52 protein-coding genes and 1 tRNA gene (1 of these 53 running past the window's edge) are annotated in these 57,671 nt (G+C 41.7%); 36 read left to right on the top strand and 17 right to left on the bottom strand.

The features are described from left to right. Together CWB62_RS05900 and CWB62_RS05895 are read left to right on the top strand one after the other, a co-directional pair. On the top strand, positions 1 to 924 hold the 3' portion of the coding sequence (locus CWB62_RS05900; RefSeq protein ID WP_138527341.1) for an SLC5 family protein. Its footprint begins 540 nt before the window's first position; 924 of the gene's 1,464 nt are visible here — the last part of the coding sequence; the start codon falls outside the window, past its left edge; it ends in the stop codon at positions 922 to 924. A 353-nt stretch (positions 925 to 1,277) separates the two neighbouring features. After that, positions 1,278 to 3,419, top strand: coding sequence for an alpha-galactosidase (locus tag CWB62_RS05895; protein WP_138527340.1), 2,142 nt, complete (start codon positions 1,278 to 1,280; stop codon positions 3,417 to 3,419). A gap of 210 nt (positions 3,420 to 3,629) precedes the next feature. Here the strand turns inward: CWB62_RS05895 and CWB62_RS05890 are convergent, their stop codons facing one another. Continuing rightward, entirely contained in the window at positions 3,630 to 4,331 is a 702-nt protein-coding gene (locus tag CWB62_RS05890) for a FadR/GntR family transcriptional regulator (protein WP_058405957.1), read from the bottom strand. A gap of 197 nt (positions 4,332 to 4,528) precedes the next feature. Here CWB62_RS05890 and CWB62_RS05885 point away from each other — a divergent pair, with 197 nt between their 5' ends. Together CWB62_RS05885 and CWB62_RS05880 are read left to right on the top strand one after the other, a co-directional pair. Then, positions 4,529 to 5,287: an SDR family NAD(P)-dependent oxidoreductase gene (locus tag CWB62_RS05885; protein ID WP_138527339.1), complete on the top strand. Its 759-nt coding sequence runs from the start codon at positions 4,529 to 4,531 to the stop codon at positions 5,285 to 5,287. A gap of 3 nt (positions 5,288 to 5,290) precedes the next feature. Next, complete coding sequence (locus CWB62_RS05880; protein WP_138527338.1) at positions 5,291 to 6,235, top strand: 2-dehydro-3-deoxygalactonokinase; 945 nt, start codon at positions 5,291 to 5,293, stop codon at positions 6,233 to 6,235. A gap of 76 nt (positions 6,236 to 6,311) precedes the next feature. On the opposite strand, the gene glpD is transcribed toward CWB62_RS05880, so the two are convergent. The 7 genes from glpD to galE form a co-directional block, all read right to left on the bottom strand. Beyond that, positions 6,312 to 7,802 carry a glycerol-3-phosphate dehydrogenase gene (gene glpD, locus CWB62_RS05875; protein ID WP_138527337.1) on the bottom strand — a complete coding sequence of 497 codons (1,491 nt, stop codon included), beginning with the start codon at positions 7,800 to 7,802 and terminating at the stop codon, positions 6,312 to 6,314. Between the two features lie 208 nt (positions 7,803 to 8,010). Then, positions 8,011 to 9,510, bottom strand: coding sequence for a glycerol kinase GlpK (glpK, locus tag CWB62_RS05870; RefSeq protein WP_138527336.1), 1,500 nt, complete (start codon positions 9,508 to 9,510; stop codon positions 8,011 to 8,013). 204 nt (positions 9,511 to 9,714) lie between these two features. Further along, entirely contained in the window at positions 9,715 to 11,043 is a 1,329-nt protein-coding gene (locus CWB62_RS05865) for an alpha/beta hydrolase family protein (RefSeq protein ID WP_138527335.1), read from the bottom strand. Between the two features lie 24 nt (positions 11,044 to 11,067). Continuing rightward, positions 11,068 to 12,072, bottom strand: a complete 1,005-nt coding sequence (locus CWB62_RS05860) for a Gfo/Idh/MocA family protein (RefSeq protein ID WP_138527334.1) — start codon at positions 12,070 to 12,072, stop codon at positions 11,068 to 11,070. 15 nt (positions 12,073 to 12,087) lie between these two features. Beyond that, complete coding sequence (gene galK, locus CWB62_RS05855; RefSeq protein WP_138527333.1) at positions 12,088 to 13,236, bottom strand: galactokinase; 1,149 nt, start codon at positions 13,234 to 13,236, stop codon at positions 12,088 to 12,090. Beyond that, entirely contained in the window at positions 13,226 to 14,290 is a 1,065-nt protein-coding gene (locus tag CWB62_RS05850; RefSeq protein ID WP_138527332.1) for a UDP-glucose--hexose-1-phosphate uridylyltransferase, read from the bottom strand. Before CWB62_RS05850 ends, galK begins: the two co-directional genes overlap by 11 nt. A gap of 1 nt (position 14,291) precedes the next feature. Further along, positions 14,292 to 15,305: a UDP-glucose 4-epimerase GalE gene (gene galE, locus CWB62_RS05845; protein ID WP_138527331.1), complete on the bottom strand. Its 1,014-nt coding sequence runs from the start codon at positions 15,303 to 15,305 to the stop codon at positions 14,292 to 14,294. Positions 15,306 to 15,555: 250 nt separating this feature from the next. On the opposite strand from galE, the gene CWB62_RS05840 reads away from it, so the two are divergent. Continuing rightward, positions 15,556 to 16,365, top strand: coding sequence for an SDR family NAD(P)-dependent oxidoreductase (locus tag CWB62_RS05840; protein ID WP_138527330.1), 810 nt, complete (start codon positions 15,556 to 15,558; stop codon positions 16,363 to 16,365). A gap of 132 nt (positions 16,366 to 16,497) precedes the next feature. On the opposite strand, the gene CWB62_RS05835 is transcribed toward CWB62_RS05840, so the two are convergent. Continuing rightward, a complete protein-coding gene (locus tag CWB62_RS05835; RefSeq protein WP_058405968.1) occupies positions 16,498 to 16,737 on the bottom strand; it encodes an HP1242/YdcH family protein in 240 nt (79 codons plus the stop codon). A 249-nt stretch (positions 16,738 to 16,986) separates the two neighbouring features. Between CWB62_RS05835 and CWB62_RS05830 the strand changes: the two genes are divergently transcribed. From CWB62_RS05830 to speD, 8 genes are all read left to right on the top strand, one after another. Next, on the top strand, positions 16,987 to 17,568 hold the full coding sequence (locus tag CWB62_RS05830; RefSeq protein WP_058405969.1) for an anthranilate synthase component II: 582 nt from the start codon (positions 16,987 to 16,989) through the stop codon (positions 17,566 to 17,568). Between the two features lie 46 nt (positions 17,569 to 17,614). Continuing rightward, on the top strand, positions 17,615 to 18,778 hold the full coding sequence (locus CWB62_RS05825) for an HDOD domain-containing protein (protein ID WP_138527329.1): 1,164 nt from the start codon (positions 17,615 to 17,617) through the stop codon (positions 18,776 to 18,778). A gap of 378 nt (positions 18,779 to 19,156) precedes the next feature. Continuing rightward, entirely contained in the window at positions 19,157 to 20,362 is a 1,206-nt protein-coding gene (locus CWB62_RS05820; RefSeq protein ID WP_138527328.1) for an aspartate aminotransferase family protein, read from the top strand. Positions 20,363 to 20,447: 85 nt separating this feature from the next. Continuing rightward, complete coding sequence (gene astA, locus CWB62_RS05815) at positions 20,448 to 21,464, top strand: arginine N-succinyltransferase (protein ID WP_058405972.1); 1,017 nt, start codon at positions 20,448 to 20,450, stop codon at positions 21,462 to 21,464. Positions 21,465 to 21,479: 15 nt separating this feature from the next. Beyond that, positions 21,480 to 22,949, top strand: coding sequence for a succinylglutamate-semialdehyde dehydrogenase (gene astD, locus CWB62_RS05810; protein ID WP_138527327.1), 1,470 nt, complete (start codon positions 21,480 to 21,482; stop codon positions 22,947 to 22,949). Positions 22,950 to 23,074: 125 nt separating this feature from the next. After that, positions 23,075 to 23,422, top strand: coding sequence for a DUF3802 family protein (locus tag CWB62_RS05805; RefSeq protein ID WP_006791285.1), 348 nt, complete (start codon positions 23,075 to 23,077; stop codon positions 23,420 to 23,422). A 90-nt stretch (positions 23,423 to 23,512) separates the two neighbouring features. After that, positions 23,513 to 23,926 (top strand): OsmC family protein, encoded by a 414-nt coding sequence (locus CWB62_RS05800; RefSeq protein ID WP_058405974.1) that lies wholly within the window; start codon positions 23,513 to 23,515, stop codon positions 23,924 to 23,926. Between the two features lie 88 nt (positions 23,927 to 24,014). After that, positions 24,015 to 24,827 carry an adenosylmethionine decarboxylase gene (gene speD / locus CWB62_RS05795; protein WP_006791283.1) on the top strand — a complete coding sequence of 271 codons (813 nt, stop codon included), beginning with the start codon at positions 24,015 to 24,017 and terminating at the stop codon, positions 24,825 to 24,827. Between the two features lie 95 nt (positions 24,828 to 24,922). Here speD and CWB62_RS05790 read toward each other — a convergent pair whose 3' ends face one another. Both CWB62_RS05790 and CWB62_RS05785 read right to left on the bottom strand, forming a co-directional pair. Continuing rightward, complete coding sequence (locus tag CWB62_RS05790) at positions 24,923 to 26,266, bottom strand: M24 family metallopeptidase (protein ID WP_138527326.1); 1,344 nt, start codon at positions 26,264 to 26,266, stop codon at positions 24,923 to 24,925. A 126-nt stretch (positions 26,267 to 26,392) separates the two neighbouring features. Further along, positions 26,393 to 27,676, bottom strand: a complete 1,284-nt coding sequence (locus CWB62_RS05785; protein WP_138527325.1) for an aromatic amino acid transport family protein — start codon at positions 27,674 to 27,676, stop codon at positions 26,393 to 26,395. A gap of 368 nt (positions 27,677 to 28,044) precedes the next feature. Between CWB62_RS05785 and CWB62_RS05780 the strand changes: the two genes are divergently transcribed. From CWB62_RS05780 to CWB62_RS05740, 9 genes are all read left to right on the top strand, one after another. Continuing rightward, positions 28,045 to 28,833, top strand: coding sequence for a trypsin-like serine protease (locus tag CWB62_RS05780; RefSeq protein WP_138527324.1), 789 nt, complete (start codon positions 28,045 to 28,047; stop codon positions 28,831 to 28,833). Between the two features lie 88 nt (positions 28,834 to 28,921). Next, a complete protein-coding gene (locus CWB62_RS05775; protein ID WP_058405977.1) occupies positions 28,922 to 29,320 on the top strand; it encodes a hypothetical protein in 399 nt (132 codons plus the stop codon). 105 nt (positions 29,321 to 29,425) lie between these two features. Beyond that, positions 29,426 to 29,794: a DUF7674 family protein gene (locus CWB62_RS05770; RefSeq protein WP_058405978.1), complete on the top strand. Its 369-nt coding sequence runs from the start codon at positions 29,426 to 29,428 to the stop codon at positions 29,792 to 29,794. 163 nt (positions 29,795 to 29,957) lie between these two features. Continuing rightward, positions 29,958 to 30,755 (top strand): alpha/beta fold hydrolase, encoded by a 798-nt coding sequence (locus tag CWB62_RS05765; RefSeq protein ID WP_058405979.1) that lies wholly within the window; start codon positions 29,958 to 29,960, stop codon positions 30,753 to 30,755. A 291-nt stretch (positions 30,756 to 31,046) separates the two neighbouring features. Then, positions 31,047 to 31,409: a hypothetical protein gene (locus CWB62_RS05760; protein ID WP_249315584.1), complete on the top strand. Its 363-nt coding sequence runs from the start codon at positions 31,047 to 31,049 to the stop codon at positions 31,407 to 31,409. Between the two features lie 107 nt (positions 31,410 to 31,516). Further along, positions 31,517 to 31,798, top strand: a complete 282-nt coding sequence (locus tag CWB62_RS05755; protein ID WP_138527323.1) for a hypothetical protein — start codon at positions 31,517 to 31,519, stop codon at positions 31,796 to 31,798. 47 nt (positions 31,799 to 31,845) lie between these two features. Beyond that, the gene (locus CWB62_RS05750) at positions 31,846 to 32,100 is read left to right on the top strand and encodes a hypothetical protein (RefSeq protein ID WP_138527322.1); all 255 of its coding nucleotides are present in this window, start codon (positions 31,846 to 31,848) and stop codon (positions 32,098 to 32,100) included. Positions 32,101 to 32,171: 71 nt separating this feature from the next. After that, the gene (locus tag CWB62_RS05745; RefSeq protein ID WP_138527321.1) at positions 32,172 to 32,585 is read left to right on the top strand and encodes a hypothetical protein; all 414 of its coding nucleotides are present in this window, start codon (positions 32,172 to 32,174) and stop codon (positions 32,583 to 32,585) included. A 36-nt stretch (positions 32,586 to 32,621) separates the two neighbouring features. Continuing rightward, positions 32,622 to 32,918: a hypothetical protein gene (locus tag CWB62_RS05740; protein ID WP_138527320.1), complete on the top strand. Its 297-nt coding sequence runs from the start codon at positions 32,622 to 32,624 to the stop codon at positions 32,916 to 32,918. Between the two features lie 113 nt (positions 32,919 to 33,031). On the opposite strand, the gene cysQ is transcribed toward CWB62_RS05740, so the two are convergent. The 6 genes from cysQ to cysG are packed head-to-tail and all read right to left on the bottom strand — an operon-like array spanning position 33,032 to position 39,993. Beyond that, on the bottom strand, positions 33,032 to 33,802 hold the full coding sequence (cysQ, locus tag CWB62_RS05735) for a 3'(2'),5'-bisphosphate nucleotidase CysQ (RefSeq protein ID WP_058405985.1): 771 nt from the start codon (positions 33,800 to 33,802) through the stop codon (positions 33,032 to 33,034). A 5-nt stretch (positions 33,803 to 33,807) separates the two neighbouring features. After that, on the bottom strand, positions 33,808 to 34,404 hold the full coding sequence (cysC, locus tag CWB62_RS05730; protein WP_058551272.1) for an adenylyl-sulfate kinase: 597 nt from the start codon (positions 34,402 to 34,404) through the stop codon (positions 33,808 to 33,810). 33 nt (positions 34,405 to 34,437) lie between these two features. Beyond that, positions 34,438 to 36,162, bottom strand: coding sequence for an SLC13 family permease (locus CWB62_RS05725; protein ID WP_138527319.1), 1,725 nt, complete (start codon positions 36,160 to 36,162; stop codon positions 34,438 to 34,440). A gap of 31 nt (positions 36,163 to 36,193) precedes the next feature. Continuing rightward, positions 36,194 to 37,618 carry a sulfate adenylyltransferase subunit CysN gene (gene cysN, locus CWB62_RS05720; RefSeq protein WP_058405987.1) on the bottom strand — a complete coding sequence of 475 codons (1,425 nt, stop codon included), beginning with the start codon at positions 37,616 to 37,618 and terminating at the stop codon, positions 36,194 to 36,196. Further along, complete coding sequence (gene cysD, locus CWB62_RS05715) at positions 37,618 to 38,517, bottom strand: sulfate adenylyltransferase subunit CysD (protein WP_006791269.1); 900 nt, start codon at positions 38,515 to 38,517, stop codon at positions 37,618 to 37,620. Before cysD ends, cysN begins: the two co-directional genes overlap by 1 nt. A gap of 51 nt (positions 38,518 to 38,568) precedes the next feature. Further along, complete coding sequence (gene cysG, locus CWB62_RS05710) at positions 38,569 to 39,993, bottom strand: siroheme synthase CysG (RefSeq protein WP_138527318.1); 1,425 nt, start codon at positions 39,991 to 39,993, stop codon at positions 38,569 to 38,571. Positions 39,994 to 40,271: 278 nt separating this feature from the next. On the opposite strand from cysG, the gene deoC reads away from it, so the two are divergent. The 14 genes from deoC to fusA all read left to right on the top strand — a co-directional run bounded on the left by deoC (position 40,272) and on the right by fusA (position 57,588). Then, the gene (deoC, locus tag CWB62_RS05705; protein ID WP_138527317.1) at positions 40,272 to 41,012 is read left to right on the top strand and encodes a deoxyribose-phosphate aldolase; all 741 of its coding nucleotides are present in this window, start codon (positions 40,272 to 40,274) and stop codon (positions 41,010 to 41,012) included. Positions 41,013 to 41,025: 13 nt separating this feature from the next. Continuing rightward, positions 41,026 to 41,874 (top strand): SPFH domain-containing protein, encoded by an 849-nt coding sequence (locus CWB62_RS05700; RefSeq protein ID WP_138527316.1) that lies wholly within the window; start codon positions 41,026 to 41,028, stop codon positions 41,872 to 41,874. A gap of 106 nt (positions 41,875 to 41,980) precedes the next feature. After that, positions 41,981 to 42,057, top strand: a tRNA-Trp gene (locus CWB62_RS05695). Positions 42,058 to 42,189: 132 nt separating this feature from the next. After that, the gene (gene secE / locus CWB62_RS05690; RefSeq protein ID WP_058405990.1) at positions 42,190 to 42,567 is read left to right on the top strand and encodes a preprotein translocase subunit SecE; all 378 of its coding nucleotides are present in this window, start codon (positions 42,190 to 42,192) and stop codon (positions 42,565 to 42,567) included. 4 nt (positions 42,568 to 42,571) lie between these two features. After that, positions 42,572 to 43,129, top strand: coding sequence for a transcription termination/antitermination protein NusG (gene nusG / locus CWB62_RS05685; RefSeq protein ID WP_006791264.1), 558 nt, complete (start codon positions 42,572 to 42,574; stop codon positions 43,127 to 43,129). A gap of 214 nt (positions 43,130 to 43,343) precedes the next feature. After that, positions 43,344 to 43,772: a 50S ribosomal protein L11 gene (gene rplK / locus CWB62_RS05680; RefSeq protein ID WP_002958879.1), complete on the top strand. Its 429-nt coding sequence runs from the start codon at positions 43,344 to 43,346 to the stop codon at positions 43,770 to 43,772. 3 nt (positions 43,773 to 43,775) lie between these two features. Beyond that, positions 43,776 to 44,480, top strand: coding sequence for a 50S ribosomal protein L1 (rplA, locus tag CWB62_RS05675; protein ID WP_006791263.1), 705 nt, complete (start codon positions 43,776 to 43,778; stop codon positions 44,478 to 44,480). 322 nt (positions 44,481 to 44,802) lie between these two features. After that, positions 44,803 to 45,297, top strand: coding sequence for a 50S ribosomal protein L10 (gene rplJ / locus CWB62_RS05670; protein ID WP_054206867.1), 495 nt, complete (start codon positions 44,803 to 44,805; stop codon positions 45,295 to 45,297). Positions 45,298 to 45,370: 73 nt separating this feature from the next. Continuing rightward, on the top strand, positions 45,371 to 45,733 hold the full coding sequence (rplL, locus tag CWB62_RS05665; RefSeq protein WP_006791261.1) for a 50S ribosomal protein L7/L12: 363 nt from the start codon (positions 45,371 to 45,373) through the stop codon (positions 45,731 to 45,733). Between the two features lie 270 nt (positions 45,734 to 46,003). Further along, complete coding sequence (gene rpoB, locus CWB62_RS05660; protein ID WP_058405991.1) at positions 46,004 to 50,029, top strand: DNA-directed RNA polymerase subunit beta; 4,026 nt, start codon at positions 46,004 to 46,006, stop codon at positions 50,027 to 50,029. A 104-nt stretch (positions 50,030 to 50,133) separates the two neighbouring features. Further along, a complete protein-coding gene (rpoC, locus tag CWB62_RS05655) occupies positions 50,134 to 54,309 on the top strand; it encodes a DNA-directed RNA polymerase subunit beta' (RefSeq protein ID WP_138527315.1) in 4,176 nt (1,391 codons plus the stop codon). A 194-nt stretch (positions 54,310 to 54,503) separates the two neighbouring features. Then, on the top strand, positions 54,504 to 54,878 hold the full coding sequence (gene rpsL / locus CWB62_RS05650) for a 30S ribosomal protein S12 (RefSeq protein WP_002958885.1): 375 nt from the start codon (positions 54,504 to 54,506) through the stop codon (positions 54,876 to 54,878). A gap of 97 nt (positions 54,879 to 54,975) precedes the next feature. After that, a complete protein-coding gene (gene rpsG, locus CWB62_RS05645; protein ID WP_004588211.1) occupies positions 54,976 to 55,446 on the top strand; it encodes a 30S ribosomal protein S7 in 471 nt (156 codons plus the stop codon). Between the two features lie 27 nt (positions 55,447 to 55,473). Then, a complete protein-coding gene (gene fusA / locus CWB62_RS05640) occupies positions 55,474 to 57,588 on the top strand; it encodes an elongation factor G (RefSeq protein ID WP_006791258.1) in 2,115 nt (704 codons plus the stop codon). Positions 57,589 to 57,671: the final 83 nt, after the last annotated feature.

Below are 57,671 nucleotides of genomic sequence, written 5' to 3'. Positions count from 1 at the left end.
GTTGCGGTGTCGGATACTTACAACGGGTTACTGGTGCTCGGTATGGCAATACTTGTCGTGTTCTTAGCGCTTAACGCCATCGATTATGACTTTAGCGGTATCCCACAAGAGCGCTTAACTTTAATTGGCGGGCCTGATTCGCCTATCCCTTGGCCAACGCTGCTGACTGGTATGATATTCATTCAGATGTTTTACTGGGGAACTAATCAAACGATTACCCAGCGCGCTATGGCAGCACCCAATGTCAAAGAAGCGCAAAAAGGGATCTTTGCGGCAGCAGGCATTCGCCTTTTGATTGTTCCGGCAATTGTAGTATTACCTGGTATTATTTCCTACAAGTTGTATGGCGACATTGGTGATGCCGCATACGGACGTATTGTAGGTGATGTTATGCCTACATGGTTAACGGGTGTGTTTGCGGCAGCAATGGCCGCCGCAGTGCTTTCAACTTATAACAGTTTACTAAACTCATCTACGGCATTATATGTGTGTGATATTCACGAAGCATATTTTAATAAAGAACCAAGTGTAGTAAAGCTAAGTGGTTATGTAACATTATTATTAACTAGTTTGACGCTGGTGCTTGTGCCTATTTACCAGCAAGCAGACAGTATTATTAACTTACTACAGCAGCTAAACGGCTTACTAAGTATGCCTATATTTTCAATTTTTGTGGTTGGCTTGTTGTTTAAAAATGTGGATGCGCGAGCAGGTATTGCCGCAGTAATTTTAGGTGTTGTGATGTACGGAATGCTGACATTTGAAAGCTCACCGCTTCACACTACTATTCACTACATTCACTTAATGCCGGTAACGTTGTTTGTGTGTGTCGCATTTGCATTAACTGTGAATAAAGTTGTGTTTGGATTAAACGCTCAATGGGCTGGTAAATCTTCAGCAATTGACAACACAGTAAAACAATAAACAACTCAGCAATAAGTAACTAACGTAGACATAATCGGCCAAAGTTAAGCTTTGGCCGATTTTTATTTTAAAATATTTAATTACCGCATAGAAAACCTAAACTCTTGTCCAAAGGTTTATTATTTCAAATTCAGATAAGTGAATCAGTATGAGTTATAAATTTTATAGCTCGTGGTCTCATCTTTATTTGCGAGATTAAAACTGTTAAAACTTAATTTATATGATATATACTACTATACGGGGTTGCTGTCTGATAGCTTATGTCTAAAAACTCTGAGGCCTAGCTACGCATATCACAAACATTACCTCGGTATATTAATAACTCACACAATGAAGAAGAGGATAGGAAAATCATGGCCAACACTAAATCATTTTATCGATTAGACAGTGTAAACAGCACCGTTATTTTCAACTGCCAAAGCAAAACACCTGCGTTACTGTATTTTGGTAAGCGTCTATCTGCGCAAACAACTGAGTTAATGCTCACTCAACTTGCTACCCGTCAAGAAGTAAAATGTGCCGTAGTTGAAGAAGCGCCTATTTCTCTTTCTCCTCTGTTAGGTGAGGGCTTTACTGGTGCACCTGGTCTTGAGCTTGTAAATGATTCAATTGCTTGGTCTGTAGGGCCTACACTCAAGGAGGTGCGTCAGCCATCATCAGCAACGCTTGAGTTTGTAAGTGAAGATACATTACGTGGAATTGAAGTAGTTCATAGTATTACGCTTGATAACAACACAAATGTTTTAAGTGCACACACCGTGTTAACTAATTTAGGTGACTCACCACTAAGCGTAAGTTTTTGTGCAGCGCCAACGTTTCAATTACCAGATAGCGTCAGCAAAATAGTCAGTTTTGAAGGGCGCTGGTCAAACGAATTTCAACGTCAATCTGTTGATTTAGTATTAGGCAGCTTTGTTCGTGAAAACCGCAAAGGCAAAACATCACATGATGTATTTCCAGGTTTGTTAGTACATAACGAAAATGCCGGTGAGCAGCATGGCGAATGTTACGGTTTTCATTTAGGGTGGAGTGGTAACAATAAACTACGTGCAGAGCTCCTACCTGAAGGGCGACGTTATGTGCAAATGGGCGAGTTATTATTACCTGGCGAGCTTACCCTTGCTAAAGGTCAAACGTATCAAAGCCCGAGTATTTATGGATCGTTTTCAAGCGATGGCTTTAGTGCGCTTTCACGCAATTTCCACCGCTTTGTTAAAGCTAATTTACTTAGCCAAGCACAACGCGAAAAAACACGCCCAGTCCACTACAACACGTGGGAAGGCATTTACTTTGATCACGATGTAGACACACTTTGTCAGCTAGCCGACAAAGTAGCTCCTTTAGGTATCGAACGCTTTGTACTGGATGATGGTTGGTTTAAAGGCCGCCGTGGTGATTATGCCGGCTTAGGTGATTGGACGGTAGATTACGAAATTTATCCAAATGGCTTATCGCCAGTTATCGATCATGTAAACAGCTTAGGTATGGAGTTTGGTATTTGGTTTGAACCAGAAATGGTAAACCCAGATAGCGATTTATATCGTGCTCATCCTGATTGGGTATTAGGCTCAGAAAATAACGAGCAACTAAGCTTCAGAAACCAGCTTGTGCTTGATTTAACGCGCAAAGAGGTAGTTGAATACTTATACAAAGCCATTGACGATATTTTGGTTGAATACCCAACTATTAAATACATTAAGTGGGATATGAACCGCGATATTAACCATGCGGGTAACTTCGATGGAAAACCAGCAGTGCATCAACAAACACTGGCACTGTATCGTTTAATTGATCGTATTAAAGCAGCGCACCCAGGCCTTGAAATAGAAAGCTGTTCATCAGGTGGTGCACGTGTAGATTACGGTGTGCTAGCACATACAGACCGTGTATGGACGTCGGATTCTAACGATGCGCTTGACCGCCTTGAAATTCAACGTGGTTGTTCATTCTTCTTCCCATCGTCGGTTATGGGGGCACACGTAGGGCCGCGTGATTGTCATATCACTGGTCGTAATGTAAGTATTGAAATGCGTGCTGCGGTATCCATGTTTGGCCACATGGGAATCGAAATGGATCCACGTGAACTCACCGATCACGAATACAGTGCACTTAAAGCGGCTATTGCACTGCACAAAGAGCACCGTGACTTTATTCATGGCGCCGATTTATACCGCCTAGATAGCGACGATTTATCAATTAACTTTGGTTTAATCGACGAGCAAAAATCAAAAGCGTTATTTGCGTATAACAGTGTACGCGAAACACCACGTACCGCGCCTAATAAGCTTCGTTTTGTTGGTTTAGATGCAGATACACAGTACACACTTAATTTAGTGTGGCCTGTTCAATTTGAAGAATACCGTCCTTCGTCTATTGCAGCCGTTAACGGGCAAACCTTCACGGGTGAAGCGTTGATGGAATTTGGCCTACAAATGCCAATTTCATTCCCGCAAACATCACTTATTTTTGAGCTAACTAATACCAATCCGCAATAATACTTAATCATTTTTAGGGGCTAAAAGTGTTGCTATTTGCGTTAAAAAATTCTCATTTAGAACAACTAAACAGCGAATTTTTTGCCTAGCTATCAACACGTTTATCTATCCTCAAAATAGATCACTTAATTAAGCGGATTGGTATAAAAATATAATAAGCAGTAAAAAGGGAGCTCATTAGCTCCCTTTTTTAATAGTGTTTTCTGGTCATCAATCGAGTTTCGATTCAATGAGTTCTAGCGCTTCTTCTAAAATTGTTTCGACCGCTTTTTTAGCGCGCTCGGGGTTACCCGATTTAATTGTGTCTAAAATATCAGCATGTTTATTTACGTCTGCACCCGGTACACCTTTAATATGATTAGTGTAACGAATACTTACTCTAAGAGCGGTGCTAATAAATTCAGTCAGCTGCACAAAAAAGCGGTTGTTACTCGCTACTAAAATACTGGTGTGGAAAGCTATGTCGGCTTCTAACGGATCGTCTAATCCTTCATCGGCATCGGCCATGCGCGCAAGTGCGTTATCAATTTCTGCAAGTTGCTCTGGTGTGGCACTTACCGCAGCTAATGCGGCTGCTTGTGGCTCCAGTGCAACACGTACTTGGGTAAATTCCTTTAATAACGACAGTGACGGCTTACTGCTTAAAATCCAACGTAGTACATCGGTATCAAACATATTCCAACTGCTTTCTGGTAAAACACGAATACCTTGTTTAGGGCGCGATGAAATGAGCCCCTTCGCCGACAACATTTTAACTGCTTCGCGCGTTGCACTGCGGCTTACGTTGTATTTAATACATAGGTCGGCTTCTGAAGGCAGTCCTTCGCTTACTGGGTAAACGCCCCGCACTATTGCAAACCCTAAATCATGGGTTAATTGGTGAGTTAAATTTTGGCGAGGTTGAGTTTTCATCGTGCGAATTTCCGAGTTCATTATTGCTTAATTATATATCATATATCATATTAATGTACGTAAGGATATGGTATAAACTTTTAAATCGCTAATTATTTTAACACAGCAATAACACCTTGGTTTGGCTCTTTCTCTCTAAGTAACCGTATTTTAAAAGGTTTAAGTTGAACTGAAAACATGCTGTAAGGAAATTTAATTTGAACACTCAAGCTCAATATCACAGCCTTTCTGGCAAGGTTATTTTTATCACTGGGGGTGCGTCAGGCATTGGCAGAGCAATGGTTGAGTCGTTTGTTAAACAGCAGGCCAAAGTGGCATTCATTGATATAGATGATGAAGCCGCGCAAGCGCTTATTAGCGATTTACCCGATGCTAATTTATGGTACAGACAAGTAGATGTCACTGATTCGAATTCTTTGCAACGATCATTGGTCGATGCATGTGCCGCTCTTGGTAGCGTAAATGTACTTATCAATAACGTTGCAAACGATCGTCGTCAAGCCAGTGAAGATGTGACCGTTAAAGATTGGGATCAATGCTTACAGATTAATTTAAATCCTGCTTTTTTTGCTTCTCAAGTTGCTATGTCGTTTATGCAACAAGAAGGTGCTGGCAGTATTATTAATTTTAGTTCTATTAATGCCATTATGGGTCAGCCGCAAATGGCAGGCTATGTAACCGCTAAAGCGGGTTTAATAGGTATGACCAAAGCACTTGCTCGCGATTATGGTGAGTTTGGTATTCGCGTTAATGCCATACTACCGGGCTGGGTTGCAACTGAACGTCAATTAGCAAGCTGGTTCACCGAGGAAGAGCAAGTCAAATGGATGGAAGCCATGGCGCTTAAAAAATTAGTAACGCCAGATGACGTGGCTAATTTAGCGTTATTTTTAGCCGCCGATGAAAGCAGTATGATCACCGGGCAAGGCATAAAAATTGACGGTGGGAGGCTTTAAAGTTTGACTACTTCATCTTTGTTTATAGCCGTTGACTGGGGCACAAGCCATTTACGCGCTTACTTATGTAAAGTAGGTGAGGGCGATGAATTAACTTTAATTGATCAATGTGATGGCCCTGGTGTTGTAAAAGTTAACCAAGACTTTCAACAAACACTCATTAACGCCATTACACCTTGGACAGTGCAACATGGTGTATTACCTATTTATATTGCAGGCCAAATTACATCAACGATTGGTTGGCATGAAACCCCTTATCTAGAGTGCCCAATTAACCCTGAGGGCTTGCTTGATGCTGCTGTCAGTTTTGATTGCGAAGGCCACACGATTAACGCCCTACCTGGTACAAAATGTACGTTGCAAAACTCGCTAATAGACGTAATGCGCGGTGAAGAACTACAAATACTGGGTTTTTTAAAACAAAATGAGCAGTATCAAACAGGTAAAATTTTACTGTGTTTGCCGGGCACACATACCAAGTGGGTGCTAATTAACAATGGTAAAATAATCTGTTTTAAAACCGCCATGACCGGCGAGTTATACGACTTACTGTGCCATCAAAGTGTATTAATTCCTGACGATTGCGCTGAGGGTGAATTTGATTGGCAAGCGTTTGAACAAGGTTGCGATTTAACATTGGGTAGTGATAGCGGAAATTTAGCCCATGGTATTTTTAGTGTGCGAACACGCCAACTGTCTAAAGAACTAACCCCAGTACAAGCAAAAGCGTACCTATCGGGTGTACTAATTGGCAGTGATGTAAGAGCAGCGCGTTATGCAAGTGAATGGCAGCTACTCAGTAATACGCAGGTTGTTGTTATTGGTACATCACAACTCAATAAATGTTTTACTATGGCATTGACAAAAATAGGCGTGCAATGCAGCGAGTTTGATATTAAATCGGCAACGCTTAGTGGGTTTAACTACCTATACCAGTCGGCTGAATAGTTAAGAATAAAAGCCCCTTTATAGCTTGTTAAACCATAAAGGGAAAAACGGGAAATAGTGATAATGAAACGGCTTATTAATTGAGTGTTTCAATATAATTATTTAAAACTGTAATCTGCTCATCGCTAAAACGTAAACCCAGTTTACTACGACGCCATAAAATGTTGTAAGCATTACCAGCCCACTCTTGCTTTAATAAGTAATCAACTTCAGCTGCAAATAAGCCATGGCCAAAGTCATGCCCTAAATCACTGAGTTGTGTCGCATTGCCTAAAATAATTTTTGTGCGTGTGCCATAGGTGCGTACAAAGCGTTTTAACGTCACTTCGGGTAGCCAATGGTACAAAGATTTAAGTTCTTGAGTCAGCGCTTCAACGTTATTAAAGTCGCCCCCAGGTAATGCGCTGTGTTTAGTCCATGCCTTACCCATTTGCGGATAAAAGTCTTCTAACTTATCAACAGCGGCTTCAGCCAGTTTACGATAAGTGGTAATTTTTCCACCAAATACGCTCAACAGTGGAGTATGTTTGCCTTCACTTGAAAGCTCTAGCTTGTAGTCACGCGTTACGGCTTGTGCATTTATAGACTCATCATCAAGCAGTGGGCGCACACCTGAAAAAGTATGGACTATGTCTTCGCGTTTAATGTGGTTTTTAAAGTAGCTGTTAGTGATATCAATTAAGTAATCGATTTCATCATCGCTAATTTTTACATCTTGCGCTGCGCCGTTATGCTCTACATCAGTTGTTCCAACTAACGAATAATCATCTTCAAATGGAATAACAAATACAATTCGTTGGTCTTTATTTTGTAAAATATAGGCTTCTTTTTCATTGTGAATGCGTGGCACAACAATATGGCTGCCTTTTACAAGACGAATATTTTGCGGTGATTTTTCAATTAGCGCTTCATCAAATAACTTTGCAACCCAGGGACCTGCGGCATTAACAATACCTTTAGCTGATACGGTGTATTTATTCTTTGTGCTTTGTTGCTCAAGCGTAATTTGCCACTTATTTTGCTCGCGCTTAGCGTTTACACACTTAGTTTGTGTCGCAATGGTAGCGCCTTTTTCTTGTGCAGCAAGGGCATTTAAAATAACTAAACGAGAATCATCAACCCAGCCATCTGAGTATTCAAAACCTTTTACAATAGACGGCTCTAGCACGCTATTTTCGCCAAACTTAATACCACGGGAACCGGCCAGTGTTTCGCGCTTAGCTAGGTTGTCGTACATAAATAGGCCAATGCGGATCATCCAAGCAGGACGTAAATGCGATTGATGCGGTAATCTAAAGGTAAGTGGCCACATAATATGAGGGGCATTTTTAAGTAGAACTTCTCGTTCAGCTAAGGCCTCTTTTACTAATCTAAATTCGTAATGCTCAAGGTAACGTAAACCACCGTGGATTAACTTAGAACTATTTGACGATGTTGCACAAGCAAGGTCCGATTGTTCACACAATAATACCTTTAAACCCCTGCCAGCTGCATCAGCTGCTATTCCAGTGCCGTTTACACCACCACCGACGACAAGTAAGTCATATTCGTTATCTGCTAATTCCACTGTGAGCTAACCTTTTTATTTGTAATATAAATAAGACATAAAGCATCATAAAGCGACCGTTAGTGTTTGACAATAGCTAACCGTGCTTTTTGATTTTAAATTTTTTAGCCTGATCTTTTTAAAATCACACATCGTAAAACGCGCCCTTTAATGAGCATTAAAGTGGCTTAATACGCCGCTAAATGTAATTAACGGCGTGTAAAAATTACTATTGCTGGCAGTCGTCGCTAGATAGGCGAACTTGCGCGACACAATGTTGCCATTTTGCGTATAAATCGTTTCGTTCATCAGCACTCATAGTTGGCTCAAAACGACGGTCACAGGTCCACATTTTAGCGAGTTGCTCAGTTGACTCGTAAATACCCGTTTGTAAGCCAGCTAAATAAGCAACGCCTAACGAGGTGGTTTCGGTGACTGTTGGGCGCTCTACGGTTGCACCTAAAATGTTAGATAAAAAGGTCAGTACCCAGTTATTTTTAACCATACCGCCATCTACACGTAAAACACTTGGGCGAAGACCATCACGTTCCATTGCTTTTTGTAAATCTTTGGTTTGATATCCCACCGATTGCAAAGCAGCTGCAACAATAGTGCTAATGCCAGAGTCGCGTGTTAGACCTAAAATGGCGCCTCGTGCGTTAGGGTCCCAGTACGGTGCGCCTAGGCCTGTGAATGAGGGCACTAAAAATACCCCATGATCAAGCGGTACATCTTTTACTAATGATTCACTTTCGCCGGCATGGCTCAATAGTTTTAAGCCTTCAACAATCCACTGCATAGTGGCGCCTGCCATAAAAATGCTTCCCTCAATGGCGTAAGTAGGTTTGCCATTTAGCCTATAAGCGACCGTAGTTAGTAAGCGGTTTTCAGATGTGAGTGCTTTTTCACCGGTATTGAGCATTAAAAAACACCCTGTACCGTAGGTGCTTTTGGCCATACCTTGTTCAAAACACGCATGGCCAACAAGGGCAGCTTGCTGGTCTCCAGCAATCCCACAAACAAGAATAGGCGCACCAAAAATATCGTCGCTGGTTGAGCCAAACTCGTCTGCTGAATCCATGACTTGTGGCAGCATAGATTTAGGAATGTCGAATAGGTCGAGTAATTCTTGATCCCATTGCTGGGTATGAATATTAAATAACATAGTGCGAGATGCGTTAGTGGCATCGGTGCGGTGCTCTTTGCCACCCGTTAGGTGCCACAATAAGTAAGTATCAACAGTACCAAAGGCTAGTTCGCCAGCGTCTGCTTGTGCGCGGGCGCCTTCTACGTTGTCTAAAATCCAGCGTACTTTAGTGGCTGAAAAGTAAGGGTCGAGTAGTAAGCCTGTTTTGTCGCTAATCGTTTGGCAAAGCTCTTCTGTACTTAGGCTTTCGCAGTAAGCACTGGTGCGGCGGTCTTGCCAAACAATGGCGTTATAAATTGGCTTGCCTGTTTTTTTGTTCCACACTAATGTGGTTTCGCGTTGGTTGGTGATACCAATAGCAATAATTTCTTCAGGCTTTACATCTTTTTTAGCCATCACTTCATGGCTGGTGCTGAGCACTGTTTGCCAAATATCGTTCGGGTCATGTTCTACCCAACCATTTTTTGGAAAATGCTGTGAAAATTCTTGCTGTGCTGACCCAAAAACGTTTGCATCTTTTGTAAACAAGATGGCCCTAGAGCTTGTGGTCCCTTGATCAATTGAGAGTATGTATTTTGACATGATATTTGTGTTATTTATCTTATCTTATATATGACTAGATTGCCTTTAACTAAGGTTAATGGCAATGGTTTTTTTCTTAAAATAGCCGATTAAAAAACAAACATTCTCATTTTTTAGTTAACTCATTTATGTAAAAGGTATTTTATTTGGCATTATTTTAAGGTGAAGGCGGCTATCAAGTTTTATAGCCGCTTAAATTAAGTATTACTTACTGCGCGGTTTACCTTGTTGCCAATCCATACCTGAAGAAAAGCGGTTATCAAAGCCGTACCACTGCGGTAACGGTTTACCATCAACAATGGCTTGATCGCCATTTTGAGGTAAATCTAGGTATTTACATTGGCTGCTTACGCCTTTTACGTGGCAATCCATCATCGCAAGTACAAAGTGCTTATTTATTTCGTTAATGGTGCGCAACGACCACGATGGCTCGTAGTAATGACCTAAGTCTAATTCACTGCTGCTTTGGGCAATTGCAGGGGCTGGGTGTGGCGCAATATTGTGGCGGGCATTTTTATAAGTAAGCATGTACTTGTCGGCGCTGCCAGTTTGGTTGTAAAGGTTTTTAATACCTTCAAAACCAGAAATATCATCTAGGTCACCTGCAATATAAAGTGAAGGTACTTTGATATTTTTCATTGCTTTGGCATCAAATAAGTTATGTTGCCCACCCCAAGGTGCGATAGCCACCATTGTTTTTATACGAGGGTCTACTTGTGGATTTTGATATTGTCCACCTGCACAGCTATTAAGTAATTGCTGTACTTGTTTAATTTGGGCAGGGTCAGTCATCCCCGTAAACATTGCGGTTGTTTGTTCGTTGAAGGCATAGCAACCACCAATCGTATTAACTGCGCCAAATCCGCCCATAGAGTAGCCAATAACACCTGCGCTGGCTGTATCTACTTGCTCGCTTGCAAAGTTGCTTTGTTCGTTAAAATAATTAATCACAAACTGCTGATCGCGTGAGCGATTAATCAAGGTGCTAAAAAACCCCGCATATGGCGCGTTTTTAAAATCTACATGGGCGTTTGTTGAGTCTGTATGATCAAGCGCAGCAACAATGTACCCATGCGAAGCTAAGTGCTCACCAAGGTAGTACATAATTGTACGGTAGCCGGTATAACCATGCGAAAGCACAATAACAGGGTAGTTTTCTGCGTTACTTACACCTACATCGCGCATAGCATCGGCTTGTAAAATAAACTGTTTACCCGAGCGTGTTATGTCTGTGTAGCTGGTGAGTGCTTTGTTTGCTTTGCTATCCGCCGGATACCAAACCTCAACTTTCAAAGGGCGATCCTTTTGACTTTGCGTTGCGGGATCAAATTGCGCTGGATTAACTAAATCTAGGGTTTTTACGCCTACTTTATAGGCGCCTTTAGTGGCTAATTCTGGAAGCACTTCGCTGGTTATTGGCGGGTAAAGTTGCTCAGGTTTATTCGATTCAGCAAGTACTGCACCGGTAGTTAAACTGGCCGTGGCTAACAGCATTGCTTTTGAAAGCGTTTTTAATCGGTGTGTTGTTGTCATTGTGGATCCTTGTTGCGTGTATTTTTATAAATTTATGTTATGAGATTCGACTGTCGCGCTATATTCAAGCTGCCATTGGGCTCTCAGGTTATCCATCATCGTCATAACCCGTAAGCTAGTGCTTAGTGGTAATACAGAGCTTTGTATTTGTTTATTTAGTATGCACTCAGTGACGTGATCAATTTCAAATTTAAAGTTTTCATCATCATTAAATGAGTAGTCAAAATGTTGGGTAGCTTGCCCATTAATATGAATCTCAATACTTTTCGCACCTACAAACCAAGGTATGCGTATAAAGCCATGATCACCTGTAATATAGGCTTCAGTTGGACCGTTTTGCTCAAGTGCACTACTAAGTTGTGCAAACTGCCCATTACCATAATCAAGCATGGCAATATTTCGAGCATCCACGCCTGTATCTGTTTTATGCACAAATGAGCTGATTTCTTCTGGGGCTTTATTAAAAACCACATCAGCAATAGATAAAGGGTAAATTCCTAAATCAAGTAATGCACCACCGGCTGTATTTGGGTTCATTAAGCGATGTGATGAATCAAATTCACCCGCTAGGCTAAAGTTGGCATTAACACTGTGTACTTTGCCAATAACCGCTTCGTTCAATAATTCTTCTAATTTTACAATAGCGGGTAGAAAGCGCATCCACACTCCTTCCATTAAAAAGCGATTTTGCTGCTGCGCTAGCTCTTTTAATGTAATGAGTTGCTGTGCATTAATGGTAATGGGTTTTTCGCTTAGTACGTGCTTATTATGCATTAAGCATTGGGCTATACTTTGAAAGTGTTGGTTGTGGGTGTTTGCAATATAAATAGCGTCAATGTTTGGGCATTGCATAAGGGCTTGGTAGCTCTCATAGCCTTTAATTGAATAGTGTGTGGCAAACTCGCTTGCGCGCTGCTTGCTAGTTGATGCTGCGCCAATAAGCTTAGCATCAGCGCAATGCGCAATGCTTTTAGCAAAGGTGTGAGCAATATTGCCACACCCAATAATACCCCAGTTAACCTTTGCCATATTGATACCTATTTTTTAAAAAGACGTTATTTGTAACCCTGAACCCGCTGAGCACACATAAATATCTGCGTATAAGTTAAAGCGTTCAAAGTAATGTTTTTCAACGGCTGCTTTAATTAACGGTACTTCTACATCGCGACATAAACATACAATTGCCCCCCCAAAACCACCACCAGTCATACGCACTGCGCCGCGCTCACCCATGGCTTCTTTACAAATTTCAACTAAGCCATCTGTTGCAGGTACGGTTACTTCAAAGTCGTGTTTAAGTGATTGGTGTGATGCAGCCATCAATTCGCGAAGTTGCTGCATATCATTGGCTTGCAATGCTTTAGTTGCTGCAATAACGCGGTCGTTTTCGCTAATTACATGGTGTGCACGTTTGTATTCGTTATCGCTAAGTTGTGCTTTAACAGCATCTAGTTTAGCCATTGTTGCTTGGCGAAGTGTTTTAACTCCCATTTTTTCAGCAGCTTGTTCGCAATCAATACGGCGTTGATTGTATTCGCTGTCTACTAATTTACGTGGGTAGTTAGAGTTCACTATAACAATATTTAAGTCATCAGGTACTTTCACTGACTTAGTTGCTAGGTTTTCACAGTCAATTAAAAGAGCGTGACCGTTTTCGCCTTTTGCCGAAATAAGCTGATCCATAATGCCACATTGACAATGCATAAAGTCGTTTTCAGCTTCTTGGCCCAGTAGTGCAATTTTTTCTTCGGTTAAACCAAGTTGCGCAATATGGTTAAACATTCCCCCTACGGCAACTTCCAATGCAGCCGACGATGACAAGCCACTGCCTTGCGGTAAGTTACTATCAATAAGTAAATCGGCACCACGTAAAGTGTGACCTGCGCGTTTTAATACAAATGCAACCGCGCGAATATAATTCCCCCATTGCGATTGACCTTCGCTAATCGGTTCGTCAACGTTAAAACGGTCTTGCTCGCCTGGGTAATTTAATGACTGCACGGTAATCGTGCTATCGTCGCGCTCTTTAAACATCACTTGAGTACGAAACTCTAATGAGCACGGAAATACAAAGCCGTCGTTGTAATCGGTAAACTCACCTATTAGGTTTACACGTCCTGGTGCAGCCGCAATACCTTGAGCAGGGGCACCGTACAGTGATAAAAAGTGGTGTTGAAATTCATTAAGCGTCATCTGTGTGTCCTGCTGTGTTTTTATAGTGTGTTGTGCTTGCTGCTTTTAAAATAGAAGCGGCTGTTTCTGCGCTTAAGTCACGCTGACTTTCGCCTAACATTTCGTAGCCTACCATATGTTTTTTCACGGTGGCAGAACGAAGAAGTGGCGGGTAAAAGTGTGCATGCAAGCGCCAATGTTGCTCATCTGAACCACGATTTGCGGGTGCATTGTGCCAACCCATAGAGTACGGGAAGCTACAGTTAAATACATTATCGTATTTAGTCGTTAATACTTTTAATGCCTGAGCGAGTGAATCGGTTTGTGCATCAGTTAACTGACTAAAGTTTTGAATGTTATCTTTAGTTACAAGCAGTGTTTCAAACGGCCATGCTGCCCAAAATGGCACCACAACAAGCCAGTGTTCATTCTCAAATACGACACGAGTTTGGTCGGCTTGTTCTTTTTGTACATAGTCGGCAAGCATGGCTGTGCCGTGTTTATCAAAATAAGCGCGTTGTTGTGTATCTTCGGCTTCTATTTCGGTAGATAGGTGCGAATGCGCCCATACTTGGCCATGCGGGTGGGGCTGCGAGCACCCCATGATCTCACCTTTATTCTCAAATACCTGAACACACTCATAGTGCTGTGCAAGATCTGTGTAGTTGTCTTTCCACGTTTTTACTACTTCGTGTAGGGCATCGTGCTCCAGCTCAGGCAGTGTTTTGTTATGCTCTGGCGAAAAACAAATGACACGGCATTCGCCGCTTGCTTCGTCAGCAATAAATAAATCGCTGTCTGACTCTAAGTTTTGTGGTTGCTCGCTGGCATTAGGCGTCAGCGCACCAAAATCATTTCTAAATACATGTGTGTATTTGTAATCTGGGTTGCTATCGCCATTTGCACGGGTGTTACCTGGGCAAAGTGGGCAGCTTTCGTCATGCTTTGGCAAAACCGTTTCGTTAACGGCTTCGGTTGCGCCTAACCATGGGCGGTTATTCCGATGCGGTGATACTAATACCCAACGCCCCGTTAGCGGGTTTTTACGTCTGTGAGTACTTTCTAATAAAGCCATATTAACTCTCCAACCCACTTGGGTAATTAGTTTGCCAGCGCCATGTATCGTTGGTCATGTCGCTAAGTGTTAGTTCTGCGTGCCAGTTAAGGGTGGTTTGCGCTTTTGTGGCATCGGCGTAATTACACGCAATATCGCCTGCACGACGCGGTGCAATTTTATAGGGAATTGTTTTACCCGCTGATGCGCTAAACGCATTGATCATATCAAGTACTGAATAACCTTGGCCCGTGCCTAAGTTATATGCGTGAAAGGCGGTATCTGTTTTGTGTTGCATAAATGCGGCAACATGGCCTTTTGCTAAATCTAAAACGTGAATATAGTCGCGCACGCCTGTGCCATCTTCGGTGTCGTAGTCGTCACCAAAAATATTAACGACCTCACGTTTACCTACCGCAGTTTGGGCAATAAAGGGCATTAAATTATTTGGAATACCATTTGGGCTTTCGCCTAATAAGCCACTTGGGTGTGCGCCTACAGGGTTAAAGTAACGAAGCGCTATGCCCATAAAGTTGCTGTTGGCATTACATACGTCTTGCATGGCTTGTTCAACCATGACTTTAGTCCAACCATAAGGGTTGGTCGCGCGAATTGGGTGTTTTTCGTCTATTGGTAAGTAGTCGGGCTCACCATACACAGTGGCCGATGAGCTAAATATAATATGGTTAACACCTTCATCTTGCATATTTTCAAGCATGCTAAGCGTGCCCGATACATTATTTTGATAATAACGCAGCGGTTGCTCGGTTGATTCACCTACCGCTTTTAGTGCTGCAAAGTGAAATACAGCCTCAGCTTGGGTGTGTTTAAGCGTAAGTTTAAACTGCTGCTCGTCTTGAATGTCACCTAAAATGAATTCAAAGCGAGTGCCTGTAATCTTTTCGAGTTGGTCAAGCACACGAGGGCTCGCATTAGACAAATTATCGTAAATAATAGGTGTAATACCCGCCTCATGTAATGCAATACATGTATGGCTACCTATGTAACCCATACCGCCAGTCACTAAAACTTTCATGTGTTTTCTCGAAAATATATTTATATGATAAATACTACTATTAAGGAAGTTTAAAAACAATAGTTATGAATTGTTCAAAATTCAAATAAATGGCTAAAAAACACACATTTGTTTTGAATCGCTTTATTAATATTTTCTATATACAGATTAAATGACTGCCTAATTATCACTCACAAGTGGCAATGCTATTATAACCCCATCATTAAGCGTTGAATGTGTAGGCTATGTTCTACACAACATGGAGACAGGTATGAATAAAACAATTTTAGTAACAGGTGCAACAGATGGTATTGGGTTTGAAACAGCTAAAATGCTGTTAGCGCAAGGCCATACTGTGCTTCTTCATGGGCGTAACGCGCAAAAGCTTAAAAACGTACACACTTTGCTTGATAACGACTACCCGCAAGCGCGTACACAAACCTACGTAGCTGATTTAAGCGAAATGGCGCAGGTGCAAAACTTGGCTAAACAAATTACAGCTGATCATAAACGCTTAGATGTACTGATTAATAATGCCAGTGTGTTTAAACTTGAGAACCCAGAAACTGCAGAGGGTCTTGATGCACGATTTGCAGTAAACACATTTGCTCCTTATTTATTAACAGCTTTATTATTGCCGCTTTTTAATACCCAAGGGCGAATAGTGAATGTGTCGTCAGCGGCGCAGGCAACGGTCAACTTAGATGCGCTGATTGGACAAAGCGCTTTGTCTGACAACGCAGCATACGCACAAAGCAAATTGGCAATTACAATGTGGTCGCGTCATATGGGCTTAAAGCTTAAGGAGAGCGGTCCATTAGTGGTATCGGTTAATCCTAAGTCATTACTGGGTAGTCAAATGGTTAAAGACGCATACGGCCCCAATGGCGGCGATTTAAAGTTAGGTGCCGATATATTTTACCGTGCTGCGCTAAGCGATGAATTTAGCAATTCAACAGGGCTGTATTTTGATAATGACGCTGAGTGTTTTGCAGCCCCTCATGCTGATGCATTAAATGACACTAAAAATCAGCAATTAATAGATGCGCTCGATTTAAAGTTATTGCAGCTTGCAATATAGCTAACGCAATATGAGCGTGAGTTAAAGGGTGTATCACTAAGCTATACACCCTATAGAGTTTCATTGAAGACAAACAAAGAGTCCACTACTTTAAAAGGGCGAACTCTTTTTTGTTTTGGAGTTTTAGATTTACTATGCGCTTATTAAGCGCTGATATAACCAATCTTTTAGTTCAGAGCGGTCGTGTTTTAGCTGGTGCATTTGCTCGTCGCTAATAGGCGCACCGTCCAATTCTAATACTCTTATTTCTTTATCTAGCTTATTGTACTGTTTAGCTTTATCAGCAAAGTCAGCATCACTTTTATTTAACGTGTTAATCGTGCTTGTGTGCTCAGGAAAGTCGTTTGTTAATGAATGGTCTTCGCCTAACATAGTCGCTCCTTAATAAAAATAAATACGCTTACAGAAAATAAGCCATTTCATAGTATAACCTTGGGCTAGGTCGATCGTAATTCAACCCTATAAATATAAAATTAATGGGACAAAAAAAGAGCCGTTACTTCATCCTAAAGAGGGAATTACTGTTTATATAGCCGCAAACCACTGACACCTAACGCGGCTTAGGTTAGAATGCAAAGGCTTAAATACTCCCAATAACTCCTTTTTTGAGTACTCTATTACATGCTTTTAATGATCGATAACTACGATTCGTTTACTTATAACTTAGTGCAGTACTTTCAGCGATTAGATCAAGACGTATTAGTCAAGCGCAATGACGAGCTGAGCATTGCACAAATTAAGCAACTTAATCCAGAACATATAGTTATCTCGCCGGGTCCTTGCTCACCGAATGAAGCTGGTATATCGTTAAGTGTTGTTGAGCAGTTAAAAGGCCAATACCCTATTTTAGGAATTTGTTTGGGGCATCAAACTATTGCGCAAGCGCTAGGGGGGGATGTAGTACGCGCCAAAAAAGTAATGCACGGAAAAACATCTGCCATAATGCATACCAACAAAGGTGTTTTTAAAGGGTTAGCTAATCCGTTAACGGTTTGTCGTTATCACTCGCTGGTGGTTAAAGCGCAGTCGTTACCCAACGAGCTTGAAATAACAGCGTGGACACAAACACCGCAAGGTGAGTTTGACGAAATAATGGGAATGCAACACAAAGAATTAGCAATTGAAGGGGTGCAGTTTCATCCTGAGGCTATTTTAACAGAGCAGGGATTAGAACTGCTTGATAACTTTTTAACTCGCTTCTAGTCTAATAATACTAAACGTATTCAATACTTACTATTTAATGAGCATTATGACCGAACTTGCATTACAACAGCGTACAGCAAAAATACTTGACCAACGAGCACACGATTTGCTGTTGGGTCATAGCTTTGCGCACCAGCAAATTGGGTTTATTCATACATTAGATATTGATTACGGCGAGCCTATGAAGCAGCGCACCTTGTTGCAGGTTGAAGTATCAGCGCAACAAAAGCGTAAGCAAACAAGCACCGCGCATCATAAGTATCGTGCACAAGCCAGCGAACAGCTTCATAAAGTAATAGAAACAGCCATATTTAAACAGCTCGAAGATATAGACGCAGTAATTCAAACCACGATAGGGATTGAAGACAGTGTCGCCACTATTTTAGATATATTAGCGGTAAAGTCTGCCTCAGTTGGCCGCTTGGAGCCGTTAGTAAACGATTTAAGTTGGCTTGGACGAGAGCTGGTTACGCTCGTTAACTTACCTTATTACCGAAACCAGCGTAGTAAAAAAAATACCGCGGTAAAAGTAGATAGCCCAGCACTTGCTCTGCGTTACATAGGGCTTGATAACTTACAGTTAGTTATTCCCACGTTTGCAGTTCGCCACTGGATGCCACACAGCACCGAGCCTTTTTCGTTACTAAAACGCCGGCTACGTGACAGCGCAATGGCCAACGCTATTGCAGCCCAAAAAATTGCAGAGCTAAACGACGTAAACGACATTCATGCTTTTACTCTGGGTATGTTATTAGATGTAGGGCGTATTACGCTGGTACGTTTATATTTAAAAACCTTTGAGCAGGTATGGCAACGAAAAGTACAAATAGCGCGCCAAGAAAACCAAAAAGACCTACACACAGCGTTATTGGAGCTAAAGCCCGATCCTTTGTTTTTAACTACGTTGTTGTGTAATAAGTCAATTCAGGTCAGTGCGCGAGTCATCGACAAAATGGCCTTTAAATATTTGCCATTTAAAGGTGTGATGGAGCAGCTACAAAATGGCGTAAATAAGGGCGATACTGCCTTACCGTTAACGCAGGTCATGTTAAAAGCGCGTTGTTACTCTCAGTACTTAATTTTAAAAGAACACCAACTCATCGAGCCTGACGAAACCGCATCGTGGTTTTCGTATTTTCAGTTCACTAAAACGGAACTAAAAACCCTCCAAACAAGCAATTTTACTAATCTTGCTATTCAAATTGACTAAAAAATTAAATTTTTTGTTAATTTTTTTACGACTATTCATTCATTTCTATTTTTTTATTCACCTTGTTATTTAGCCTTAAAAGCCTATACGTCTTAGTGCTCATGCGGTTAATTGTGAAAAATTTTGTGTAATTGGGTATGCAAATAGTTATTCACTATCTATGAAATAATATCTTAAGCCCTTTATTTTCAAGGGTTACATGAAAGTTTTTAACGAGACAGCTACCACTAATTCTGAAATAATGGGCGTCTGAAAATTGAACCACAAAGCAATTTTTTGTACCAAATAGACACCTGAACGTACTAAAAAGCTTGGTTAATATTATTAGCCAAACACCTATTTTATGCTTTGTGTCGATCACAATTAAGAGGAAATAAAATGACAGTCAATCGCGAATTATTTGATCACGTAATGGTTCCTAACTACGCACCTTCAAGCGTAATTCCTGTTCGAGGCGAAGGCTCTCGCGTATGGGATCAACAAGGTAAAGAGTTTATCGACTTTGCTGGTGGTATTGCTGTTAACTGTCTTGGCCACTGTCACCCTGCATTAGTAGGCGCATTAAAAGAACAGGGCGAAAAAATTTGGCACCTATCAAATGTAATGACCAATGAGCCGGCGCTTCGCCTAGCTAAAAAAATGGTTGATGCAACCTTTGGTGAAAAAGTTTACTTTGCCAACTCGGGTGCAGAAGCAAACGAAGCCGCACTGAAATTAGCGCGTCGTTTTGCACTTGATAAATTTGGCCCAGAAAAATCACAAATTATCGCATTTAATAAAGGTTTCCACGGCCGTACATTCTTTACTGTAACGGTTGGCGGCCAAGCAGCATACTCAGATGGTTTTGGTCCTAAGCCGGGCGATATTGTACATTGTGATTACAATGACCTAGCAGCATTTGAAGCGCTAATTAGCGACAAAACGTGTGCAGTAATGATGGAACCACTGCAAGGTGAAGGCGGTATTGTTTCGCCAACTGACGAGTTTGCTCAACAAGTTCGCGATTTGTGTACTAAACACAACGCCCTGCTTATTTTTGATGAAGTGCAAACCGGTGTTGGCCGTACGGGCGACTTATACGCATACCAAGGTTTAAACGTAGTACCTGATATTTTAACTTCAGCTAAAGCATTAGGTGGCGGTTTTCCAATTGGCGCAATGTTGACGACAACAGATATTGCACAGCACCTTAAAGTAGGCACTCATGGTTCTACTTACGGCGGAAACCCGCTTGCATGTGCTGTTGCAGAAGCCGCATTTGATACTGTTAACACACCCGAAGTACTTGCTGGTGTAAAAGAAAAAGCAGCCCTATTTAACGAGCTACTTGCAGCGGTAAACGAAAAATACAACGTATTTAGCGAAATTCGCGGTAAAGGTTTATTAATTGGCGCCGTAGTAAATGAGCAATACAAAGGCCGTGCTAAAGAGTTTTTAGTAGCCGGTACTGAACAAGGCCTCATGTCGTTAGTAGCAGGTGCTGATGTTGTTCGTTTTACACCCTCTCTTGTTATCCCTGAAGCGGATATTCGTGAAGGTATGGCACGTTTTGAAAAAGCAGTAGCAAGCGTAGTAAACGCATAAGCTGTTTTAGCCAATCTATCGAGGGCAAACATTGTTTGCCCTATGAATCCTATTTACCGTTATTGATAAGGGAGCAAGCGGACTCATGATGATCCTTCGCCCAATCCAGCAAAATGATTATTCAGCATTACTGACAATTGCCCACGAATCGGGCCATGGTTTTACATCTTTGCCTTTAAACGAAGAGCTATTACAAAAGAAGATTGACCATTCAGTAAGCTCATTTGCTAAACAAACGTCACAACCCGGTGACGAAGGCTACTTGTTTGTTCTTGAAGATAGCGAAACAGGTGAAGTAGTAGGTACTTCGGCAATAGAAGCTGCTGTAGGCCTAGATGATGCGTTCTATCATTACCATTTAAGTAAAGTTATTCACTCTTCGCGCACACTAGATGTTTACAAAGCAGTCGATATTTTAACGCTATGTAACGACTACACCGGTGCAACAGAACTATGTACGCTATTTTTAAAAGACGGCTATCGCAAAAACTGTAACGGCAAACTACTGTCTAAAGCACGCTTTATGTTTATTAAACAACACCAAGCACGCTTTGCAGAAACTGTTATTGCAGAAATGCGCGGTGTGTCTGACGAAAACGGTAATAGCCCGTTTTGGAAATGGTTAGAAGAACATTTTTTCTCAATGGACTTTCCAACAGCTGACTACTTAACCGGCATAGGCCAAAAAGTGTTTATTGCTGAACTTATGCCTAAATACCCAATTTACGTCAATTTACTCAGTAAAGATGCGCAAGCGGTAATCGGTCAAGTTCACAACAATACACGCCCAGCGATTGAATTATTAAAAAGCGAAGGCTTCACGTTTAACGGCTACGTTGATATTTTTGACGCAGGCCCAACAGTTGAAGCAAAAGTAGATAATATTGCTACAGTACGTAACTCACACGATTTTATTGTTGAAATTGGTGAGCAAACGGGCGACACCATGGTGTTGTTAGCAAACGACAAGCTTGAAAACTTTAGAGCGACCGTTACACCAATGAGTTTCGACGAACGCGCTAAAACCGTTGTGTTATCGCAGCAAGTCGCCGACGCCCTGCAGCTACAAACAGGCGATACTGTTAGCGCAACCCCAGTTTAATTTAGGAGAAAGTATATGACTCATCCTGCACAATTTATTAATGGTCAATGGTCACAAGGCCAAGGCACAGAATTTAACTCAGTAAACCCAGCAAATAACGACGTTATTTGGCAAGCATCGTCAGCGACGGCTGAGCAAGTTGATGCCGCGGTTAGCGCTGCGCGTGAAGCGTTTTACGCATGGGCAGACAAAAGCTTTACTGAGCGCCTAGAAATAGTAAAAGCGTTCGCAGCACAATTAAAAGAAAACAGTGAAGAGCTTGCAATCACTATTGCACAAGAAACAGGTAAGCCATTGTGGGAAACGCGCACTGAAGCGGGTGCGATGGTTGGTAAAATTGCCATTTCTGAAAAAGCATTTTTAGAGCGCACAGGTGACGTTGAAAACGCAATGCCACTAGGGCGCGCCATGATCCGTCATAAGCCGCACGGTGTTGTAGCGGTATTTGGCCCATATAATTTTCCGGGTCACTTACCAAACGGCCATATTGTGCCAGCGTTACTAGCGGGTAACACCGTGGTATTTAAGCCGTCTGAGCTAACACCAAAAGTGGCTGAGCTTACCCTTAAACTATGGGAAAAAGCGGGTTTACCAGCTGGCGTCATTAACCTTGTACAAGGTGAAGTTGAAACAGGTAAAGCACTGGCTGCTCATAAAGGTATTGATGGTTTATTCTTTACCGGTTCTTCGCGCACAGGTCATATTTTACATGAACAGTTTGCAGGTCAGCCGGGTAAAATTTTAGCGCTTGAAATGGGTGGCAATAACCCGCTTATTATTACTGACGTTGAAGACACTAAAGCAGTTGTACACGACATTGTTCAATCAGCGTTTATTTCAAGCGGCCAGCGTTGTACCTGTGCACGTAAATTGTTTTTACCTAAAGGTAGCAAAGGCGATGCAATATTAGAGCGCCTAATTACTGCAACTAAAGCCATTAAAGTAGGTAACTACGACGATGCAGAACAGCCATTTATGGGCTCTATGATCTCATCAGCGGCAGCAGCAGGCATGGTTAAAGCACAAAGCGAGCTGGTAGAACTTGGCGGTAAGGTACTTGTAGGGCTTGAGCACACAGCAAATACCGGTTTTGTAACGCCAGGTATTATTGAGTGTTCAGCAATTGGCGACTTCCCAGACGAAGAGCATTTTGGCCCACTTTTAAAAGTATTCCGCTTTGACGACTTTGACAGCGCAATTGATAAAGCAAACGACACAAGTTTTGGTTTATCAGCAGGCTTACTCAGTGACAGCCAAGCTGATTACGACCACTTTTTACGTCGTATTCGTGCTGGTATTGTTAACTGGAATCGCCCAATTACGGGTGCGTCTAGCGCTGCACCATTTGGTGGTATTGGCGCATCAGGCAATCACAGAGCAAGCGCGTACTACGCAGCCGACTACTGTGCATACCCTGTAGCTTCAGTAGAGCTTGAAAAAGTAGCCATGCCAGCAACATTAAGCCCAGGCTTAAAAATAGATTAAGCACTCCTTAATTGGTATAAAAGCAGCTTCGGCTGCTTTTTTTATATGCTTAAATCACAAAGCTAGCAATCAACAGCGCTTTCTGCTTAAATCAGCGTAAGTAATATTATTAGGTGGTGAATATCATGGTTTTAGATAGGCAAGGGTACGATGATTTAATCATGTATCTAACTCAAAATTTAGCATTGTTTGAGAAGCCAGGTGTAATAAAACCAGGCGCTCCAACGGTAATGGAACTCATAGAGGATGTTATTGCCGAAAACGTTATGCTAATTTGTGAACAGCACACAAACCTCAACACAGAACAGCGCAGCTTAATTGTACGCGAGGTTGATGGCATTGTTTACGATTTACAAGAAGTGCTTAGCAGCATTACGTCACAGCCTGTTACGGTTGAGCAACATGAGTTTATTGACGAATTTGCCAGCTTAATTAAAAATCTCTTCGACAGCGCTGTTTCGCAGCAGTATTAAGCCTCAATTTATAGTGCCGCGTATCGCATTTTCGTTTGCAACTGCGGCCAACTTGCTTACAATCAACAAAAATATTTTTGAGATAGAAACATGCAAGCAAATGTAAAGTGGGTCGAAGGCGACACGTTCGTAGGTCGTTCTAATTCTAATCACAACGTAGTATTTGATACCGGTAGCGATAGTGCGGCACCTAGCCCAATGGAAATGGTGTTGATGTCGGTTGGCTGTTGTTCATCGGTTGACGTTGTGGGTATTTTAAAAAAAGCTAAACAAGATTTTTCAGACGTTCAAGTACAATTGAGTGCTGAACGCGCTGAAACGGCTCCTCGCGTATTTACTAAAATCAATTTACATTTTGTTGTTACAGGCAAAAATGTGTCTGAAAAGCATCTTGCACGCGCTGTTTCTTTGTCTGCTGAAAAGTATTGTTCTGTTGCATTAATGCTTGATAAAACAGTAGAAATTACTCATAGCCATGAAGTTGTGCAAGAACAGGTAAAATAACGCTTTTTCCACGAGGAAAATTCGTATAAAATCCGCGAACTTTTCATTCTGCAGGTGCAGATTTCACTAATTTATAGGTTGGTTTATTATGAACAAACCCTTCGATAAACTTAAACTTCATGGCTTTAACAATTTAACCAAAAGTTTAAGCTTTAGTATTTACGATATTTGCTACGCAAAAACCGAGCAACAACGTAAAGAATATATTGAATATATCGATGAGCAGTACAGTGCAGATAGACTAACCGACATTTTAGGTGAAGTTGTTGATATTATTGGTGCCAATATTTTAAATGTTGCACGCCAAGATTATGAACCGCAAGGCGCCAGTGTGACTATTTTGGTTTCGGAAGAGCCAGTAGAAGAGCAGCAAAATTACGATGCTGACGAAGCGCCAGGGCCACTCCCTGATTCAGTGGTTGCGCACCTAGATAAAAGCCACATTTGTGTACACACATACCCAGAAGCTCACCCTGATGATGGTATTTGTACATTCCGTGCTGATATTGAAGTATCTACGTGTGGCATTATTTCGCCACTTAAAGCGCTAAACTTTTTAATTCATAGTTTAGAGTCTGACGTGGTAACAATTGACTACCGTGTTCGTGGTTTTACTCGCGACGTAAACGGCGTTAAGCACTACATTGACCACGCAATTAACTCTATCCAAAACTTCATGACAGACGATACCAAAGAAGCGTACCAAATGATGGACGTAAACGTGTATCAAGAAAATCTGTTTCACACCAAAATGATGTTAAAAGAAACCGATCTAAACACTTACTTGTTTGGTCTTTCGACAACTGATTTATCGGATGATGAAGAAGAAGAAATTCGCTCTAAGCTAAACCGTGAAATGCAAGAAATATTCTATGGTCGTAACCTACCAGAAACTGAATAACAGTTACGTTAGTTAAATAAAAACGGCGCTCATTGAGCGCCATTTTTATATGCGTTAATAAATATACCTATAAATTACTTACATCAGAGTTCAGGTTATTTAACAAGTAACAACTCGGTTTGTCGGCCGTTTAAGTACCACACGCCGGTTTTATCAAAAATAGCGTCTTCTTCTAGCATTATGCGTATTTCTTTATTCCATGGTTTTATAAACACCGCATTGTTAAGCTCAATAGAATAAGCGGTATTTAAATGCAAAGGGTAGTCGCCATCGCCGGGCACACCTTGTTGTGAATCCCACATGCCAAGTGTAGTGCCCGCGGCATGACCATGATAGCCAAGCGGGTGCGTATAAATAGTGGGTTTTAAACCTTGAGCAATGGCTTTTTCGCGAGCGGCTTTTAATACCTGATTACCCGTTTTACCTTCGCTAAATTCAGAGGTAAAAATGTCTTGGAGTTTATTGCCTTTTTTAAGCGCATCAACAAGGTAAGCGGGCGCGTCTGTTTCGCCAGGTTTTAAAACATAGGCATGTTGTTGGGTGTCGGTATTTAAGCGTAAGTACGTAATACCAAAATCGACATGCAGTAAGTCACCCGCTTGAATAACGTTATCGGCGTAGCCATTCGTAAAGCTGTCTTCGTGGTCGAACGATTGGCTGTCGGCGCGTTGTATTGCAATACTTGGGTGAAACCATGTTTGTAGTTTTAGTTCTTTTACGCGCTCTCTAAACCACCACACTAAATCGTCGCTGGTTGTTTTTCCTACCGTAATTACTTTGCTTGAAAAACCCTCAGCAATAATAGCGTGCGCAATAGCAACAATGTGTTTATACATGTCTATTTCTTGAGGAATACGCTGCTCTAACCAGGCAACTGCCAAAGGCTCGGCCGAGATTATTTTATTTTTATAAGCACTGGGTAAGTTGGCCATTAAGGTATTGTAATCGCCCAGCACTAAACCGTCGGCATGCCCCCAATCGGTAGACGTATTAAGTGCAATATTACTTGGTTTGTAGCGTTCAATAATGTCGTTCAATGCTTGCCACTGGTTTGGCTGCGCCTTTTTATCCCACCCTTTTGTAAATACGTTACCTATTTTATAGGGCGCAATAGCGTAAGCATCCACATTGCCTTGTTCATTTAAGGCAAAGAGTAAAATGGTGGTACGCCTTGCCGATAACCAGGTTGCTGGCAGCATTGTTTTTAGTATGGGATCTTCGTTGTATTCGCGGCTAATAAGCAGCCACATATCGATGTTGTGTTGCTTCATTAGGCTGGGCATTAATGTGTTTACCCTAAGCTCGGTTATATTATCTATAAACGCTGCGCGTTCTTTCATTGATAAAATAGCAGGCACGCCATCGGCTTTAGCTAAGGGGCTTAAAAAAAGCGTAGTAAGTAAGCTTACGCAAAGTAGGAGTTGTTTTGTAAGGTGCATAATTGTTTTATTTTTAGGCTAGTTAATTTATAACATGCCTTAATGGCAGCCATAAAAAAACATTTTGAGATAAACAGCACATAAAAAAGCCCAGCTAACTAGCTGGGCTTTGCTCGAATAGGTGTGCTATTTAATCATGCTGTAAATAAGTGCAAATACCGCAAGCGCACCTACCGCTAATACAAACAATGTGCTTAAACGGTTACGATATTTATGCAGAGCCGGTACTTTATAAACTGCAATCATAGGCATGATAAATAATATCATGGCAATAATAGGGCCCGACAGCTGATCCATCATATCGAGTATGCTTGGGTTTTTAACTGCACAAAACCAAATGGCAAAAAACATAATAACCACGCCAATTTTATCTACCGTTTTAGCACCAAGCTGTGTTTGTTTAGTTACCAAGCCTGTAAAGCTTTCGCGGGCTCCTAAAAAGTGACCTAAAAACGACGACGTAATGGCAATAAAAGCAACTAAAGGCCCAAGCGTTGCAATAAACGAGTTATGAGTAATGTTAGCAAGGTAGGATAAAACCGATACATTATCAGCTTTTGCTTGTGCCATTTGCTCACCTGTTAACGACAGTACGCACGAAAATACAAACAGCAATACAAACACAATTAACAGTAAGCTTGTGCGTTTTAAAATGGCTTCTGATTTGCGTGTAGCAAGGTCGTCATAGTGTTCGCGTTGTACATGCACAAAGCTTGAAATAGCCGCTGCATGGCTAAACGAAAACACAATAATAGGAATAGATAACCACAGCGTTTTACCAAAGCTGCCCACTTCAGGTAGGCTTATGTCTGGCATTTGCCAGCTAGGAATTAAATACAACGATAAAAAAAACAAAATACCCACAAGCGGGTACACCAAAATAGAAAACGCGCGCAGCATTAAGCGCTCGCCACCCATCATAAGGCTTATCATACCGGCTACCAAAATACCCGAAAGTACCACGCGCGGCGGCGATTCCATACCCAGCTGGTTTACCATAAAGCTGTCTACCGTGTTGGTTAAGCCCACACCGTAAATAAGCAAAATGGGGAATATAGATAAAAAGTACAACAACGAAATTAATCGCCCTGCATTAACGCCAAAGTGTTCTTCAACTACATCGGTAAAATCGGCATGCTTATTTTTAGACGATAATACAAAGCTTGCTAAACCACGGTGGGCTAAAAAGGTCATCGGAAACGCTAAACACGCCATAATAATTAGCGGCCAAAAACCGCCAATTCCAATGTTAATAGGTAAAAATAAAATACCCGCACCAACGGCGGTACCAAAAAGGCTTAAGGTCCACTGCGTATCGTGCAGGTTCCATTTAGATTTAGCGCTTGAATTTGCACTTGAATGCGTGTGTGTTGATGCATTTGAATGCGTTGCATCTAAAGGTGTTGTCATGTGTGTGCCGTCCATTATTTATAATAATAACCGCGCCGAAGGATATAGTTTTTAGCCCACTTTTTCATGTTTTTAGCGCCCTAGAGCGGTAATTAACTGCGTTAAAATAGCCCCCAAGTGTCATGAATACGAAACAGTGGTGTAAAATTAAACAAAGCCACCACAAGGTGTTAAAAGCGCATTAATGACACCCTTTACTTTTTTCTACACAGTAAAATAACTCGCTAAAATATAATATTTATAGTTGGCAAACACTTACACGCTTTGTTATTAATAGATGTTCATAAAATAAGGATGTTTTCATACAAAAATGGTGAAAGTGTTCTTTTGTTAAAATGTTATCTACTCAATTTATACTGTGGAGTGATATGAAACTTTTCATTTTTATAGCATTAGCTTTTTACTGCATCGGTTCCTATGCAGTGGTCATGAGACATGATGTTCCAATAGACAGTTATCGTGTTGAAAAAATACCAGAATATATTGTCGATATGCCGCAGGAAGGCCATGGAGTCCTTATTGCTGAAAAATGGGTAGTCACAGTAGCGCATACTATCTTTCACGACTATGCAGGGTCTAAGCTAAACGTCGGTTCGAAACAATATGAAATTGAAAAAGTATATATCCATCCGGAATATGTAAAACCTAGCAACAATATACTTAGTGGCGACTTAGCGCCGCTTATGCAAGTTTTGGAATCAAGCAGTGATATTGCTTTAATAAAACTATCCAGCCCTGTTTTAGACATTAAGCCAATTTCAATTTATTCAAAATCTGACGAAAAAGGCAAAGTCATAACTGTATTCGGTAAAGGTGCTATGGGAAATGGATTATCAGGTGAAAATTTAGATACTAAATATTTATATCAGCCAAATAAATTTCAAAATGTTGTAGAAAGCGCAAATGGCAAATGGCTGACATTCAAATTTGACTCACCGCGCAACGCGCTCCCTCTAGAAGGGATGCATGGTTCTGGAGATAGCGGGGGCGCCTCTATCATTTATCAAAGCGGTGAGCCCTCCCTAGTGGGATTGTCTAGTTGGCAATTTGCAACTGGAGATATTTCGGCATTTAAAGGCGGTTTATATGGTACAACTGCTTATCAAACTAGAATATCTAGTTACTACAATTGGATTACAGGTGTTGTGGGTCGCTAACAAAATAATAAATAACAGGGTTGTGCCTCTCGCTATGACTTACATCTATAACCCATAACAAGAAACACCCCGACTAAGGAATAAACCGATGATAAAGTATTTATTAATTTTATTGTTTTTAACGCCTATTCAAGCATTTGCTGGAAAGTATGCAAATCAAGCTAATGAGAATCCATTTCATAATGGGGAGTTAAACGCAAAATATGAAGGAGAGGCAACAGCTTTAGGGGGAACAGTATTAGAACATATTACAGTAAACAACAATAACTTGTACTTGTTGGATTTAAAAACTCCATCTATCAACAATATTTGGGTAACGAGTTTTGTAAAAGCTCAAGGTAAAGAGGTAGTTGAGGTGGGTGATAATGTTATTTTTAAAGGTTATATTTCTACTGTCTCTAGTCTAGATGAAACTGAAGAGCTAGAAAATTCTATTCAATCTAAGACACTATTAATGGCGATATATGCTTTGAACAAAGGCAAGTAAATTAAAATTGATAGGCTTTCTTTGGCTTTAATATAAGTATCTTAAACCTTATTTAGCTTACATTTTACACCGGCATTTTAATGACTACGTATTAATAGGGAATATATGGCAGACCAAGAAATAAGACAATTTATTGAGGATATACAATCTAAGTTTCCAGACGTCATACCGCTAATGGATAAGCACGAAGAATGTGAGTTCGCTTTTCGTATGGAGGAGTTCGCAAATTTAACAACGTTTGCATTCAACGAACATAAAAACGCCGACGCCCTAAAGCATTTGTCATACATGAGTCTAAAACTAGACACTGCAAGTCCTACCGAGTTTGATTACATAGATACCTATTATGTTGAACACTTGTTTTGGAAAGCGACCCCTATTGGAATTGAAATGGGCTGGTCACTCGTTCCCGACAAACTAAAAAAGCTATACTTAAATTTTCATGGCCAAGCGCCTCAAATACGCTGTCAGTAAGAGTAGGGCGTTATTATTTGTTTTTCTTTAAAAACCAAAACCTGCCCCGAAAAGTTGTTAAGTAGGAGTGATTGTTCTGAACTTCATAAGCGATTTTTATTAAACTCCGTTATACTTCTAACAATTAAATATGCCAAATGAAGTAAATAGGCCGCTAACTGCAATGAGCACAGATATTCTTTTTCATACTATTTTTCCGCATGAAACCAGTAAAACATGGGTTGTATTTGTCCATGGAGCAGGGGGGAGTTCGGCAATTTGGTTCCGTCAGCTTAAAGCCTATAAAAAAGAATATAATGTATTGCTGCTCGATCTTCGTGGTCACGGTAAATCGAACAACTTAGTGCAAAACTTTGTAGATAATAATTATTCGTTTAATAAGGTCTCTAAAGACATTATCGATGTGTTAGATCACAACAATATCCCTAGCGCACATTTTGTTGGTATTTCACTGGGCACCATTCTTATTCGTAATATTGCTGAAATTGCGCCGCAATATGTCTCAAGCATGGTGCTAGGTGGCGCGGTGACTCGCTTTAATACCCGCAGCAACACTTTGGTTTATTTAGGTAATACGTTTAAACACTTCTTGCCGTATATGTGGCTGTATCGTTTATTTGCTTTTATTATGATGCCGAAAAAGCGCCATAAAGAATCTCGACTTTTATTTGTTCGTGAAGCAAAGCGCTTGTGCCAAAAAGAGTTTATAAAATGGTTTAAATTGGCCATGGACGTAAACCCCTTAATGCAGTACTTCAAAGAAAAAGACATTGATATCCCCATCCTTTACATTATGGGTAAAGAAGATCATATGTTCCTTGGCCCGGTTAAAGAAATGGTAAAGCGCCACAAAAATAGCGTACTGCAAACTATTCACCAATGTGGCCATGTTTGTAATGTAGAACGCCCTGACTTATTCAACCAGCACTCGCTTGCGTTTATCGCCCAGCAAAACCGATAAAGGTCGTAGCTCTTAAAAAGCGTTCAATTAATGGCAAGTCTTAAAAACGTATAATAGCCATCACTTGTTGATTGGAAACGGTCATTCTTTTGCCTTTATCCTTTAGCTAAAAACACTGTATTGCTTCATGCCGCACTCTTTTACACATAGTAAAATACCTCGATTAATATAATTTTATAATTGGCAATCACTTACAAAGTTTGTTACTAATAGATGTTCACAAAATAAGAACACGTTCAAGTTAACTATAAGGGTGTAATTTGAGCAAGTTACTAGAATGCAGGGAAGTGTGTGAGAACATGTTTAGTTTTAATATCATTACTTCTTAGTGGGTGTTCTCCAATTTGGGAGGAGCAACCTTATAAAGTGTATTACATTGACGGTACCAAAAGGTTAGGTTACAGCCTTGGTCAGGGCGCATATATTGGGCGACTCAATGAACCAATAAATATTAAGTCAAACGAGCAATATATTTCGGTTTATGCTTGTCCGCATAAAACTTGTGCTTTTTACTATATTGATAAAATCAAAGATAACAAGTTTGCTGAACACAAGGAGTTTGTTTATGGGCCATACACAAAAGCTCAATTTGCAGCAATAGCCAAAAAATTAGGGTTACCGACTATAAATTCCAGCGTTAAAACCGCAATTTAATAAAGGTTAAAAACCTTACTTAGATTTTCACAGGCTTCAACACGTCCAAATATGTTAACTAAAACGCCTATTAAAGTTTATAAATAAAGAACTTAAAGGCAGTCAGTATGGATAAAAAGCAAGCCATTGTTATATTGCTCGGCATAGTATGGTTTATGTTAGGAGCTGCTTTTTTCATAGGTTTTGAGTCAGTAGAAAAGTTGTTGTTTTGTGTGTTTGTATTTTTCTTTTGTTATAGATATATCTATGCATTTATATTAAATAGAAGTATTTATGCACCATATACCGGTGAGGAAATTTCTCCTACTGAAGGTAATTTAATAAAGCGGCTCTTTATACTGATTATAGGTATTGGTGCGTGCACCTATTTTACTTTCTTTATCCCTTAAAAAGCATATTTGCCCAGTAGCTCTTTATATTATTAGGTGTCAGCAGGATGAAAAATAAAGATAACGGATATCCTTATCTCAATATAGACCGACTTACGTATATTTATAAATGTGTTAAGTGCAAAGCTCATATTAAAAAAGGCATGGCAACCTGTTATAGATGTGGCTATGAATTCACATCTAGCGATATTGATAAAATGCTCAGAGAGTATAAAGAAAACTATTCAAAAAACTGGCACGTTAAGATTTATTTTGTGCTGTTTGTTGGAGTGATAGTGCTTTTATTGCTGAATATAAATTAAGTGTATTCTATTAAAAAAGAGTTAGGATCAGTGTTTTACTTCCACTCAAAGCTATAAATTATAAGGTTATTATGAACAAAGTATTGTTATTATTATTTATTTTTCTAGCCTGTGCTTGCACTTCAACTCATAAGATAGATTCAAACGTTGAATTTGAACGACTCTATGCAGCACTAAAAATGGAAGAGATCTTAAGTTCATTTGGGGGAGAAGTGAATATTAGTCCTGAAAAGATACTTTCAGAAATACTAAGGGATTTACCCGAAAGCCAAAAGCGGGCCTTCATTGAGTCAATGCCTTCAACAGTTATGGCTGACCCAATTAATGTCAACGCAGCTAAAATTATTTTTAAAAGCAAACTTACTTCATTATTAACTGCACAAGAGTTAAAAATTGCTGCTGACTTTTATTCTAGTAATATTGGTTTAAAGGCGCATCGAGCGATTATAGATGCAGAGATAGCTGTTTCAGAATCGTTAAACTAATTTTTCTTTCGAGATGAAATAAAAGGAATTTAATAAATGGCACTTTTATCGATTTCAGTGGGCGTTGCGTTTTTTGCAGTTGCTATTATTTGGTTTGGGTTTAGCGCTATATTTGGCCAAATGGAAAATTCAGGTTTTGCATTTGGTTTTATATTAGGTGTGTTTCCTGCGTTTATTGGCTTGGTTTTAATAGTGCCTAGTACGCTTTACCGAACTGTTTTTGTATTTTCCCAAAAACCTGAGCAAACCCGAAAGGAAAAGGTTATTTTATCGCTTGGTTTGTTTATAACTTTGCTGTGCTTTAGTGCGCTTATTGAGTTAACTTTTACATAATAAATAACTTAAGCGTTACTAAGCATTTTACTTTATGCTCACTGAGCAACTTTCATAGTAAAAGCTATCACTTGCCTAGCTGACAACTGATAGCTAACCACTCAAAACTGCGCTTACTCTTCTATCGCACTCACCACAAAATACGGATTCAAGTATTCATCTTTGGTGTTGTAAATAAGTGGGCTGCCATCAAGCTTAGTCACTTTAGCACCGGCTATTTCAGCAACTGCATGGCCTGCACCTGTATCCCATTCACACGTTGGGCCTAGGCGCGGGTAAATATCGGCACTGCCTTCGGCCACTAAGCATAACTTTAGTGAGCTGCCTTTTGATACCATTTCAACGTCGTCAAAGCGTTTTACAAATTCAGCTAAATCGGGAGATGGGTGCGAGCGGCTACCTACAACGCGTATTAGCCCTTTATTAGGCTTAGTGGTTACTTTTAGCTCTATACGCTCATCGCCTTTGTCTTTAAAAGCGCCAATGGCGTCAGCAGCTAGGTACGATACGCCAAGTGCAGGGGCATCGACAACGGCGAGTACCGGTTTTCCGTTTTCGATTAGGGCTATGTTTACGGTAAATTCGCCGTTCTTTTTAATAAACTCTTTAGTGCCGTCGATTGGGTCTACTAGCCAGTAGCTTTTCCACGTTTGGCGAATAGCCCAGTTTATGTCGGCGTTTTCTTCACTAAGAATGGGTATGTCGGGCGTAAGCTGTAGTAGCCCCGCTACAATGATCTTATGAGCTGCTAAATCGGCGTCGGTTACTGGGCTTTCATCGGCTTTGTATTCAACGTTAAAGTCCTTTTCGTAAATCCCCATAATGGCTTTTCCTGCGGTGCGGGCAAGGATGAGGGTTTCTTCTAGCAGTTCGGTTTGGTTCATTGGGGTTAACCTATTATATGCGTTTGTTTTAGATACGTTATCAGTTGGGCAACCGATTGGTCTAGGGTGTTTTTACTTGTATCTAAAATTATTTCAGGTTGGGTGGGGACTTCGTAGTTTGAGTCGATCCCAGTAAAGTGTTTTATTTCACCTGCGCGTGCTTTTTTGTATAGCCCTTTTGGATCGCGGCTTTCACATACATCAAGTGGGGTATCTATAAATACTTCAATAAACTCACCGTCGTCTACTAAGTTACGCACCATGTCGCGTTCAGCTCTAAAAGGCGATATAAACGCAGTAAGCACTAATAAACCTGCATCGGTCATTAGTTTTGCGGTTTCGCCTACGCGGCGAATGTTTTCTATGCGGTCTTCGTCGCTAAAGCCTAGGTCTTTGCATAAACCGTGGCGTACGTTGTCGCCATCGAGCAGGTAAGTGTGTACACCTTGCTGATTAAGCGCCGCTTCGAGTGCGTTGGCTACGGTGCTTTTACCTGAGCCTGAAAAACCGGTAAACCATAAAATAGCCGGCTTATGTTTTTTTTGCTCGCTACGTTGTGCTTTAGTGGTTGCGTAGTTATGCCAAACTATATTTTCATCCATAGTGATGTGTCTCTTATGCTGTTTGCGCCAGTATTAAAACGGAAATACTAGCGGGATCAGGGTTAATACCGTGATTGAATAAATAATAGAAAGGGGCAAGCCCATAACAATGTAATCTTTTAAACGATAATTACCCGCGCTATACACCATTAAATTTGTTTGATACCCAAATGGTGATATAAAACTTGCCGATGCGCCAAAAGCAACCGCCATAATAAAGGGGAGCGGGTCTACATTAAAGCCAACGGCAAGTGAATACGCAACCGGAAACGACAACGCAGCGGCGGCATTATTGGTAATCAGTTCGGTAAATAGTACGGTCATTAAAAATATGGCTATAAATGCGCCGTAAGGGCCAAAGTCGCCAAGCACCATAAATAGCGCACTCGATATTTGCCCAGCAAGCCCTGTGCCTATCATTAATTTTGCAAGGCCAATGGCGCTACCTACTACAACAAGTAACTCAAGCGGAAAGCGACGTTTTATTTCGTTAAGTTTTATGGTGCCGCTGAGCATTAAGCCAATAAGTAATACCAATAAGCCTTTGACTAACGGCACGACCCCAAAAATACTTAAACCCAGTACACCGACAAAGCTGAGCAATACAATGTTAGATTGTTTGGGTGCAAGGTGGGTTTGTAAATCAAGGCCTGAAATATACACAAACTCGCGCTTTAAATTAGGCAGGCTGTAAAAGTTTTTACCGGGTGCCAAAATGAGTGAATCGCCGGCTTGTAATTGCACTTGGCCAAGGCCGCCTTGAAGGCGGTCGTGCCCACGGCGAATAGCAATAACAGCGGCGTGAAACTGCTCGCGAAAACGGATTTCTTTTACTGTTTTGCCTATAAATTTAGACGACTGGCTTACGACCACTTCAACTAAATGTTCGATGTCTTTTTCATGATTGTCGTGCACTACTTTTAAACCATCAAAACGGGTTAATAGCGGCACCGACTTTATATCCCCCACAAACAATAGTACGTCGTTTTGTTGGATAATTTGCTGAGGCGTTACTGCGCATATACGTTCGTTATTCCGAATTATTTCAGCGAGGAACAAGTCTTTTAAATCGCGTAGGCCGTTTTCTTCTACTGTGCGGCCTATTAATTTAGAGCCTGTTTGTATTTTACCTTCAAGGTAAAAAGGAACGACTTCTTGATCGCTTTTGCCGTTGTCGGGTAAGTATTTAAGCATGACCAAAATAGTAATAAGGCCAACACTAAGCGCCCCCAAACCTACCAAGGTAAAGTCGAAAAAGCCCAAAGGCTGCATGCCGGCATCTACCGCAAAACCGTTAACTATTAGGTTTGTTGAAGTACCAATTAGGGTAATGGTGCCGCCTAAAATAGCCGTGTACGACAGCGGTAATAATAGCTTTGAGGGTGAATGATTGGGGTTATCTTTTATTGCACTAATAAGCGAGGCAACAACTGCCGTGTTATTAGTAAACGACGATAAAAATGCGCTGGAAAGCCCCAGCTTTGTTACCGACTTAACTAAGCTACCTTTAGATAACGACATGGATAGCTTTTGAATTAATGTGGTTTTTTCGATTGCAATCGACACTAATACCAATAGTACTAATGTAATAAGTGACGGATTTGCGTAATTAACGAGCATGCTTTCTAGGTCAATTAGCCCCGCTAAGTAGCTGGTGCCAATGGCGCTTACAAATAACCATGCTGGATTAATGCGGGTGCCAAAAAGGCACCCGACTAAGGTAAGCATTATGCCTGTTAAAACGAGCTGCTCTACCATGCTTTATTATTCCTAACAGACATTAATAAACTTACAGTTTTGAAATATCAAGCGCTTGCCAATGCGGGAAGTGCTTGCGTACTAAGCTATTAAACTCAACTTCAAAGTCACTAAACTCGCCTTTGCTTTGCTCGCTTTGCAGTACGTGTTCAATCATACCTGCTGCAACCGTTAGGTTAGACAAACGATCGATTAGAATGAATGAGCCTGTTTCGTGGTTATTGTGGTACTCGTCGGCCAAAATAGTTTCGGTTAGTTCAAGTGTTACAATTGCTATTTCGTTTAGCTGCAGTGAATCGGCTGTGCCGTGTTCAAGCGTGTTCACATCGATGGTGTGATCAATCTTTTTAACTACCGCTGACGTGTTTTTACTGCCTAGTTTTAGGTTGTAGTTTTTACCTAACACTAATGGCGACTCATGCATCCATACAATTTTAGCTTGAAGCTGATTAGTAACGGCGGCGGTTGAGCTTGCCGGTACGATTACGTCGCCGCGGCTAATATCTATTTCGCTATTTAGCGTGATAGTAATTGCTTGGCCTGCTTCTGCTGTGTCTAGGTTGCCATTAAAGGTGACAATTTCTTTAATGCTTGAAGTTTTACCTGACGGTAATACTTTTACAGCGTCGCCTACTTGTAGTTTGCCCGATGCTAATGTGCCCTGAAAACCACGAAAGTTTAGGTTAGGGCGTATTACATATTGCACAGGTAAACGTGCTTCAAAACCAGTATCGGTCTCGGCTGCTGGTGAGTCTTCTAAAAGCTCAAGCAGTGGCTTGTCGGTGTAGTAAGGTGTATGCGCAGAACGCGTTACTACGTTATCGCCTTTAAGCGCCGACATAGGTACAAACTTAATGTTTGATACGTTTAGCTGTTCGGCAAATTTAAGGTAATCGGCTTTAATGCGTTCATATACGGTTTCGTCAAAATCAACAATATCCATTTTGTTAATGGCTACAACAAACTGTTTAATACCTAGCGAGTCACAAATAAAGCTATGGCGCTTGGTTTGTACTTGCACGCCGTAACGCGCATCAACCAAAATAATGGCAACATCGCTTGTTGATGCACCCGTTACCATGTTGCGTGTGTATTGCTCATGGCCAGGGGTGTCGGCAATAATAAATTTACGTTTAGCCGTTGAAAAATAGCGGTACGCTACGTCAATGGTAATGCCTTGTTCGCGTTCAGCTTGAAGGCCATCTACGAGTAGCGCAAGGTCAAGATCTTCACCTGCATTACCTACTTTTTCGTTGTCTTTGTGAAGAGCAGCTAACTGATCTTCATAAATTTGGTGGCTGTCGTGTAACAGGCGGCCAATCAGTGTTGATTTACCGTCGTCTACGCTGCCACAGGTAAGCATACGTAATAAGCTTTTGTCTTGTTGGCGTGCTAGGTAGGCGTCTATGCCTATTTCTTTTACTTCGTTAAATGTATCGTTATTTTGGCTAGACATTAGAAATACCCCTCACGTTTTTTCTTCTCCATTGAGCCTGCTGAGTCATGGTCAATCACACGGCCTTCGCGTTCTGATGACGTAGATAGCAGCATTTCTTCAATAATTTCGGTTAATGTACTGGCTGTAGATTCAACGGCACCGGTTAGTGGGTAACAGCCTAAAGTACGAAAACGGACCGATTTCATTTGTGGTACTTCGCCTTCTTCAAGTGGCATGCGTTCGTCATCAACCATAATGAGTGTGCCGTCACGTTCAACTACTGGGCGCTCTTTAGCTAAGTAAAGTGGTACCATTTCGATGTTTTCTTGATAAATGTATTGCCAAATATCAAGCTCAGTCCAGTTAGAAAGTGGGAATACACGAATGCTTTCGCCAGGGTTTACTTGGCTGTTGTAGGTGTTCCAAAGCTCTGGACGCTGGTTTTTTGGATCCCAACGGTGGTGTTTGTCGCGGAACGAGTACACACGTTCTTTTGCACGCGATTTTTCTTCATCACGGCGTGCGCCACCAAAGGCGGCATCAAAACCGTATTTATTAAGTGCTTGCTTTAACCCTTGGGTTTTCATTATGTCGGTATGTTTACCCGAGCCATGAGTAAAGGGGCCAACGCCCATTGCTAAGCCTTCTGGGTTTTTGTGTACCAGTAGATCAAAGTCGTACTCTTTTGCTATTCGGTCGCGAAATTCAATCATTTCACGAAACTTCCAGTCGGTGTCTACGTGTAATAACGGAAACGGAATTTTTGCAGGGTAAAACGCTTTACGCGCTAAATGCAAAAGTACCGACGAGTCTTTACCAATTGAGTAAAGCATTACTGGGTTCTCAAACTCAGCGGCGACTTCGCGCATGATTTTGATACTTTCAGCTTCAAGTTGCTGAAGATGAGTTAAAGCCATTGTTAGTCGTCCTACTAAAATGATTAAAAGTTATAAAGTTAAATTTGGTTACTAATTTGCTATATCGGTTAACGGTTGCGCATAGCTACTTGTTTGGTTGTTTTGCCCAAACCATGCAAGTTGCGAGTGCAAGGCGGCTACTTCACCAATAATAAGTAATGCTGGCGATACAATGCTGTTGCGTTCAATTAAATCGGCAAGGTCATCTAATTGGCCTGTTACTACACGTTGATTTTTGCGCGTACCATTTTCGATTACGGCAACTGGCGTGTCGGCTTTACGGCCATGTTGCAATAGCTCAGCTTGAATGTGCGGTGACTTAATAACGCCCATGTATATAGCAAGCGTTTGATTTGGCTTAGCGAGCGATTGCCAATCAAGTTCTTGGCCGTCTTTTTTACAATGCCCAGTTACAAATTGAATAGCCTGAGCATGATCGCGATGCGTAAGCGGAATACCTGCATACGCGCTACACCCTGCTGCAGCTGTAATTCCCGGTACTATTTGGTAATTTACGTTGTTGGCAGCCAATACTTGAACTTCTTCACCGCCGCGGCCATAAATAAAGGGATCGCCCCCTTTAATTCGGCACACTTTTTTACCTTGTTTAGCGAGGTCAACCAACATTTGGTTAGTATCTTCTTGAACAACACTGTGATCGCCTAAGCGTTTACCTACACAAATTAGGTCGGCATCACGGCGAACCAGCTCCATAATTTCGTCAGACACTAAAAAGTCATATACAACGACATCGGCCTGTTGCATAAGTTGAAGCGCTTTAAGGGTTAAAAGTTCTGGGTCGCCAGGGCCGGCACCTACCACATAAACTTCGCCTTCGGGCTCGGCTTTTGCATCTAGCATTTGTTCAAGTTGTTGCTCTGCGCCTTGGGTGTCGCCGGTTTGTACTTTACTTACAACCGATGAGTCGAACACGCCTTCCCAAAATTGGCGGCGGTCTGAAAAGTGCTTAAAGCGCTGTTTTACTTTATCTCTAAAGCCACCCACCAGTGTGGCAAGTGGGCCAATATGTTGTGGTATTAATGTTTCTAACTTTTCGCGTAAACGGCGTGCCAGTACAGGAGCTGTGCCTGCACTCGAAATCGCAATTGTAATAGGGTTACGGTCAACAATTGAAGGGAATATAAATGTGCATTTAGGTTGGTCATCAACCACGTTTACAAACACATTGCGTGCATTGGCAAGCTCAAACACTGTGTTGTTCACTTCGTCTCGGTCGGTTGCAGCAATAACCAGCATTTTTCCGTTTAGGTGCGACTCGTCAAAGTAAGCATCTATTAGGGTGACTTCGTTGTGTTGTGCATGTTCTTTTAACTCGTCACAAAACCAAGGTGCCACCAAGGTGACATCTGCACGGGCTTTTAAAAACGCGCGGCACTTGCGTAATGCGACCTCTCCACCGCCAACAACCAATACAGGTTTGTTGTCGAGTTTGGTAAAGATAGGTAAATATTGCACGTTTGTAACACCCCTAAACAATTTTATAAAAACGCTCTAATCTGTTGCGAAGAATATAGCGGCTATGTGTAAGTAAAAAATAATTAAAACCAAGTTGATATAACCAAAAGTTATATTGGGTGGCGGTTTTAAGCCTAAGGCTGAGTTAACAAGGGATTGCGACCAGTTACAAGTAAAATAATAAGCTTAGAGTGTTTGGTTATGAGCTATAGCGAGTTTTTTTTAATTTGTTAATATAAAGCATATTAATTTGACCCAAGTAGGGCAAGGGAGTTCGTATGACAAAACAACAAGACGCATTACTCGCGGCAAAGCTTATGGATTTAACTAGCTTAAACACCTGCGACACTACAAAAGACATTCAAACTTTGATCAATAGCATTAGGCCAACATTAGGCACACCGGCGGCAGTATGTGTATATAGCGATTTTGTTGACGATGCAAAAATAGCGCTTGCTGCACGAGAGCTTAGCCACGTTAAAGTCGCAACGGTGACTAACTTTCCGACAGGTGATGCCCCATTAAGCGATGTAATTAACGAAACTCTCATAGCCATTGAACGCGGTGCCGATGAAATCGACCTTGTTATCCCCTATAAAAAATTAACTGCAGGGGATACGCAAACCGCGCTTAACTACGTAATTGAAAGTAAAAAAGCATGCGGTACCAAAGCTCAGCTAAAAGTAATTATAGAAAGCGGTGAGCTAAAAACTGAGGCGTTGATTGCCCAAGCGACCGAACTGGCCATTAAAGGCGGTGCTGATTTTGTAAAAACCAGTACCGGCAAAGTCGCTATAAATGCGACGCTTGAGTCAACTAAGGTGATGTTAACCACCATTAAAAATTCAGGCAAGCGAGTGGGTTTTAAAGCGGCAGGTGGTGTTAAAACGGTGGCTGATGCCAGTGAATATTTAGCACTAGCCCGTTCAATAATGAGCGATGACTACCTACAAGCCAGCACATTTAGGTTTGGTGCTTCAAGCCTATTAAGCGATGTATATAAAGAATTAGAAAAATAATAAAGGATAAATAATGAGAACAAGAAATTCAGGGATGCAAAGTTTGGTTAATAATTTAATTAAAGGTGCCTTTGTTGTCGGTGTAATTGGATTTGGTTTAACCGCGTGTACTAACCCGAGTACTCCCGCAGGCGAAGAAGGTTATGTTTACGAAAAACCACGGGTATTTGGCGAAGGTGGTTACCAAGGTACCATGATAGGGCCTGCTAATTATGGTATGTCACTGTTGCGTAATGAAGTGGTGAACATAGATATGCGGCCTAATACGTACACCGAAACATTTAGAATATTAGCTAATGATGATTTGAACATTAAATTTGATTTTCACGCTGTTATTGCCATTCAAAGTGGCTCAGTGCAAACCGTTGTTGAACAATATGGTGCAGAAAATTGGTACAAACGTTTTGTGCGTGAAACGTTTAGAACTTACGTAAGAGATACCGTGCAAAAGTACGACAGTGGTGAACTTAAAACAAACCGCGAAAAAATAGCACTAGAGGTCACACTGCGTTTGCAAAATTATTTATCAACCACCCCCTTTAAGCTTGCCAATGTGGTTGTAGGTAATATTAACTATCCTGACATTGTTGCTAATGCGGTTGAGAAAAAGCTTGCTGCGCAACAATTGCTCGCCGAAAAAGAAACACAAAAAGAAATTGCGCGAAAAGATGCAGAAATACGCGTCGAAGAAGCGAAGGGGATTGCGCAGGCACAAAAAATTATTAACGCTACGCTTACGGCTAATTATTTACAACATGAAGCCATAAATGCGCAAATAAAAATGGCAGAGTCGCCAAACCATACAACGGTTTATATTCCTGTGGGTAATAATGGCGTGCCACTCGTTAAAGGGGCTAATTAAGCCTTTTTATTATTAAGGACTTAATTGTTTATCGAGATTTTGCATTGCGTGTATCTTTTAGGCTTGTGTAAATGATTTGCGTAAGTATAATAGGCATCCACTTTGCAGGGGCGTAGTTCCAATTGGTAGAACAGCGGTCTCCAAAACCGACGGTTGGGAGTTCGAATCTCTCCGCCCCTGCCACTTTACTCACTAATATGAGTAAGTCTGGGGTTAAAAATCGGTTTAAATAAGTCTGTTTTTAAGTTTAGATTTTAATGGATTAACCCTGCCGACGCGTAGGGTTGTTGTGTCTGTAGTTAAGGTAATAATATTATGAGCACGAATGTAGAAACACCATCAAGTGGGATGGAGTCAGTAAAGTGGTTAGTAGCAATCGCGCTACTTGCAGGCGCAGTTGTTGGTAACCATGTGTATGCAGATCAGTCTGTATTACTACGTGCTATCGGCGTTGTGGTTGCAATAGCGGCCGGATTAGCCATTGCCTCACAAACTTTTAAGGGACGTACCTTCCTTGCTTTTGCTAAAGAAGCTCGTATTGAAGTACGCAAAGTTATTTGGCCAACGCGTCAAGAAACTACCCACACGACATTAATTGTAATGGTTGCAACCGTGATTATGGCACTTATCCTTTGGGGATTAGATGGCATTTTATTCCGCGCTGTTGGCTTTTTAACTGGATTGGAGATCTGATCCCATGTCGGATGAGAACAAAGAAATTAAATTACGTTGGTACGTAGTACAAGCATTTTCTGGTTATGAAAAGCGTGTAGCTCAAACGTTAACTGAACACATTAAAATTGAAGGTCTTGAAGAGAGCTTTGGTGAAATATTAGTACCAACTGAAGAAGTTGTTGAGATGCGCGCTGGCCAAAAGCGTAAATCTGAGCGTAAATTCTTCCCAGGTTACGTATTAGTACAAATGGATATGAATGACGCTAGCTGGCACTTAGTGAACAGCACAGAGCGTGTAATGGGCTTCATTGGTGGTACATCTGACCGTCCAGCGCCAATTAGCTCTAAAGAAGCTGACCGTATTCTTAACCGTTTACAAGAAAATGCTGAAGCACCTAAACCTGCTACATTATTTGAACCAGGTGAAGTTGTTCGTGTTACTGATGGCCCATTTGCCGACTTTAGTGGTGTGGTTGAAGAAGTTGACTACGAAAAAAGCCGCGTAAAAGTATCTGTACTTATTTTTGGTCGTTCTACGCCAGTTGAACTTGAGTTTGGTCAAGTTGAACAAGATAAGTAATTGATTAAAAAAGCTTCGCTAGAGTTTTTATAAATTTTGGCACGAAGCTTGAAAAAGGCCGCTGATTAACTTATAATCAGCGGCCTTTTTGTATTAAGGTAAAAATTTATTTTTACTATACAAAAAGTACGAAACCAATTTTTAAACTGGGAAGCCGTTAGAGTACGCGTCCTCGCGCGCACAAGGCTAAGACCCACCAAATGAGGTATTTATAATGGCTAAAAAAGTTGAAGCTCTAATCAAGCTACAAGTTGCCGCTGGTATGGCTAACCCTAGTCCTCCAGTAGGTCCTGCACTAGGTCAACACGGTGTAAACATCATGGAATTCTGTAAAGCGTTCAACGCACGTACAGAATCTATCGAAAAAGGCGCTCCAGTTCCTGTAGTGATCTCTGTTTACGGTGACCGTTCATTTACGTTCGACATGAAAACGCCACCTGCTGCTTACTTACTTAAGAAAGCTGCTGGTATCAAGTCAGGCTCAGGCCGTCCTAACACTGATAAAGTAGGCACAGTAACTCGTGCTCAACTTGAAGAGATTGTTGAGACAAAACGAACTGACCTTACAGCTGCCGATATGGACGCAGCGGTTCGCACTATCGCAGGTTCTGCGCGTGCGATGGGCTTGAACGTAGAGGACTAAGAAATGGCTAAATTAACTAAACGTATGCGTACTATCCGCGAAAAAGTGGAAGTAACTAAAGATTACGAAATCAATGAAGCAGTTGCTCTTTTAAAAGAGTTAGCAACAGCTAAATTCGTAGAAAGTGTTGACGTTGCTGTTAACCTTGGTATCGATGCTCGTAAATCTGATCAAAACGTTCGTGGTGCAACTGTACTACCTAACGGTACTGGTCGTGACGTTCGCGTTGCAGTATTCACACAAGGCGCTAACGCAGAAGCTGCGAAAGAAGCCGGTGCTGAATTAGTTGGTATGGAAGATCTTGCTGAGCTAGTTAAAAAAGGCGAGATGGATTTTGACGTTGTTGTTGCATCTCCAGACGCTATGCGTGTTGTTGGTCAACTAGGTCAAATTTTAGGTCCACGTGGTCTAATGCCAAACCCTAAAACTGGTACTGTAACACCTAACGTTGCAGAAGCAGTTAAAAATGCGAAAGCTGGTCAAGTGCGTTACCGCAATGACAAAAATGGTATCATCCACACTACTATTGGTAAGGTTGATTTCACAGCTGAGCAACTTCAACAAAACCTTGAAGCTCTAATTGTTGCACTTAAGAAGGCTAAACCTTCTCAAGCTAAAGGTGTTTACTTGAAAAAAGTAACTATCTCTACAACAATGGGCGCAGGTGTTTCTGTTGACCAAGCTACTTTAAACACAGTAGTTGCTTAATTTAGTGTTTACATGGCACGAAATTTGTACTATAATTTCGCGCCATTTTGTTGATTAATTTATTAATTAGCAAAGTAAAGAATTCGGGTTGAAGTCCATAATTTCGGTGCGCCTTTGGCAAAGCGATAAATTGGGCTTCCGTCCAAGACCGTAGGCGGCTTAGGCCTTAATTTTACCTACGTAGACGGTGTAGACCCCAGATAGATTTTTCCTAATCCTTCTGGCTCTCGCCGTAAAAAGCATCTCTACCTTTGTTTGGTAGGGAAGAGTAGAACAGGGGAAACCGATTGTCGGTAACCCCATTAAACCAGGAGTAACACCCATGGCTTTAAATCTTCAAGGCAAAAAAGCAATAGTTGCTGAAGTCAACGAAGCAGCCAATGGTGCTCTATCTGCAGTTGTTGCAGATTCTCGTGGTGTAACAGTTGGCGCAATCACTGCCCTTCGTAAAGAAGCTCGTGAAGCTGGTGTATGGATGAAAGTTGTTCGTAACACTTTAGCAAAACGTGCTCTTGAAGGAACAGATTTTGAGTGTCTTTCTGATTCATTTGTTGGTCCAAGCTTAATCGCTTTCTCATCAGAGCACCCTGGTGCTGCTGCGCGTATCTTTTCAGATTTCGCGAAAAAGAATGAGAAATTTGAGCTTAAAACGGCCGCTTTTGAAGGTAACGTAGTAGATGCAGCTATGCTTGCAACTCTACCTACATACGACGAAGCTGTTGCACGCTTAATGAGTGCTATGAAAGAAGCGTCTGCTGGCAAATTGTGTAAAACAATTGAAGCAGTACGTGTACAGAAAGAAGAGCAAGCTGCTTAATTTTAAGTTGTTTAATCCTTTCGGTGTAAAATTTATTTGGACCTAGAGTCCGTTAATTATTAGGAAATTTGTAATGTCTGTATCTAAAGACCAAATCCTTGACGCAATTGCTGAAATGTCAGTAATGGACGTTGTTGCTCTTGTTGAAGCAATGGAAGAAAAATTCGGCGTAACTGCTGCAGCTGCTATGGTAGCAGGTCCTGCTGCTGAAGCTGCTGAAGAGAAAACAGAATTTGACGTAATCCTTACTGGCGCTGGCGCTAACAAGGTTGCTGCAATCAAAGCTGTTCGTAGCGCTACAGGCCTTGGCCTTAAAGAAGCTAAAGCACTTGTTGAAGCTGCTCCTACACCTGTTAAAGAAGGTGTATCTAAAGAAGAAGCTGAAGCACTTGCAAAAGACCTTACTGAAGCTGGTGCTGAAGTTGAGGTTAAGTAATTTAGCTTACGCTAAGTTCGCTGCCTGAGAAATCAGGCAAGGGCTGGTGATTATTTAATCACCGGCCTTTTTGCGCTATGGAGTGATGCACTCTTATAGCGCAAATAAAATCTAATTATTTCTTTACTTTCAACGCTTTATAGTTTGCTAGTGTTGAGAAGGGATTTAATTAGAACAACAATAAAATGTTGTAAATCTTGGCATAGCTGCCAGTTAAGTCTGTTCTTACAAGAACAGGTCGGGTCAAAGATCAGCAAGCTGAGGAACCCCATGGCTTACTCTTATTCTGAAAAGAAACGTATCCGTAAGGATTTTGGTAAACGTCCACAAGTTTTGGATATACCTTTTTTACTGTCTACACAGTTAGAATCGTTTAAAAAATTCTTAGTGCCGGACGCTGATGGCGATCATGGTTTGGAAGCTGCCTTCCGTTCTGTGTTCCCTATAAAAAGCTACTCGGGAAATTCTGAGCTTCAATACGTAAGTTACCGTATTGGTGAGCCAGTTTTCGATGTAAAAGAATGTCAAATTCGCGGTGTGACTTATTCTGCTCCACTTCGCGTGAAACTGCGTCTTGTTGTTATGGACAAAGAAGCTCCAGGCACAGTTAAAGACATTAAAGAGCAAGAAGTTTACATGGGCGAAATTCCGCTCATGACCGATACCGGTACCTTTGTAATCAATGGTACAGAGCGTGTTATCGTTTCTCAGCTACACCGTAGCCCTGGTGTATTCTTTGATAACGACCGCGGTAAAACTCATTCATCAGGTAAAGTATTATATAACGCACGCGTTATTCCTTACCGTGGTTCATGGTTAGACTTCGAATTTGATGCAAAAGATAACTTATATGTACGTATTGACCGTCGTCGTAAATTACCGGCGTCTATCATATTACGTGCACTTGAGTACTCTAGTGAAGAAATCCTAGATATCTTCTTCGATACAACTGCGTTTGAAGTAGCTGACGGTAAAGTTCTTATGGAACTTGTACCTTCGCGTTTACGTGGTGAAACTGCCGCTTTTGATATCAAAGGCGAAGACGGTGAAGTACTTGTTGAAAGTGGGCGTCGTGTTACGGCTCGTCACATCAAGAGTATCGAGAAAAAAGGCATTACTCAGTTAGAAGTACCTCATGAGTACATCATTGGCCGTATTATTTCTAAAAACTACGTTGATGAATCAACGGGTGAAGTTATTGCAAATGCGAATGATGAATTAACTCTTGAGCTTATGGCTGAATTAGTTAAAGCCGGTCACACTACCATTGATACATTGTATATTAATGAAGTGGACAGCGGTGCTTACATGTCAAATACATTGAACATTGACTCTTCAAGCAACCGTTTAGAAGCACTAGTAGAAATTTATCGCATGATGCGCCCAGGCGAGCCACCGACGAAAGACGCGGCTGAAGCCTTATTCCAAAACTTGTTCTTCTCTGAAGAACGTTACGACCTTTCAACTGTTGGTCGTATGAAGTTTAATAGCCGTGTTGGTTACGATTCTGACACAGGCCCAGGCACATTAAGCAAAGAAGACATCGTGTCTGTTATGAAGGTATTAATTGCTATTCGTAACGGTCAAGGCGATGTTGATGATATCGACCACTTAGGCAACCGTCGTATACGTAGTGTTGGCGAAATGGCTGAGAACCAATTCCGTGTTGGTCTAGTACGTGTAGAACGTGCTGTACGTGAGCGTTTAAGCTTAGGTGACCTTGACGCGATAATGCCACAAGATCTTATTAACGCTAAGCCTATTTCGGCAGCGGTTAAAGAGTTCTTCGGCTCGTCTCAGTTATCACAGTTTATGGACCAAAATAACCCGCTATCAGAAGTTACGCATAAACGTCGTATTTCTGCATTAGGTCCGGGCGGTCTAACTCGTGAGCGCGCTGGCTTTGAAGTACGTGACGTTCACGTAACTCACTACGGTCGCGTATGTCCAATCGAGACGCCAGAGGGTCCAAACATCGGTCTAATTAACTCATTGTCTACGTACGCACGTACAAATGACTATGGTTTCTTAGAAACACCTTACCGTAAAGTGGTAGACGGTGTAGTAACTGATGAAGTTGATTACTTATCAGCCATTGAAGAAGGTCAGTTTGTTATCGCACAGGCGAACTCAAACTTAACTGAAACCAATGAGTTTGTAGATGAACTTATTCCATGTCGTCACAAAGGTGAATCAACCTTTATGGGTCGCATGGACCAGCAATATATGGATGTATCACCACAACAGGTGATCTCTGTAGCAGCAGCACTTATCCCGTTCCTAGAACACGATGATGCTAACCGCGCATTGATGGGTTCAAACATGCAACGTCAAGCAGTACCAACATTGAAAGCGGATAAACCGTTAGTAGGTACAGGTATTGAGTTAACACTAGCGAAAGACTCTGGTGTAACGATTGTTGCAAAACGTGGTGGTGAAGTAATGTATGCCGATGCGAGTCGCATCGTTGTAAACGTACATGAAGAAGAACGCATCCCTGGTGAAGCGGGCATCGACATCTACAACTTAACCAAATACACACGTTCTAACCAAAATACATGTATTAACCAAAAACCAACGTGCATGGTTGGTGAACCGGTTACTCGTGGTGACGTGTTAGCAGATGGTCCTTCGACTGACTTAGGTGACTTAGCCCTTGGTCAAAATCTTCGCGTGGCATTTATGCCATGGAACGGTTACAACTTCGAGGATTCAATCTTACTATCAGAGCGCGTAGTTGAAGAAGATCGTCTTACGACTATCCACATTCAAGAACTACAGTGTGTTGCCCGTGATACTAAATTAGGTCCAGAAGAGATCACTGCAGATATCCCGAATGTGGGTGAATCTGCACTAGGCAAGCTTGATGAATCAGGCGTTGTTTATATTGGTGCTGAAGTTAAAGGCGGCGATATCCTAGTAGGTAAAGTGACTCCGAAAGGCGAAACACAGCTTACACCTGAAGAGAAGCTACTGCGTGCTATCTTCGGCGAAAAAGCATCTGACGTTAAAGACAGCTCTTTACGTGTACCAAATTCTGTAACTGGTACCGTAATTGACGTGCAAGTTTTCACCCGTGATGGTGTTGAAAAAGATAAGCGTGCGTTAGAAGTTGAAGACATGCAGCTTCGCGAAGCGAAGAAAGACTTCAACGAAGAGTTCCGTATTCTTGAAGCTGGCGTTTTAGAACGCGCTCGCAAGCTACTTGTAGCTGCTGGCTTTGATGAAAACAACTTAGTGTCATTAAATGCTGAAAAACTATTAACTCAAAGCCTTGCTGAAGAAGATAAGCAAGCTGAACTTGAGCAACTAGCTGCACAGTACGATGAACTTAAAGCTGAATACGATAAGAAGTTTGAAAACAAACGTCGTAAAATTACTCAAGGTGATGACTTAGCACCAGGCGTACTTAAAATTGTTAAAGTATACCTAGCTGTTAAACGTCGTATCCAACCGGGTGATAAGATGGCGGGTCGTCATGGTAACAAAGGTGTTATCTCGACTATCGTACCAGTAGAAGATATGCCATACGATGACAAAGGTCGTACGGTAGATATCGTACTAAATCCACTAGGTGTACCATCGCGTATGAACATCGGTCAGATCCTTGAAACACATATGGGTCTTGCTGCACGTGGTATCGGTGAGCGTTTAGAAGAAATGATGAAAGAGCAACGTGAGCTTCATGAGCTACGTGAATTCATCAAGCAAGCTTACGAAATTGGTGAATCTCGCCAAGTTGTAGACATTGCAAGTTTCTCTGATGACGAAATTCGTCGCCTAGCTGAAAACTTAAAAGGTGGTTTACCAATCGCTACTCCTGCATTTGATGGCGCTAAAGAAAGCGAAATCAAAGACATGCTAGAGCTTGGTGGATACCCTAGAAGTGGTCAGGTTACACTTTATGATGGCCGTACTGGCGATCAGTTTGAACGTCAAGTAACCGTTGGTTACATGTACATGCTTAAACTTAACCACTTGGTTGATGATAAGATGCACGCGCGTTCTACTGGTTCTTACAGCCTTGTTACTCAGCAGCCGCTGGGTGGTAAAGCACAGTTCGGTGGCCAGCGTTTTGGTGAGATGGAAGTATGGGCGCTTGAAGCTTACGGTGCTGCTTACACTCTACAAGAAATGCTAACAGTGAAGTCGGATGACGTGAATGGTCGTACTAAGATGTATAAAAACATCGTTGATGGTAACCACAAGATGGAACCAGGTATGCCAGAATCGTTCAACGTATTGTTGAAAGAAATCCGCTCACTGGGTATCAACATCGAGTTGGAAGAAAATTAAGCCAATTAGATGCTGCAGTTAACGCTGCAGCATCTGTTACGGCTGAATAGAATGTAGGGACGAGATTACCCGTCCTCAAGATTAACTCCGACAGGAGAGCTAAGGTGAAAGACTTACTTAAGTTTCTGAAGCAACAAAATAAGACCGAAGAATTCGATGCAATTCGCATTGGTCTTGCTTCACCAGACATGGTTCGTTCATGGTCATACGGTGAAGTAAAGAAACCTGAGACTATTAACTACCGTACTTTCAAGCCTGAGCGCGATGGCTTATTCTGTGCCCGTATTTTCGGCCCAGTGAAAGATTATGAGTGTTTATGTGGTAAATATAAACGCCTTAAACACCGTGGTGTGATCTGTGAGAAGTGTGGCGTTGAAGTTACACTGACCAAAGTGCGTCGTGATCGTATGGGTCATATTGACCTTGCGAGCCCAGTAGCACATATATGGTTTTTAAAATCATTACCGTCACGTATCGGCTTAATGCTAGATATGACGCTTCGTGATATTGAACGTGTTCTTTACTTCGAATCATTCGTAGTAACTGAGCCAGGTATGACAACGCTTGAGCGTGGTCAGTTACTAGGTGAAGAAGAATACCTAGATGCATTAGAAGAGCACGGTGATGAGTTTGAAGCGAAGATGGGTGCTGAAGCAGTTTTAGACTTGCTTCGTGAACTTGATCTTGGCCAATTAATTGCTGAGATGCGTGAAGAGTTACCAACAATTAACTCTGAAACTAAGCGTAAAAAAATCACTAAACGTCTTAAGTTAATGGAATCGTTCCACCAATCAGGTAATAACCCTGAGTGGATGATCATGACAGTACTTCCAGTATTGCCACCTGATCTACGCCCATTAGTACCACTAGACGGTGGTCGTTTTGCAACATCTGATCTAAATGACCTTTACCGTCGTGTTATTAACCGTAATAACCGTCTTAAGCGTCTATTAGATTTAGCTGCACCAGATATTATCGTACGCAACGAAAAACGTATGTTACAAGAAGCGGTAGATGCGCTACTTGATAACGGTCGTCGTGGTCGTGCAATTACAGGTTCTAACAAGCGTCCGCTTAAATCTCTTGCTGATATGATCAAGGGGAAGCAAGGTCGTTTCCGTCAGAACTTACTTGGTAAGCGTGTAGATTACTCTGGCCGTTCTGTAATCACAGTAGGTCCTACGCTTAAGCTTCACCAATGTGGTCTTCCTAAGAAGATGGCACTTGAGTTATTCAAACCGTTTATCTATGGCAAATTAGAGCGTCGCGGCATGGCTACGACAATTAAAGCTGCTAAGAAAATGGTAGAGCGTGAAGTTGCGGAAGTATGGGATGTATTAGACGAAGTAATTCGTGAACATCCAGTATTACTTAACCGTGCACCAACACTTCACCGTTTGGGTATCCAAGCGTTTGAGCCTGTGCTTATTGAAGGTAAAGCGATTCATTTGCATCCATTAGTATGTGCGGCGTACAACGCCGATTTCGATGGTGACCAAATGGCGGTACACGTACCGTTAACAATCGAAGCACAGCTTGAAGCACGTGCATTGATGATGTCTACAAACAACATTCTATCTCCTGCGAATGGTGAGCCAATCATCGTTCCTTCACAGGATGTTGTATTGGGTCTTTACTACATGACCCGTGATTGCATCAACGCAAAAGGCGAAGGCGCAATATTTAAAGATCCTAAAGAAGCAGAAAAGGCATACCGCAGTGGTAATGCAGACCTTCACGCTATTGTGAAAGTACGTATTAGCCAGTCAGTTGCTAACGAACACGGTGTAGTAGAAGATACTACAACGGTCATCGAAACAACCGTAGGTCGTGCAATTCTGTCTCTAATTTTACCAACTGGTATGCCGTTTGAGTCAATCAACCAGCCACTAGGTAAAAAGCAGATTTCTAGCTTGTTGAATGAATGTTACCGTCGCTTAGGCCTTAAAGACACCGTTGTGTTTGCTGACCAAGTTATGTACACCGGTTTCCATTACGCAATGAAGTCTGGTGTATCTATCGGTATCGATGACTTAGTTATCCCACCGGTTAAAGCGCAGATCATTGAATCAGCGGAAGCTGAAGTAACTGAAATCAACCAACAATTCCAATCAGGTCTTGTAACGGCTGGTGAGAAGTACAACAAAGTTATCGATATCTGGTCACGTGTAAATGAAAACTTATCACGTGAGATGATGGCTAACTTGTCGAAAGACACCGTTATCAACGCGAAAGGTGAAGAAGTAGAGCAACCGTCATTTAACTCAGTGTTTATGATGGCAGACTCAGGTGCTCGTGGTAGTGCCGCTCAGATCCGTCAGCTAGCAGGTATGCGTGGTCTAATGGCACGTCCAGATGGTTCAATCATCGAGACACCAATCACGGCTAACTTCCGTGAAGGTCTAAACGTACTTCAGTACTTCATCTCAACGCACGGTGCGCGTAAAGGTCTAGCCGATACAGCACTGAAAACTGCGAACTCGGGTTACCTAACGCGTCGTTTAGTAGACGTTGCGCAAGATTTGGTAATCAACGAAGACGACTGTGGCACAGAAGATGGCTTAACAATGAAACCGCTTATTGAAGGTGGTGATGTTGTAGAAGCACTTCGTGAACGTGTTCTTGGTCGTGTTGTTGCTGAAGATATCGTTATTCCAGGTACTAACACAGTGCTTGTAGAACGTAATATCATGCTTGACGAAAAACTGTGTGACCTTTTAGAAGAGCACTCAGTAGATGAAGTTCGCGTGCGCTCAGTTATTACATGTGATAACGACTTTGGTGTATGTGCTAAGTGTTATGGTCGTGACCTTGCACGTGGTCATATCATCAACGCGGGTGAATCTGTAGGTGTTATCGCGGCGCAGTCAATCGGTGAGCCGGGTACACAGCTTACGATGCGTACCTTCCACATCGGTGGTGCAGCATCAAGAGCGTCAGCTGAAAATAATGTACAAGTTAAAACTAACGGTACATTAAAACTTCACAATGCTAAGTATGTGTTAAACACAGACGGTAAGATTGTTATTACTTCTCGTTCAACGGAAATCACTATCATCGATAGTCATGGCCGTGAGAAAGAGCGTTATAAAGTACCTTACGGTGCGGTATTAACAGTGCAAGACAATGCTGAAGTTCAAGGTAACGACATTGTTGCTACTTGGGACCCGCATAGTCACCCAATCGTTCTTGAGCACAAATCGAAAGTATCGTTCAGCGATATCGATGACTCAAATACAGAGACACAAACCGATGAACTAACCGGTTTAACTCGTATTGTTGTTAAAGACCTTGCTAAAGCCAATGCTAAAGAACCTAAGCTTATCATCGAAAGTGAAGAGCGCGGTCTGCAAGAAACACGTTTACCTTCATTCACTACTATTGAAGTGACAGATGGTGCGACTGCAAACCCTGGTGACGTGTTAGCACGTATTCCACAAGAAGGTTCGAAAACTCGTGATATCACGGGTGGTCTACCACGCGTAGCCGACTTATTTGAAGCGCGTAAACCTAAAGAGCCAGCTATCTTAGCTGAGATCACAGGTACTATTAGCTTCGGTAAAGAAACTAAAGGTAAGAAGCGTTTAGTTATTACTCCACCAGAAGGCGATCATTACGAAGAAATGATTCCTAAGTGGCGTCAACTTAACGTGTTTGAAGGTGAGCAAGTGTCTAAAGGTGAAGTAATCGCCGATGGTCCTGAATCACCACATGACATCTTACGCTTACGTGGTGTGACTCATGTTGCTAACTACATCGTTAACGAAGTGCAAGAGGTTTACCGTTTGCAAGGCGTTAAGATCAATGACAAGCACATTGAAACAATTATCCGTCAGATGATTCGTAAATGTACAATTATACACGGTGGTGATACTGAGTTCTTAGCGGGTGAGCAAATTGAAGTAGCTCGCGTTAATATCGCTAATCGTGACCTTGAAAAACAAGGTAAAATCCCAGCGAAGTTTGAAATACAACTTATGGGTATCACGAAAGCATCACTAGCGACAGAATCTTTCATCTCTGCAGCGTCTTTCCAAGAAACAACACGTGTTCTTACAGATGCAGCAGTGAATGGTAAGAGCGATGAGCTTCGCGGTCTGAAAGAAAACGTAATTGTGGGTCGTTTGATCCCAGCCGGTACCGGTTTTGCGTATCATCAAGATCGTATGGCTCGCCGTAAACAAAGCAAAGAAGTAGTAGAAGAGCAAACAGTAAGCGCTGAAGAGGCAACTCAAGCACTAACTGATGCACTAAATGCTGATTTGTCTGGAAATCAATAAACTGTTCTTAATCAATGCATTAAGAGATCGTAAGGCAGTTAAGTGCTGTCTTACGATTAGTTTAGGTTGACAGGTTAAACTTTGCTCATTAAAATTCCGCCACCCATTTACTTGTGTGCTAATTGCAGGCAAGTAATAAAGGGCGGATTTTTTTATTTTTTTCAGTAGTAATTTTAATTTCAGGAGCTATTTAAATGGCAACTATTAACCAGCTAGTGCGTAAGCCACGCCGTAGCAAGGTTACGAAAAGTAACTCAGCTGCACTAAAAGCGTGTCCGCAAAAGCGCGGTGTATGTACTCGTGTATATACAACTACACCTAAGAAACCAAACTCAGCGTTACGTAAAGTAGCTCGTGTACGTTTAACTAACGGTTTCGAAGTAACATCTTACATCGGTGGTGAAGGTCATAACCTTCAAGAGCACAGTGTAATCCTAATCCGTGGTGGTCGTGTTAAAGATTTACCAGGTGTGCGTTTTCACACTGTACGTGGTGCACTTGACTGTGCAGGCGTTAGCGACCGTCGTCAAGCTCGTTCTAAATACGGTGCAAAACGCCCTAAAGGGTAATTGTATTCCGTTAGTAAGGCCAAGCACTAAATATCATTAATTATTGTTTTGGGTGATTGACTCGAAAGAGCAAACCTGAATAAACCGGAGATACAAAATGCCTAGAAGACGCGTAATAGGTCAACGTAAAATTCTTCCAGATCCTAAGTTCGGATCGGAACTTCTTGCTAAATTCGTTAACATCGTAATGTTAGACGGCAAGAAATCTACTGCTGAAAAAATTGTTTATGGTGCGCTAGACGTGGCTGCTGAGAAATCAGGCAAGTCGCACCTAGAAATCTTTGAATCTGCACTTGATAACATCCGTCCACAGGTTGAGGTTAAATCTCGCCGTGTTGGTGGTTCAACTTATCAAGTACCAGTTGAAGTACGTCCAGTTCGTCGCAACGCATTAGGTATGCGTTGGTTAGTAGACGCTGCACGTAAGCGTGGCGAAAAATCTATGGGCTTACGTTTAGCTCAAGAAATCGTTGACGCTGCTGATAATAAAGGCACTGCGGTTAAGAAACGTGAAGACGTTCACCGTATGGCTGAAGCGAATAAAGCATTCGCTCATTACCGTTGGTAATCTGTCCTTAACCTTTAAGAGGATCATATGGCACGTACAACTCCACTTGAGCGCTACCGTAATATCGGCATAGTAGCTCACGTAGATGCAGGCAAAACCACCACAACAGAACGTGTTCTGTTCTACACAGGTCTTTCTCATAAGATCGGTGAAGTACATGATGGCGCTGCAACTATGGACTGGATGGAGCAGGAACAAGAGCGTGGCATCACAATCACTTCTGCTGCAACAACGTGTTTTTGGAAAGGGATGGACGCTCAATTTGACGCCCATCGTATCAATATTATTGATACTCCAGGACACGTAGATTTCACTATCGAAGTAGAGCGTTCTTTACGTGTACTTGATGGTGCGGTAGTTGTGCTTTGTGCTTCTTCTGGTGTACAGCCGCAAACTGAAACAGTTTGGCGTCAAGCGAACAAATACGAAGTTCCGAGAATGATCTTCGTAAATAAAATGGATCGCACGGGCGCTGACTTTTTAGCTGTTGTTAGCCAGGTGAAATCTCGTCTTGGAGCAACGCCTGTTCCAATTCAGTTGCCAGTAGGCGCTGAGGACGACTTTAAAGGTGTTATTGACCTTATAAAAATGAAAGTGATTAACTGGAACGAAGCGGACCAGGGTATGACTTTCACATATGAGGCAATACCGGCAGATCTTCTTGAGTCAGCTGAAGAATGGCGCTCTCATTTAGTTGAAAGCGCTGCTGAAGCCTCAGAAGAACTAATGGACAAATACTTAGAAGGTGAAGAGTTAAGTGAAGCAGAAATTAAAAATGCTTTACGCCAACGCACATTAGCCAATGAGATTGTTCCAGTAACTTGTGGAAGCGCATTTAAAAACAAAGGTGTTCAAGCTGTGCTTGACGGCGTTGTTGAATACATGCCTTCACCAGAACAAGTTAAACAAATCCAAGGTATCTTAGAAGATGGTACCGAAGAGGAACGTCCAGCTGATGATAAAGCGCCGTTTGCTGCACTTGCATTTAAAATTGCAACAGACCCGTTTGTTGGTACTTTAACCTTTTTCCGCGTTTACTCTGGTACTGTTAAACAGGGTGACGCGGTATACAACCCAGTTAAAAGTAAGCGTGAGCGACTTGGCCGTATCGTACAGATGCATTCAAACTCTCGTGAAGAGATCAAAGAAGTCTACGCAGGCGACATCGCGGCGGCTATTGGTCTTAAAGACGTTACAACAGGTGAGACGCTGTGTGCTCCGAATTCAATTATTACGCTTGAGCGTATGGAATTCCCAGAACCAGTTATCTCTGTTGCGGTTGAGCCTCGCACAATCGCTGACCAGGATAAGATGGGTATCGCGCTAGGTAAACTAGCGGCTGAAGATCCGTCTTTCCGCGTACAAACCGACGAAGAATCAGGCCAGACAATTATTTCTGGTATGGGTGAACTTCACCTAGATATTATCGTCGACCGTATGAAACGTGAATTCAGTGTTGAATGTAACGTTGGTAAGCCGCAGGTTTCATACCGTGAAGCTATTCGTTCAACTGTTGAAGTTGAAGGAAAGTTCATTCGTCAATCAGGTGGTCGTGGTCAATATGGTCACGTTTGGTTGAAGCTTGAACCGATGGATATTTCGGATGATGATTCTCCAATTTACGAATTCGTTAACGAAACCGTAGGTGGATCAGTTCCTAAGGAATACATCCCAGCGGTAGACAAAGGTATCCAAGAGCAAATGTCTCAAGGTGTACTGGCAGGCTATCCTTTACTTGGCGTTAAAGCGACTTTATATGATGGTTCATTCCATGATGTAGATTCGAATGAAATGGCATTTAAAATTGCAGGTTCATTAGCTATGAGAGACGGTGCGCTTAAAGCAAATCCGGTTCTTTTAGAACCACTAATGAAGGTTGAGGTAATCACTCCTGACTCAAACATGGGTGATGTAGTTGGCGACTTAAACCGTCGTCGCGGCATGATCGAGGGCATGGAAGATGCACTTGGTGGACTTAAGCAAATAAATGCACAGGTTCCACTGTCTGAAATGTTCGGTTATGCGACTGCTTTACGATCTGCAACTCAAGGTCGTGCTTCTTACTCTATGGAGTTTTTGAAGTACGCTGAAGCCTCTAAGCAGGTTGCAGATACAATAATTTCAGCTCGCGCTGTAATATGATTTTAGCTTGTCTGGCTCAATAGTGAGTCAGGCTTTAATTTCTTAATTAGGAATTTTTTAAGATGGCAAAAGAAAAGTTTGAA

The organism is Pseudoalteromonas sp. S408 (assembly GCF_005886645.1).
GTDB lineage: Bacteria > Pseudomonadota > Gammaproteobacteria > Enterobacterales > Alteromonadaceae > Pseudoalteromonas.
This window is presented reverse-complemented; position numbering and strand designations above follow the sequence as displayed.

Coding starts and splice junctions, on each gene's coding strand:
- CWB62_RS05895 (WP_138527340.1), top strand. CDS start 1,278: ATGGCCAACACTAAATCATTTTATCGATTAGACAGTGTAAACAGCACC.
- CWB62_RS05890 (WP_058405957.1), bottom strand. CDS start 4,331: ATGAAAACTCAACCTCGCCAAAATTTAACTCACCAATTAACCCATGAT.
- glpK (WP_138527336.1), bottom strand. CDS start 9,510: ATGTCAAAATACATACTCTCAATTGATCAAGGGACCACAAGCTCTAGG.
- CWB62_RS05865 (WP_138527335.1), bottom strand. CDS start 11,043: ATGACAACAACACACCGATTAAAAACGCTTTCAAAAGCAATGCTGTTA.
- CWB62_RS05860 (WP_138527334.1), bottom strand. CDS start 12,072: ATGGCAAAGGTTAACTGGGGTATTATTGGGTGTGGCAATATTGCTCAC.
- galK (WP_138527333.1), bottom strand. CDS start 13,236: ATGACGCTTAATGAATTTCAACACCACTTTTTATCACTGTACGGTGCC.
- CWB62_RS05850 (WP_138527332.1), bottom strand. CDS start 14,290: ATGGCTTTATTAGAAAGTACTCACAGACGTAAAAACCCGCTAACGGGG.
- galE (WP_138527331.1), bottom strand. CDS start 15,305: ATGAAAGTTTTAGTGACTGGCGGTATGGGTTACATAGGTAGCCATACA.
- CWB62_RS05840 (WP_138527330.1), top strand. CDS start 15,556: ATGAATAAAACAATTTTAGTAACAGGTGCAACAGATGGTATTGGGTTT.
- CWB62_RS05835 (WP_058405968.1), bottom strand. CDS start 16,737: ATGTTAGGCGAAGACCATTCATTAACAAACGACTTTCCTGAGCACACA.
- CWB62_RS05830 (WP_058405969.1), top strand. CDS start 16,987: ATGCTTTTAATGATCGATAACTACGATTCGTTTACTTATAACTTAGTG.
- CWB62_RS05825 (WP_138527329.1), top strand. CDS start 17,615: ATGACCGAACTTGCATTACAACAGCGTACAGCAAAAATACTTGACCAA.
- CWB62_RS05820 (WP_138527328.1), top strand. CDS start 19,157: ATGACAGTCAATCGCGAATTATTTGATCACGTAATGGTTCCTAACTAC.
- astA (WP_058405972.1), top strand. CDS start 20,448: ATGATGATCCTTCGCCCAATCCAGCAAAATGATTATTCAGCATTACTG.
- astD (WP_138527327.1), top strand. CDS start 21,480: ATGACTCATCCTGCACAATTTATTAATGGTCAATGGTCACAAGGCCAA.
- CWB62_RS05805 (WP_006791285.1), top strand. CDS start 23,075: ATGGTTTTAGATAGGCAAGGGTACGATGATTTAATCATGTATCTAACT.
- CWB62_RS05800 (WP_058405974.1), top strand. CDS start 23,513: ATGCAAGCAAATGTAAAGTGGGTCGAAGGCGACACGTTCGTAGGTCGT.
- speD (WP_006791283.1), top strand. CDS start 24,015: ATGAACAAACCCTTCGATAAACTTAAACTTCATGGCTTTAACAATTTA.
- CWB62_RS05790 (WP_138527326.1), bottom strand. CDS start 26,266: ATGCACCTTACAAAACAACTCCTACTTTGCGTAAGCTTACTTACTACG.
- CWB62_RS05785 (WP_138527325.1), bottom strand. CDS start 27,676: ATGACAACACCTTTAGATGCAACGCATTCAAATGCATCAACACACACG.
- CWB62_RS05780 (WP_138527324.1), top strand. CDS start 28,045: ATGAAACTTTTCATTTTTATAGCATTAGCTTTTTACTGCATCGGTTCC.
- CWB62_RS05775 (WP_058405977.1), top strand. CDS start 28,922: ATGATAAAGTATTTATTAATTTTATTGTTTTTAACGCCTATTCAAGCA.
- CWB62_RS05770 (WP_058405978.1), top strand. CDS start 29,426: ATGGCAGACCAAGAAATAAGACAATTTATTGAGGATATACAATCTAAG.
- CWB62_RS05765 (WP_058405979.1), top strand. CDS start 29,958: ATGAGCACAGATATTCTTTTTCATACTATTTTTCCGCATGAAACCAGT.
- CWB62_RS05755 (WP_138527323.1), top strand. CDS start 31,517: ATGGATAAAAAGCAAGCCATTGTTATATTGCTCGGCATAGTATGGTTT.
- CWB62_RS05750 (WP_138527322.1), top strand. CDS start 31,846: ATGAAAAATAAAGATAACGGATATCCTTATCTCAATATAGACCGACTT.
- CWB62_RS05745 (WP_138527321.1), top strand. CDS start 32,172: ATGAACAAAGTATTGTTATTATTATTTATTTTTCTAGCCTGTGCTTGC.
- CWB62_RS05740 (WP_138527320.1), top strand. CDS start 32,622: ATGGCACTTTTATCGATTTCAGTGGGCGTTGCGTTTTTTGCAGTTGCT.
- cysQ (WP_058405985.1), bottom strand. CDS start 33,802: ATGAACCAAACCGAACTGCTAGAAGAAACCCTCATCCTTGCCCGCACC.
- cysC (WP_058551272.1), bottom strand. CDS start 34,404: ATGGATGAAAATATAGTTTGGCATAACTACGCAACCACTAAAGCACAA.
- CWB62_RS05725 (WP_138527319.1), bottom strand. CDS start 36,162: ATGGTAGAGCAGCTCGTTTTAACAGGCATAATGCTTACCTTAGTCGGG.
- cysN (WP_058405987.1), bottom strand. CDS start 37,618: ATGTCTAGCCAAAATAACGATACATTTAACGAAGTAAAAGAAATAGGC.
- cysD (WP_006791269.1), bottom strand. CDS start 38,517: ATGGCTTTAACTCATCTTCAGCAACTTGAAGCTGAAAGTATCAAAATC.
- deoC (WP_138527317.1), top strand. CDS start 40,272: ATGACAAAACAACAAGACGCATTACTCGCGGCAAAGCTTATGGATTTA.
- CWB62_RS05700 (WP_138527316.1), top strand. CDS start 41,026: ATGAGAACAAGAAATTCAGGGATGCAAAGTTTGGTTAATAATTTAATT.
- secE (WP_058405990.1), top strand. CDS start 42,190: ATGAGCACGAATGTAGAAACACCATCAAGTGGGATGGAGTCAGTAAAG.
- nusG (WP_006791264.1), top strand. CDS start 42,572: ATGTCGGATGAGAACAAAGAAATTAAATTACGTTGGTACGTAGTACAA.
- rplK (WP_002958879.1), top strand. CDS start 43,344: ATGGCTAAAAAAGTTGAAGCTCTAATCAAGCTACAAGTTGCCGCTGGT.
- rplA (WP_006791263.1), top strand. CDS start 43,776: ATGGCTAAATTAACTAAACGTATGCGTACTATCCGCGAAAAAGTGGAA.
- rplJ (WP_054206867.1), top strand. CDS start 44,803: ATGGCTTTAAATCTTCAAGGCAAAAAAGCAATAGTTGCTGAAGTCAAC.
- rplL (WP_006791261.1), top strand. CDS start 45,371: ATGTCTGTATCTAAAGACCAAATCCTTGACGCAATTGCTGAAATGTCA.
- rpoB (WP_058405991.1), top strand. CDS start 46,004: ATGGCTTACTCTTATTCTGAAAAGAAACGTATCCGTAAGGATTTTGGT.
- rpsL (WP_002958885.1), top strand. CDS start 54,504: ATGGCAACTATTAACCAGCTAGTGCGTAAGCCACGCCGTAGCAAGGTT.
- rpsG (WP_004588211.1), top strand. CDS start 54,976: ATGCCTAGAAGACGCGTAATAGGTCAACGTAAAATTCTTCCAGATCCT.
- fusA (WP_006791258.1), top strand. CDS start 55,474: ATGGCACGTACAACTCCACTTGAGCGCTACCGTAATATCGGCATAGTA.